The following is a 57,671-nucleotide window of genomic DNA, read 5'->3' as shown; positions in this document are numbered from 1 at the left end:
CTGCTCCAATACACCGGTCAGGATGAGATCATCGTAGGAACGCCGACCGCGGGGAGAACTCATGCGGATTTGGATCGGATCATGGGGATGTTCGTGAACACGCTGGCGATTCGGAGCTATCCGACGCGGGAGAAGACGTTTGCGGGTTTCTTAGATGAAGTGAAGAAACATACGCTTGAAGCCTTCGGCTATCAGGCGTTTCCGTTCGAAGCATTGGTGGAGCGGCTGAACCTTAGAAGAGATCCGAGTCGCAATCCGTTGTTCGACACGATGTTCGCGTTGCAAAACGCGGAAATGCAAAGCCTTGATTTGCCGGGATTACGCGTAGCACCGTTCGAGAACCCGAATCGCGTCGCCAAATTCGATTTAACGTTGGAAGTGTCGGAATCCGAAACGGAATGTCTATGCCATTTGGAATACAACACGGATCTATTCGCGTCCGACACTATCGAGAAAATGGCAAATGATTACCGTTATGTTATCGAATCCATTCTTCGAAATAGACAGATGGCCATTAAGGATTTCCCATTGAAACTGCATAAAAATGAACAAGCCATCCAAGAGGAAATATCGTTCCGCTTTTGATCGAGCTTGTAAGGGACTAACAATCGGAGGTACAGCATGACAGATGAACGAATCTTTCCAGAAGCGATGACGAGCTCTGAATATTTGTCGGAAAAAAATTTTTGGCTTGAACAATTAGCTGGAAATCATGCTCCCAGTCATTTTTTTGAAAATAGAGCAAAAGCTAATCAATCCGTCGAATACGGTTTATATAGCATTCGCTTTCCTAAAGAGCTTTCCGAAAAAATAATGCTCGTTTCCAACGGCTCTTTATTATCAACCTATATTTTACTGTTGAGCGGTGTCACAGGTTTACTATCGATTTATTCCGATAATGAGGACATTCTGGTTGGAACGCCTTTATTCAAAACGCAAAAGTCAAATAACAATCATCTGCTCGCGTTAAGAACAATCGTAGACCGTCAAGGCTCTTATCGACAATTGCTGAATCAAGTCAAACAAACGGTCGTCGAGGCGGATAAACATCCGAACGTTTCGTATGAAGAAATCGCTAAAACGATTCATTTATCGGAAAATGACCACGGTTCAAAAGAGTTAAATACGGTCGTTCTCTTGGAAAATATACAGGATGAATATCAAGGACGCGATACCGTCTTTTCCTTTAAAGCGACCGATCGACTGGTCGACTTGAGCGTCCGATTCAACGCGAGTTTTATTAGAATGGAATCCATTGAGCGACTGGTTAAACATTTGATTGCATTTATGCTGGAAGCACTGGGAAACCCGGATTCTATCGTCTCTGCAATCGATCTATTATCCGAAGCGGATAAGCAGCGGATTCTTCGCGATTTCAACGCGACGGAAGCGGAGTACCCGCGAGACAAGACGATTCATGAATTGTTCGAAGCGCAAGTAGAGAAGACTCCGGACAATGCGGCGGTCATCTTCGAACGCCAGCAACTTACGTATCGGGAGCTGAACGCCCGAGCGAATCAGCTCGCGCGAGTATTGCGAGAGAAAGGCGTTCAGCAGGATAACTTGGTAGGACTGATGGCAGAGCGTTCGCCGGAGATGATCGTCGGAATTCTAGCGATCCTGAAGGCAGGCGGTGCCTACGTGCCGGTCGATCCGGCGTTCCCGGAGGAACGGGTTCGCTACATGCTTCAGGACTCGGGCGCGAAGCTACTGTTGACGCAGCCGAAATGGGTCGAGATGGCGACCGCGGCAGGCGTGGCAGAATTCGCTTTGCTAAGCGAAGAGACTTGGGCGCGGGAGGCCGATACGAATCTTGCGGCCACGAACGGACCGGAGTCACTCGCTTATGTCATTTACACTTCCGGATCGACCGGTCTCCCGAAAGGGGTCATGGTCGAGCATGCTTCCGTCGTCAATCTGTTAACGGGGCTGCAAACGCAATATCCGCTGAAGGCAGAAGGCCGATACTTGCTGAAAACGACGAATACGTTCGACGTTTCGGCGGCCGAGTTGTTCGGGTGGTTCTTCGAGGGCGGGACGCTGGTCGTTCTGCCGGAAGGAGACGAAAAAGAACCAAAGCAAATGGCGAACGCGATTCGCCGCCATGGCGTTACGCACATAAACTTCGTGCCGACGATGCTACGGGCGTTCTTAACGTTCGTGAACGAAGAAGAATTAAGCAACATTCCTACGCTCCAATATGTATTCACGGCAGGCGAAGCGGTCGCGGCGGATACGGTGCAGTTATTCCATGAAAGAATGCCGCAAGCGCTACTCGCTAACTTGTACGGACCGACGGAAGCGACCGTTTATGCGACGGGAATAACGTTGCATCCGAATACGCTCGAAACCAACGTACCGATCGGCAAACCGCTGCAGAACACGCAAACTTATATTGTAGGCGAAAGCGGCGACGTTCAGCCGATCGGCGTACCGGGAGAGCTATGTATCGGGGGAACGGGATTGTCGCGAGGCTACTTGAACCGCCCGGAGCTGACGGCGGAAAGATTCGTACCGAACCCTTTCGTATCGGGCGAGCGGATGTACAAAACCGGGGACCTCGCAAGATGGCAGCCGGATGGGAACATCGAGTACTTGGGCCGTATCGACCATCAGGTGAAAATTCGCGGCTATCGGATCGAGCTTGGAGAAATCGAAGCGCAACTGCTGCAATCGGGGCTTGCGCGGGAAGCGATCGTCATCGCGCGCGAGAATGCGCTAGGTCAAAACGAGCTGTGTGCTTACGTGGTAGCGGAGAATCGGCTCTCGGTGGCACGACTGCGCGGAGCGCTCGGCGAGAAGTTGCCGAGTTATATGATTCCGACGCACTTTATGCAACTAGACAAGCTGCCGTTGTTGCCGAACGGGAAGATCGACCGCAAGGCGTTGCCGGAGCCCGACGGCAAGCTTACAACGGGAATCGCCTACGTGGCACCGCGCACCGTAACGGAACAAGCGCTCGCCGAGATTTGGCAGGACGTGCTCGGTGTCGAGCGGGTGGGCATACATGACAATTTCTTCGACTTAGGCGGACATTCGTTGCGAGCTTTAACGCTGTTGTCTCGACTACATCGAAGGCTCGGCGTCGAGATTTCCTTGCAAACGATTTTCAAGCATCCGACGATCGAAGGGCTTGCCGAAGCAGCGGTATCGGGCGAGGAGTCGGTACATGAAGCCATTCAAGCCGTGCCGGAGCAACCGCATTATCCGATCTCGTCGGCGCAGAAACGAATGTACTTGGTAAGCCAATTGGAAGAGGCGGGCACTAGCTACAACATGCCGGCAGCCCTGCTGCTGGAAGGCAAGGTGGATCGCCGACGCATCGAGCTTGCCATGAAGTTGCTGATCGCGCACCATGAATCGCTGAGGACATCGTTTGAGATGATTGAAGGAACGATCGTACAGATCGTTCATCGGAAGATCGCATTTGCAATGAGCGTGAAACAGGCAACGAAGGAAGAACCAGAGCGGATCGTAGAAGCTTTCATCCAACCGTTTGACCTAAGCGCGGCGCCGCTGCTGCGTACGGAACTCGTGGAGCTGGCAACGGAGAAGCATCTGCTCTTGTTCGACATGCACCATATCGTCTCCGACGGCGTATCGATGGGCGTCTTGATGGAACAGTTCAAGGCGCTGTACGCCGGAGAAGAACTTCCGGAACTGCGGATCCAGTACAAGGATTACGCGGCGTGGCAACGTGAGCTCGCGAAAAGCGAATCGATGCGAAAGCAAGAGGCCTACTGGCTGAAGACGTTCGCGGCCGATGTGCCGACGCTGCAGTTGCCGACGGATTATCCGAGGCCGGCAATAAGGCGGTTTGAAGGTTCGCGGATTAGATTCGCGCTAAACCAAACGCTTACCGAGAAACTGAAGCGTCTAGCTCTGGAAACAGGCTCGACATTGTATATGGTTCTGCTAGCGGCTTACTCTGTCCTTTTATCCAAATACAGCGGGCAGGAAGATGTCGTAATCGGCTCGCCGATCGCGGGTAGAACGCATGCGGACGTCGAACGGGTGCTGGGAATGTTCGTAAACACGCTGGCGATGCGCAGCTACCCGTCGGGTGATAAAACGTTTGCGGCGTTCTTGCGGGAAGTAAAGGGAATGGCGTTGGAGGCGTTCGAGCATCAAGAATATCCGTTCGAAGAACTGGTGGAGAAACTCGATCTGACGCGGGATATGAGCCGCAATCCGCTGTTCGACACGATGTTCGTGCTGCAAAATACGGAGCGGGCGACGCTGGCTCTGCCGGACTTGCATATTTCATCGTTCGAGACGGCCCATCCTGTCGCCAAATTCGATCTGGCAATGGAAATGGCGGATGAGGGAAAAGAGGTCGTACTCCATCTTGAATATAGCACCGCATTGTTCAAGCCGGAGACGATTGTACGTATGGGCAATCATTTCAGTCAGTTGCTGCAAGAAATTGCATCTAATCCGCATATTCCGTTGAAGGACATTGCGATGCTTAGCAAACGGGAGAAAGAGCAAATTGAGATCGGATTTAATGGAGCGGAAGCGCAATACCCGCAGGACAAGACGCTTCACGGTCTATTCGAGGAGCAGGTGCTGAAGACGCCGGATGGCGTAGCCGTGATTCATGGAGATAGGCAACTCACCTATCGCGAACTGGATTCACAGGCAAACCTTCTTGCGTTAGAGCTGCATGCCCAGGGAGTAGGGGCAGAACAAGTCGTTGCAATCTGCATGGAAAGGTCGCTTGAGATGGCGGTCGGGCTACTCGGCATTCTAAAGGCAGGAGGAACATATCTGCCGCTAGATCTAAGCTTGCCGGAAGAGCGAATCCGTTACATGTTAGAGGACAGCAGAGCAAGATGGATCGTCACGCAGGAGCATCTAGCCGGAACTTTTAACTTTGGAATACAGGAGATCCGTATTGAAGACGTACTGCGGCATGAGAACGAGGTCGATAGACAGCTAGAACCTCGGAGACTGCCCCTCAATCTGGCATATGTCATCTACACATCGGGAACGACGGGTACTCCGAAAGGGGTATTGATCGAACATCGCTCGATCGCAAATTCTCTCCAGTGGAGGCGAGAAGCTTATGGCTTGAAAGAACGGGATGTTGTGCTGCAATTGTTCTCGTATGCATTCGACGCGTTTTTGACAAGCTTCTTCGCTCCTCTTCTATCGGGAGCTCGCGTTATTCTTCTTGGCGAAACCGATGCCAAAGACGCAGGAGCCATTTGCAAGGCGATAAAGGAGCAAGCAGTGACGCATCTAATTTGCGTGCCTTCGCTCTATCAAGTGATAAAGGAGCAATTACCTGCAAGCGATGCTCAATCCTTGCGTCACGTCACGCTGGGCGGAGAAGCAATCCCGCGCCGGTTGATAGAAGAGAGTATGGAGAAGTATCCGCAGGCAGAGTTAGCTAATGAATACGGACCAACGGAAAACAGCGTCGTCTCCACAGCCGCATTGCGTCTGAACAAGGACGATGAGGTGACCATCGGAAAGCCGGTCAGCGGGGTTCAAGCGTACATTGTAAATGCGTATCTGCAACCCGTACCTATAGGTGTAGCCGGGGAACTGTGCGTTGGAGGCATCGGGTTGGCACGTGGGTATTTAAACCGTCCGGATCTGACAGAGGAAAAATTCGTACCGAATCCGTTTATTCCCGGAGAGCGCATGTATAGGACAGGGGACTTGGCGCGTTGGTTACCTGATGGCAACATCGACTATTTGGGGCGGATCGATCATCAAGTTAAGATCCGAGGGTATCGGATCGAACTAAATGAGGTCGAAGCGCAGTTGCTTCGTATTGGGGGCATGAAGGAAGCCGCCGTCGTCACCCAGGATAACAAACGAGGCGAACAAGAGCTTTGCGCGTACGTAGTTACGGAGAATGAATTGACGGTAGTACAAATACGTAAGGCGCTTTCGCAAACGTTACCCAGATATATGATTCCGACGTACATCGTGTTGCTCGAGAAGCTGCCATTGACGCCGAATGGGAAATTAGATCGGAAAGCACTGCCCGCAGCGGACGGACACCTTTATAGAGAAACCGAATACGTAGCGCCAAGAAACGAAGCGGAGCAGACGCTAGCAACCATTTGGCAGAACGTATTGGGGGTCAATCCAATAGGGGTTTACGACAATTTCTTTGAATTAGGCGGCAACTCCTTGAAAATGATGCAAATGGTCCAGCAGATTCATCTTCGATTGAATCGCGAACTTGCTTTAAGTACCGTATTTACCCATTCAACCATCGACCAGTTGGCTGGGCAGTTGCTGATTTTGTCTTCGCAAAGTAAAGCAAACGAATGGAATCTTCATCTTCCGGACAAGCTCTTCTGTCTTCCGCCCGTACATGGTTATGGGATAGCGTACAGTCAATTCGCTAATGCGCTCCAAGACGAAGCTGGTGTTATTGCCTTCGATTTTATAGAGGAGCAGGACAGAATCGAGCAGTATGTTCAGAAGATCGCCAGCGTCCAACCGGAAGGACCCATCCGAATTGTGGGCTACTCGGCAGGCGGCATCCTAGGCTTAGAATTGGTGAAGGCGTTAGAACTTCAAGGACGAGAAGTATCCGATCTTATATTGCTGGATTCCTTTCCTCCGGAAAGAAGCGCACCCACCAATCGGGAGATAGAAGAGTGGGCCGCTGAATATCTAAATGATTTTCTAAACGTACATGCCTATTTGCAGTCGTATCGTGGAGAGCTCGTTAACAAGCTCAAATCGTACAGGAAGTACTGCGACAATTTGAAGTTGGATGGCCCAATCTCTGCGGACATTCATTTGATTCAGGCAGAAATAGACAAGAACGAAGCTTATATGAAGCAAACAAGAAATGAGAAAAGTAATTATTGGAAGACCATGACGAACGGACAGTTTAATAAATACGCTGGCGCAGGCATCCATCAAGATATGTTGACGGATAGCTTCGTTCAGTCGAACGTCGATCTCATCAAACCCATATTACGACCAAAGGAAGAAGCCAATTCACTCAAGGAGATATGGATTCCATGAATTACGAACGTTATTTCCAGGAGAACAGGGAGAAGCATCTTGGCGAATTGAAGGAACTACTCGCTTTCCCGAGCATTTCTTGCCTATCCGAACATAAGCCCGACATGGCGCGGGCAGCCGAATGGCTCTTGAATAATCTCATCGAATCAGGATTCGAAAACGCCCATATTCATCAGACTAACGGGCATCCGATTATTACGGCGGATTACCTGCACGCGCCCGGGAAACCCACTGTTCTCGTATACGGCCACTACGACGTTCAACCCGTCGATCCGCTTCATCTTTGGATTACTCCTCCATTCGAGCCCGACATCCGCGACGGAAAAATATACGCGCGCGGGGCGACTGACGATAAAGGCCAGATGTTCCTCCATATCAAGGCTATCGAAGCGATTTTGAAGCAAGAAGGCGAATTGCCGGTCAACATCAAGCTATGTATCGAAGGCGAAGAGGAAATGACAAGTCCGAATCTTCCTTCTTTTCTCGAGGCAAACAAAGAGAAACTGTCGGCCGACTTCGTAGTGATTTCGGATACGGCTTTTTTGGAAACGGGCAGACCGGCCATTCCTACCGGCCTTCGGGGCATTTGTTCGCTGGACGTGATCGTCAATACGGCAAATTCCGATTTACATTCCGGCACTTATGGCGGCGGAGTCCCCAATGCGCTGCACGCGCTGGTGTCGCTGTTGGCTTCCCTTCACGACAAGCAGGGCAGAGTGGCTGTCGAAGGATTCTATAGCGATGTGCCCGACATTTCGCCGCTGATGAAGACAGAGTTTGCGAAGCTGAACTACGACGAGGAACAGCTACGAATAAATCTGGAGCTAGGCGCATTGTACGGCGAAGAAGGTTTTTCGTTTATCGAGCGCGTCGGAGCTAGACCGACCCTGGAGCTCCACGGCGTCCATGGCGGCTTCCAGGGCGAGGGCTTGAAGACGGTCATCCCCAAGGAAGCGCACGCAAAAATAACTTGCCGTCTTGTCGCCGATCAAGACCCCGAGGATATCCTGGACAAAATGAAGAACCACCTGGAGAGACATCTTCAGTCCGGCGCGAAACTGTCCATTATAACAGGCGTTAAAATCCGCGCCTTCAATATAGATCCTTCTCATCGAATACTCCAGTTGGCTGCGGACGCATACGAAGACGTTTACGGGGTTCGTGCCCTTTTCACGAAGGAAGGCGGCGGAATACCGATCGTTGAGGCGTTCTCCCGTATATTGCAGGCACCTGTCGTCATGATGGGCTTCGGACTTCCGGACGAGAAATTACATGCTCCGAATGAGCATTTCAACCTCGAGAATTTCGATAAAGGGCTCCGGACGATGGTTTCGTTTTTGAAGAAGATATAAAGCTTATTTGATAAAAAAGGAGAATGCCTTATGACGAGTAACATGAAAAACCTGATAGTAGAAAATTACTTTCGCGCTTATGAGAGAATGAGCATGTGGAGCGGAATGTTCTCATTCGTTCAGACTGAACGTATTCAGCGTTGCGAGTCCGATATTTCGTTCGGTCTAGTGAACAGCGTATTAACCTACAAACGTTCGGAAACCAAGGACCCTATTGACGAGATCAAAGAAATCGAAGCTTCTTACACCGAAAAAGGTCAGAAATTATATTGGTTAACCTATTCCCATGAACCTGATGAAATCGTTGAAGAAGCTTTGCTCGCTAACCAATTTCAATCCATCGAGGAGATGACGGGTTTCGGATTGTCGTTGGAGAATTGGTCCTCGGAACTGCATATTAGCGGATTTGAAGTCCGGGCGGTCCGTACAGAGGCGGAATTAGAAACATACAGAAAGATTGTTCTGTCCGGTTTCGGTATTCCTCATGACTCGGCGGAGATTTTTAGCAAAATATTCGTTGACGGTCCCTATCGGGACAAGGTTTCTATTCAGCATTATGTAGCTTATATGGAAGGAGAACCGGTAACTACGGTCACGACGTTCAAGGAGGAAGGGGTTGTAGGCATCTATAATGTCGCAACCCCAGAAGCCTATCGTAAGAAAGGCTATGCTAGAACGGCTCTTGCTCACGTGTTGCGCGACATACAGACTCAAGGAGCGAAACAAGCGGTCATTATTGCTACTCCGATGGCAAAAAGCGTTTATCCGGCCGTCGGTTTTCAGGAAGAATTGAAAATCGATATCTATGCGAAGTGAATAGGCCGAAAATTAAGGGGAAATCTAATGACTGTTTCCATCATTGGCGAATGACTTCGCTAGTTGCATGTTATACCCAAAGATAGGAGGATTGGATATGAGGATAGATTGGTTGGAGGCCTTTCGGCAAACAGCGGAAACTAAGAGTTTAACGAAAGCCAGCGAATCCTTGCATATTAGTCAGCCTGCGTTAAGCAAGCAAATCCGCAATTTGGAAGTCGAATTGGGAGCGCAATTATTGAAGCGTTCGTCCACAGGCGTGACGCTGACGCCCGCTGGCCTTATCTTGCTCGAAAAAAGCAAAATTATTACGAACGAAGTGAACACGATGCGACGCGAAATTGCGCTTATTCAAGACGAGGGCAAGGTCGATCTGACGATAGGTTCTTGGCCAAGCATCGCAACGATCTATCTGCCCGGTCGAATTGCAGGCAATCAGCAGTCCAAAACCAAATTGGAGATTAAAGTTCGCGTATTCTATTGTTTTTTCGACTTGCTGACTAATATTGAAAGCGGCGTGCTTGACGCCGCTTTATTCGATGACAGTTGCGTGCAGCACTCGTTATACACGACCCCTGTTTTTACGGAGGCATTCTTCCTGTTTGTTAACGTTAACCATCCTATATTCGGTCAAATAGAAGAAGTATCGTTCGATGAAATCAAGAATGAAACCTTTGTGATGTTGCCTGAAGGTTGCGACATACGGATGTTGATCGACAAGGAATTTTCCTCCAGAGGCGAAGTAATGAACGTGGCGTTAGAGATTGAATTGGGACAAAGCATTCTTGGTTTCATACATGCCAGTTTGGGGATATCCATTCTGCCGGAAATCTTTATCACCCAGATGAAAAACACAATAAAAGCGATTCCCATTTCGGATTTCCGCCTGTCCCGTCAAATCTCCGCCGTTTCACGCGAAGAATCCGTCAATAGGCTGTTGTTAGACTTTATTTAATTTACGATATGGCTCCAAATTGGCACTGCTGCCAGCAGTGCTTATTTTCTTATTTAGATGGAGAACTAAATAGGCAGCAGGGGGGGATAAAGGACATGAATTCATTTCAAATTCACAATCCGACTAAACTCATTTTTGGAAAAGGTTGCTTGAGCAGCATACCGTCCGAACTTTCGGCTTATGGCACGCGAGTACTTCTTCTATACGGCGGAGGGAGCATCATACGAAATGGCTTATACTATCAAGTCATTGATCAACTAAAAGAACTTAACGCATCCATAGTAGAGTTCGGAGGTGTCGAACCTAATCCGCGGCTTACTACGGTTTATAGAGGTATACAACTGATTAAAGAATACAAGCTGGATATCATTCTGGCCGTCGGGGGAGGCAGCGTTATCGACTGCGCGAAAGCTATAGCGGCCGGATCACTATATGAAGGCGATGTTTGGGATATCGTTATAGGTAAAGTAACGCCGGTAACGGCTTTGCCGATCGGGACCGTGTTGACATTAGCGGCGACCGGTTCCGAAATGAACGGTAACTCGGTTATTACGAATTGGGAAAAAAATTGCAAGCGTTACTTTAGTTCAATCCATGTTTATCCGAAATTCAGCATTCTGGATCCTGAATGGACGTTTTCCGTTCCTCGCGATCAAACGGTGTACGGTATCGTGGACATTATGTCTCATGTTTTTGAACAATATTTCCACGCCGCCGAAAGTGCGCCTTTGCAAGAACGGATTGGCGAAGCCATCCTGCGAACGGTTATGGAGACTGCGCCGATGCTTGTTAACGATCTGAACAATTATGATTACCGTGCAACCATGTTGCTAAACGGCACGCATGCACTAAACGGGTTATTGGCGATGGGTGAACGTACCGATTGGGCGACGCACGAAATCGAACAAGCCGTCTCGGCCATTTACGATATTCCGCATGGCGGCGGATTGGCGATCCTATTCCCGAACTGGATGGAGCATGTTGCAACGACCAAGCCAGAGAAAATTGCGCAATTAGGCGTAAGGGTATTCAATCTTGCGAAAGAAGGCAAGTCCGATACGCAGCTAGCCGGGGAAACAATCGCAAGACTGAGAACATTTTGGACTTCAATCGGCGCCCCGGCATCGCTTTCCGATTATGACATCGACGACAAGGAAATCGATTTAATGGTAGAAAGCGCCATGGCCGCTCCGACGATCGGCAGTTATGTGCCCTTAATGGCCGACGATGTTCGTGCCATATTGCGAAAGTCACTTTAACGAAGAACTCCCTACTGATGTTTTTCAGTTCATACCCTTTAGTTATGACCCTCCTAACATAACGGTAGTACAAATCGAGATTTCGCGATGCTAGAGTATGTCTACAGCAAATGAATTCTTTTGTTGTAATAAACAAATTTATATCTAGTTCTTCATTTCGTAATTTGTTGTAAATGCGAGGAGGCCTTAAACTAATAAAGCTCAGATTTCATAGTGAATTCTAATCATAAGGGGATAGATGAATGATGAAACATTTATTTAACGACTTTCAATTAAAAAGCCTGCAACTGAGAAACCGCATCGTCATGCCGCCGATGTGCCAATATGCCGTCAAGGGCAAAGATGGAATCGCAACGGAGTGGCATTATATGCACTATGTAAGCCGCGCCATTGGCGGCGCTGGGCTGATCATCATCGAGATGACGGATGTCGAGCCGGATGGCCGCATTTCTGATTTCGATTTGGGCTTGTGGTCGGACGAACATATTGCGCCGCTTAAACGCATCGTTGATGCTTGCCATCAGCACGGCGCCAAAGTGGGAATTCAGATCGCCCATGCGGGACGCAAAGCAGAGGACGCCGAAGTGCCCGTCGCCCCCTCGGCGATTCCGTACGACGAGAAGTCCAAAAACCCGAGAGAACTGTCGACCGATGAAACGAAGGCCATGGTGGAGAAGTTCCAGCTCGCAGCTGAACGCGCCATTAAAGCCGGCTTCGATACGATCGAGCTTCACGGAGCTCACGGGTATTTGATTCATCAGTTCCAATCGGCGTATACGAATAAACGACAAGACGAATACGGCAAAGACTTGACCTTGTTCGGTCGCGAGGTTATCCATGCCGTAAAAAGCGTAATGCCAGAAAACATGCCGCTTATTATGCGGATCACTGCTAAAGAATATGTCGAGGGCGGCTATGGAATCGAAGAAAGCATTGCTTTCTCGAAGGCTTACCGCGATGCCGGCGTAGACATGTTCCATGTAAGCTCCGGCGGCGAAGGCCCAATTCTCGCTCACGGTAGGCCCGGCACGCACGTCGCGTATCAAGTGCCGATGGCAAGAGCCATCAAGCAAGCGCTGGACGTACCCGTCATATCTGTCGGCAGACTGGACGAGCCTTCGCTCGCGAATGCCGTTATCGGCAACGAAGATGCGGATCTCGTGGCGGTCGGTCGCGGGATGCTGCGCAACCCGTATTGGTCCCTCGAAGCGGCAACGAGGCTCGGCAAAGAGACGACTATTCCTGGCGTGTACGGCATCGGCTTCAAAGACTTGAATCGCTAATACATTTAATAAGCAAGAGGGGAAGAGCTGCATGAAGACATTCCAATTTCATAATCCGACGAAACTATTGTTCGGCAAAGGCATGCTTAGTAAGATAAAAGAGGAAATTCCTGCATATGGGAAACGGGTGCTTGTTGTCTACGGCGGGGGTAGCATCAAACGCAGCGGGCTGTATGATCAAGTCATGGTTCATTTGAAGGAAATCGGCGCTTTCGTCGCCGAGCTGAGCGGCGTCGAGCCGAACCCGCGATTAACGACCGTTAATAAAGGCATCGCCCTGATCAAAGAAAACAACCTCGACTTCATTCTCGCGGTCGGCGGAGGTAGCGTCATCGATTGCGCCAAAGCGATCGCGGCCGGTTCGCGCTACGACGGCGACGTGTGGGATATCGTCACGGGTAAGGCGTCGGCATCTTCAGCCATGCCGATTGGAACGGTACTGACCTTGGCGGCGACCGGCTCTGAAATGAACGGGAATTCAGTCATTACGAATTGGGAAACGAATAGCAAACGCGCGTTCAATTCCATTCACGTGTATCCGAGGTTCAGCATTTTGGATCCCGAACTCACGTATACCGTTCCCCTTGATCAAACGATTTACGGAATCGTCGATATTATGTCGCATGTCTTCGAGCAATATTTCCATGCATCCTCGAACGCGCCGCTACAGGAGCGGATAGGCGAAGCCATCTTGCAGTCCGTTATCGTAACGGCGCCTAAGCTAGTTAAGGACTTGCACAATTACGAGAATCGAGAAACCATGATGCTGAATGGCACGCTCGCCTTGAACGGCATCACGGCAATGGGCGTGCAAGCAGACTGGGCTACGCATGACATTGAACACGCCGTCTCGGCCGTTCATGATATTCCGCACGGCGGCGGACTGGCTATTCTGTTCCCGCGTTGGATGGAGCATGTTGCGGGAAGCAAGCCGTACAAGATTGCGCAGCTCGGCGTGCGAGTGTTCAAGCTCGATCCGACAGGCAAATCCGACTCGCTGCTGGCTATGGAAACGATTACCTCGTTAAAGCAATTCTGGTCGTCGATCGGAGCTCCGACATCTCTTTCTTACTATGAAATAGACCACAAAGAAATCGAGCTGATGGCTGATCGAGCCATGGTTGCTCCGACGATCGGAAGTTACGTCCCCTTGAATAAGGAAGATGTAAAAAGTATTCTTCAAAGATCCTTGTAAAGGCGAACCCATATAGTGTGGTCAGATCGTCGAGAATCACTGCTGCCGGCAGTGATTCTTTTTCCTATTTACTAGAATAAAGCAACAAATATCAGCGCAAAATATGCAGTGAATTTATGGAATGGGGTGGAAAACGACGTGGAGCCAAGCATTCCTGTGGATGTGAGCGAGAGCATTGATATCAATCATGATGCGATGCGTTACATTTTCCATAATTGCGCCGATGTCGTATTTCGACCGCTTAAACTTTCTGATCAATCGAATATTCTTCTCGTTTATATTGAAGAATTAACGGATTCTGACAAATTGGAACAGATTATTACGGCATGTATGATCAATCGCGATTTCAACCGACTGACACAATATAAAAGCGTAATTATCTTTGCGGAAATCGCAGCAAAAGTCCTAAAAGGAAGTACTGCCATCTTTATAGACGGTAAACCCTTTGCTTATTTAGCGGATCTAACGGCCTTCAAACAACGCGCAATCGATGAACCTTCAAACGAAGCATCCATTCGAGGCCCGCGCGAGGGTTTCACCGAAGATTTAAAAACGAATTTAAGCATGATTCGAAGAAAAATAAGCAATTCCAATCTTAAGTTCGAAAATCATCAAGCGGGAGAATTGACCCATACATCGTTTGTCGTTGCATACATCGAAGATAGGGTTAAACCGGAATTGCTTCAGGAAGTCAGGTCAAGACTTCAATCCTTCCAAACGAATCAACTGCTGGATTCGGGTTATATCGAAGAATTTATTGAGGACAAGTCCTTATCCTTATTCCCGCAAATCCAAAATACGGAACGTCCGGACACAGTGTCCTCCGGCTTATTGGAAGGGAAAGTGGCCATTATCGTTGACGGTTCCCCGAACGCGCTGGTGTTGCCAATGACATTCTGGGCAGGTTTTCAAGCAGCGGAAGACCATTATGAACGTTTCATATACGTATCCGCAGTCAGACTTTTACGATTACTATTGGCCGTTTTGTCGTGCCTGCTTCCATCCATTTATGTTGCGCTTACGACCTTCCATCCTCAGATGATCCCGCTTGCGCTGATGCTTAGCATTTCGGCGTCTAGAGAAGGAATTCCGTTTCCGACGGTCATCGAAACTTTGATAATGGAGCTTATGTTCGAAGGATTACGGGAAGCCGGTCTTCGGTTGCCCAAAGCCATCGGATCAGCCGTAAGCATCGTAGGTGCGCTGGTTATTGGGGAAGCGGCCGTTCAAGCAGGATTTATATCCGCTCCCATCGTGATGATCGTAGCGGGTACCGGGATTGCTTCGTTCGCTTTTCCTAGCTATAGTTTGGCATTACCTTTTCGCATTCTGCGATTTCCGCTGCTGATTTCAGGAGGATGCCTGGGCCTGTACGGTGTCGCGATCGGGATTATGTTCATCTTAATTCATCTTGTGACGCTTAAGTCATTCGGCACTCCTTATTTAAAACCGATTGCGCCTATTGGGCCAAAATTTTGGAAGGATACGCTAATACGAATGAATAAACGGTACGTATCGGCACAACGAAAACAATGAAGAAAATCAGGTACATCGTCATTCTTCTGATTCAGTCCATGATGCTCACCGGATGCTGGGATAGAAATGAAATCAACGACTACGCATTCTGGATAGGAACCGCCTTAGATATAACGGAAGGCGGGAAACTTCAAAAAAGCGCGCAAATCGCGGTTCCCGCAGATTTCAAGAGTATCAAGGGAAGCGGGGGAAACAATCAGAGGGCAAACATTGTACTAACGGCGACTGGATCGTCAATCGTTGATTTGACTCAGCAAATTCAAGATAAGCTGCCCCGTAGAGTTTTCCTTGGACATCGCAGGTCTATTTTTATCGGAGAAAAATTGGCACGAAAAGGGCTAGTCGATGTTATGGATCAATTTACGCGAAATACCGATACTCGATTGCGGACGGATATATTCGTCGTGAATAACGGAGAAGGAAAAGATTTATTGAATATTAACAGTCCGTTCAATCAGTTTTCAGCGATCGTAGCTGTTGATCAAGACCGATTTTGTCGCTTAGGAGACACGGCCTTACGAGATGTCTTAATCGATGCAGCGCGGGACGGCATTCGCCCTTCCATGCCGATGGTCGAGATTTCGCCTAAGAATAAGCAAGAGAAAGAAAAAATATTCGATGTCAGATCCGTCGCCATTTTTAACAAAGAATTAGAGATGGTCGGGGAAGTGAGCGGGAGAGAATCTCTGGATTTATTTTGGGTCAAAGGAGTATTGAAAAATCAATTCGTGACGGAAAAGATGGAGGAAGGCACCATAGCGTTATACGAAGCCAACTTAAAAAAAACCATTCGAACTAAATTCGATGGTAATAAGCTGAAAGCTAATGTGAAACTAGCGGGAACCGGGCGGGTGCTTGAAAATAATTCGGACATTGATCTTTCCGTCACGACCGAACGTATTCGGGTAGAAAAAAAGCTAAATGAAATAAAAGCAAAAAGAGTAGAAGAAACAATAAAGAAGCTGCAGCTTCAATATGGTCAGGACGTGTTCGGAATCGGCGAAGAATTTCACAGAGAACATCCTTATCGCTGGAAAGAACTTCGGAAAAATTGGGATCAATTATTCCCGACGGTTGAAGTGACGGTCGATGTCAAATTGAATATTCAGAGTACGGGAGATATTCGCAAGCGAATTATAAGAAAAGGAGGAACAGAATGAAAATTACAACGTGGCAGTTGTTTTGGATATTTACAACGTTAGAGATTTCGATGTCGATATGGCTAACGATATCGCCAACGATTGAAATCGCGCAGCAAGACGCTTGGATCTCCTTCGCGGTAGCTGGTTTTATTGGTCTGGTCGTAACGTATATTTTTGTTCGAGTAAGTCAACGACACTCTTCCCATACGCTGGTAGAGTTTGCTCAAAAGCTATTTGGAAAGTGGATCGGAAAGATAATTAGTCTGATGTATATCGTGGTATGGTATTCCGTATGTGCCGATATATTACGAATATTTTCGTTATTCATTAAGCAAATTCTATTCCACGATACGCCGGTGTGGATAATCTCGGGTCTGATGATGGCGGCAATGGTTTACATAAACTTCGCGGGCAGCGTCGAAGCGATTGCCCGTTTCAGCGAAATAGCCGGACCTATGCTTCTGATCGGAATTGTCATTACGTTTGCGTTAAATATACCCAACTTGCATCCATCGCTTCTTTTACCGGTATATGCGGATTCGGGAGTCATGCCCATTTTGAAGGGATCATTCGTAAATGCGTCCTTCCTGGGGGAATCCATGATGTTGATGATGTTAACGCCTTTTATCGCAAAGCCGGAAAAGCTGCTTAAACCGCTACTGTTGGCTATTTGCATCCCGTCGTTGCTAGGAATTATTGCAGCAATGATGGTCATTTCAACGTTCGGTTCAACTATTGGATCGAGCATGTATTTCCCGTATTTCGGTATGGTTCGATTTATTAATTACTTAAATTTTGTTCAAAATATGGATGTTTGGATCGTGTTCATCTGGATTTTCAGCGTATTAGTCAAGTTGTCCATTTACTTGTTCATAAACAGCTATGGAACAGCGCAATTATTCGGTATCAAGAAATGGCAGAGATTGATTTTATGGACTGCGCCCGTCATTTTCGCTTTTTCATTAATACCTGCTAACTTCTTTGGGATACTGGATTACGCGAACTTTGTCTGGATTAAATTTATTTTCCCTATTTTCATCATCGGCTTTCCGGTTGTTTTTCTACTAGTCAGTCTTATTAGAGGCCGGTCGATCGCAACATCGTAGGGAATAATTCAGTACCCTTAAGAGCAATCTAAGCATTGGCGCAATGTGTCGCCTATCTAAGACAAGCCAAATGGATATAGGGGGTACCACCAGATGAAAAAAGCTTTGATCCTTTCCGCCGTTCTACTATCATCCGCAATCGCATTGTCCGGATGCATGGAGAAGACGGGAGATGTTGGAAACAAAAATATTCGTCCGAATTCGGTTCGGGGGAACGATATGAAGACAAGGTTCGCTAACGATCAGGATAATGAGCAGAATCGAATGTACGGCGACCAGAAGATTAACAACAACGTTATAGGAATGCACGGCAACTCGCATCTCCAAGCGAACGGCGAGGTTGCAGATAAGATAGCCGCCATTCCGGGCATCGATTCAGCGTTCGTCATGATGACAGATCATAATGCCTACGTCGCGGTGAAGGAAGAAAACGCAAGCAAGCCGGGAGCCAGCGCGGCGCTTACTAACGCACAGAAGGATAAAATCGCGGATCAGGTCAAATCGATGTCACCGTCGGTCGAGAACGTTTACGTCTCGGCAAATGCCGACTTCTTAAGCCGCATGGAAGGCTATGCGAAGGAAGTGAAGGCCGGTCATCCGATCCAAGGCTTTCTTGCCGAGTTCAACGCCTTAGTCGAGCGGGTTTTCCCGGCTCCATCAGGCACTAGAAGTCGCTGATTTCTCCCGCGTGATTCCATTGAAAACGACCAAAGCCGATCCCGAAGGAAATTCTTCGCGTTCGGCTTTTTCTATGTTCGGATAATAAAAGCGCCTATTTTCGCGGACCTCCGCACCACAAGAAAAACCCTTTCATATGATAAAGTTGACTGTATCCCTATACCTTGTAATCACACATTCCCGGGCAAGGAGGGGTGACAAACGTTGAAAGGCAGCGACCATAAAAGCAAATTCCTACTCACCAATCGGGAGCGCGAAGTCTTCGAACTGCTAGTGCAGGATAAGACGACCCGCGACATTGCGCAGCAGTTGTTTATCAGCGAGAAGACGGTCCGCAACCACATCTCGAATGTGATGCAAAAGCTGAATGTCAAAGGTCGTTCGCAAGCGGTTGTCGAGCTGATTAAGCTCGGGGAGCTAAAGATCTAAAGCAGCAAGTCGCATGATCATCGTCGTCGCCGAAAGAACGATGTGGCGCGGGCCTTCTTTTTCGCTTCCTATAAGGTAGCGGGGGAGAAGGCTTTTTGATGCGCGTTTGCCCCGCAGATAAGGTGCAACAAATAACGATCCAGAATACATAATGAAGTTCAATCTTTAGACGTTGTTACAGACAACGAATCATCATACTTCTTCCGGGGGGCATCTAGATGAGTAAAATAGCTTGCGTTACGGGAGCGGATTACGGGCTGGAGTTCGAGCTTGCGGCGGGACTTCTAGAAATGAACGATCAGCCGACCTAAGTGGATTTACTCGGCAATCCACTACCTTGGTAACGGCGCAACTAGGAGAAGTCTACCCACTCATAACGTAAAGGCCGATACCGGCGATGGTGCAGGTATGGGCCTTTACGTTTTCTAGGCGACGCTGTTACGGTGCGGCAACGTGACTTGAATCGTCGTGCCGTTTTCCTTGCAGGAGTCGATAACCATAAATCCTTTATAGTGCTGAACTCTTTCCTGCACGATGGCGAGCCCAAGCCCGGAATGACCGGATTTCTTGGTCGTATAGCCGGGCAGCGTGAGCTTTCGTATTTCCGTTTCCGATAAAAGCCTTCCTTGATTACGGACTCCGATTTGCATTTGCCCCGCCACGACTTGAATGGAGAGATGGACAAATCGACGTTCGGACGGAAGAGTGTCGCTTTCATCGAAAGCGTTGTCGACGAGATTCCCCATGATTTTTACCATATCGATAGACTTGATCGATGCTTCGATGTCCAAGCCTTGCGGGATATCGTAAGTAAAGGAAATATTGCGAGTAATGGCGATTTCCATCTTCGCCTGAATGAAAGCGGCGAGCGCTGGAGAAGAATGGAATAGGATCTCGCTGAAAGTATGGGCTTCGGTGACGATTTCATCCATGTAAACTTTTAATCGATCCAGCTTATTCATTTTTAGCATCGAGCTCATAACCTGCACATGATTTAGAAAGTCGTGCCTCTGCCCGCGAATGGAGGTAAGCATCTTTCCTAGCTCGCTTACGTACACGTCTTGCGTCTGGCGAACGGCTTCCTTCTGAGTTCGCACGAGAAGCCGAAGAGTAAAAAAGAATGCGCAGAAGGTTAGGCAAACTAAGAAATAAATGAGAAATTTGAAGGTCGTATCCGTATATCCATTCTTATTTTCATTTCGGATGACAAATAGAACGCCAAGCAGGAAAGTTTGGAAGAACGTCAGAATTAATATTACTTTCATTCTGGTTTGATTCAGATTCAATAAATATTGATATAATTGACGAAAAAACCTAAAGCGTCTTTTCTCCATGTAACGAGATAGGAAATAAAGCAACAAGAAAACTGGCATGAAAACGGATAGCAACCGCGGAAGATGATTCAGGAACATATCCTTATGGGGATCCAGTCCGTAGATCACCTCGATCAGCATGGCGCAAGTCAACTCTACGAGCATGACTAAGATAGAAAAGCTGAAATATAGGATGATTATTTTCTTATATCCGAACGACCGAAATAACCAGTAGAAGATGATCAAGGTCAAAATGAAGTAGCTCACCAAGTGGATTAGCGGCTGAATGTGCAAAATATCCAAATCGACGAGAATCGAACTCAAGACGCCGAAGAGAACGATTTTTCTTTCGAACAAACTGGGTTTGAATCTCCATATAGCTAAAGTAAACCGCAAGTGTACGTAGGCTTGAGGGATGGACAGCAGCAGGAGTATTTGAAAATAGCCGATGATAAGATCCAAGAGCAGCACTCCCAATATGTCGAATATAGTCGAAAATATGGAATAATATGTCGTAGCATTCATCCTCTACTTTACTGTTTTTTTTGAAACTTTGGAATAGCGCGATTTGCTTAATATTTAAAGATTGGATAAAGCCAACAGGAAAGAGGTAGGCGCATGCCGACGGGAAACGAAAATAGTCCGAACGAATTGACGAAACACGAACAACTGCTTCAATATATCCGAGAGCTCCCGATCGGCACGAAAATTCCCGTACGTCAGATGGCCAAGGAGCGCGGAGTGTCGGACGGAACGGCATATCGCGCGCTTAAGGAGGCCGAGCAATTGGGCTTGGTCAGCACGAAGGAGAGAATCGGAACCGTACGGGTGGACAAGAAAAGGAGAACGAATCCGGAGCAGCTGACTTTCGCCGAAGTACTGGATATCGTTCAGGGAAGCTTGTTGGGCGGAGAAGAAGGCTTGGAGAAAACGCTGCATAAGTTCGTTATCGGAGCGATGGAGCTGGGCGAGATGATCGGTTATATCGACGCAGGGAGCTTATTAATCGTAGGTAACCGGGAAAATGCCCATCGTATCGCGTTGGAGCAAGGCGCGGGCGTTCTGGTAACCGGGGGATTCGGCACGAGCGAGGAAGTGAAGGAGCTCGCGAACGAGCGGAAGCTTCCGATATTGAACTGCAAGCATGACACGTTTACCGTGGCTTCGATGATCAACAGAGCCATGTACGATCGGCTGATCAAAAGAAAGATTATGATCATCGCCGATTTGATGGAGCCGTCGTCGCGTACGGGGCTGCTTAAGCAATCTTCGGAAGTTGCCGATTTCCTGAAATTAAGCGCTGAGACGGGAAGCAGCCGCTTTCCGATTACCGACGAATGGAACCGGGTCGTAGGGATGATTACGTCGAAAGACGTTGTCGGTTCGCCGTCGGGTCAAGCGTTGGACAAGCTGATGACTCGTAGGCCGATGACGGTGACGCTGAATACGCCCGTCGCTTCGGCGGCGCACCGCATGGTATCGGAAGGAATCGAATTGTTGCCCGTCGTCGATAGGCAACGGAAGCTGGTAGGCGCGATCAGCAGAGGGGAAGTGCTGCGGGCAATGCAATTCGCGAATCGTCCCGCCCATTTGGGCGAAACGTTCGATGCCCTGATGTGGGGCGCGTTCGCGGAGCAACGCGACTCGGAGAGCAGACTGTTCTTTACGGGACTGGCCACGCCGCAGATGTCGGGTCCTCTGGGGACGGTTTCGGAAGGGGTGCTCACCTCGCTGATGCAGCAAGCGGCTAGCCGGGCGGTCGAAGATTTGCGGAAGAGGGAGCATGTTCTGGACAACATGACGACCTATTTTCTACGTACCGTTCCGGTCGACGCAACGATCTCTCTCGTTCCTAATATTATCGAAGCTAGCCGTAGGTACGTGAAAGTGGAGGTGCAGGCCGTCCAGGACGGAGAAGTCGTAGCGAAGGCGATGCTTACCGCGCAGACGATCGATCCGGCCTAAGCTCCGAGGCTTCGATGTGCGTCGTTTAGCGCTGCAAGCGACTGAAGTGCGAGTGGTTACGCATGCCGGCGAACAGGTTAAACAAGCCGAGCAGGAAGAATAGAGCTCCGATAACGACGCGAATGGATGAGCCGCTAAATAGGAACATCTGGATGATGGCGATGAACACGAGCATGAGTCCCATGCTGATATTCATGCGGGAAGCGTACAATCCGCGCAGTCGGCCGTCCGCGGACCTGCGGGATCGGAAGCTATAGAGGGCGGAGAATACGCAAGTTACGATAATCAGGGCGCCGAACACCCATTGCAACGCGTTGACCATGACGGGAAGCACTCCTTATAGGGGTAGTTAACGCCATATATTGTAACACAAAGGGGACGTGACGCGCTCGCGTTGGCCGGCGTTTAATTCCGCCCGCGGCCGGCAACCCGAGCTGAATTAACGAAGAAAGCTTGTTAATTCCGCTCGCGGCAGACGGACCGAGCTGAAATAACGAAGAAAGCTCGTTAATTCCGCCCGCGGCAGACGGACCGAGCTGAAATAACGAAGAAAGCTCGTTAATTCCGCCTGCCGCCGCCGGCGAGGGCCATGGCCAGCTAGCGAGAACCGGCCTCATTTCCGCAAATGGACCTTCGCTTCCGCCCACACTTGCAGCACGCCGTCCACCACGAGTATCGTTTTGATATTTACCTCGTAATCCTTGCTTTGGATATCGTCATAGATCTTGCTGCCAAGCAGCCTCCGGGCAATCACCGCATCCGAGTTAATAACGTAGATGCTCCTGCCGAGGAAAATATCCAAATCACCCCTTACCTTCTTCTTAAGCTCCGTCTCCGTGAGGATGTCGAGCTTATTCTCTTCCTTCCCTTGCTGGAAAATAATCTTGATATTGTGGAGGACGTTCTCCTTTCGTATCTGCTGAGCCAGCTGCAATTCCGTCCTCATCGTCTCAAGCTGATCTTTCAATTGGTAGTTTTCCTGAATAACGTTCTCGACGACCAGATTGCTCAAAGCGCTGTAAACCGCGCTGCCTACGACCATGCCGCATACGAAGAAAGCCGCGACTTGCATGAACTTCCCGAATCTGTGGAAGGAGGGTATTCTCATTTCGTCTCACCCTCCGTTTCGACACATCCATTGAACGAGTTCCGTACCCAGATGCGCGCCTAGAAAGGCAAACAGAATATAACCGATCTGATGCAAGGCCGGCGATAGATAACCTTCTATCATGTGCGATTCTATCACCCGAATGGGATCGATCGTGCCGCCTACCGCCGCGACGAGCGCCCATATTTTCAAATTGCCCGCGACTTGCAGCATCTTAACCTTAGGCGGCATCATCAAGAACACGGATCCCATGCCCGCGAGCAAAGCCCCGCCCAACACGACTCCAAAAGCGATGAAGAAGCTGAATGCCGCTTTAGTAAAGAAATCGTCCATTCCGTTCCCTCCCTCGTGCTATCCAACAGTCAACGAACGCGATGTCTCCGATTATCGTCACATCGGCATCGACGCGATCAATCCAGCAGCGCTACATCATCTACCTTACATATGTATGGGACGGGTCTACCCCCTTATGATACAATTGATAAAAGAGAGTTTTAACGGAAAAGAAGGGATACTCATGTGCGATTTCGTTCATCTTCACGTTCATAGCGAATATAGCCTGCTCGACGGCGCGGCTCGAATTAAGGAGATGGTAGCCAAGGCGGCGGAGCTCGGCATGAAGTCGCTTGCCCTTACGGATCACGGCGTCATGTACGGCGCCATTCCTTTCTATAAAGCATGCCTCGAGCAAGGCATTAAGCCGATCATCGGCATGGAAGCATACATCACGGCCGGATCGCGGCACGATAAGCAATCCCGCAAGGAACAGCCTACTTATCACTTAACGCTGCTCGCGAAGAACGAGACGGGTTACCGCAATTTAATGAAGCTTACTTCGATCGGTCACCTGGAAGGCTTCTACTACAGGCCAAGAATAGATTTCGAGGCGCTGACGGAGCTCGCGGAAGGGATCGTCTGCCTGAGCGGTTGCTTGAGCAGCGAGCTATCCCGCCAGTTGATGGACGATCAATACGAAGAAGCGAAAGCGACGGCCGTTAAATATCGCGAATTGTTCGGAGAAGACTACTATCTGGAAATTCAGGATCACGGCATTCTGGAGCAGAAGAAGGTGACGGCCGGCGTCATCAAGCTATCCGAGGAGCTGGGCATCCCGTTAGCCGCGACCAACGATTCGCACTACATCGGCGAGGACGACCATTCCTTGCAGGACGTGCTGCTATGCATCGGAACCGGCAAGACGATCGACGATCCGGAACGTTTCAAGATTTCGACGAACCAGCTTTTCCTGAAGAGCGGCGACGACATGGCCGCCCTGTTCCGGCACGTCCCCGAAGCAATAGCCAATACGGTGAAAATAGCGGACGGCATCTCGTTGGAGCTAGAGTTCGGAAAGCATATATTACCCGAGTTCTCCCCTTTACCTCTTGGAAGCTCAGCCGCCGCTCACCTCCATGAGCTTTGCGGGAAAGGGCTGCTGGATCGATATCAAATCTTGCCGGAATGGCAGGACGAGACTTTCCGCAAGATCGCGGAGGATCGGCTTCGGTACGAGCTGCGCGTCATCGGGGAGATGGGCTTCGACGATTACTTCCTGATCGTCTGGGATTTTATTCGCTTCGCGCATGAGCAAGGAATCGTGACCGGGCCCGGCCGGGGCTCGTCCGCGGGAAGCTTGGTTGCGTACGTGCTGAAAATAACCGACGTGGATCCGCTAAAGCACAAGCTGCTATTCGAGCGGTTCCTGAACCCCGAACGGATCAGCATGCCCGATATCGATATCGACTTCAGCGACGAACGTCGCGAAGAGGTCATCCGCTACGTCGTGGGGAAATACGGGACCGAGCACGTCGCCCAGATCATCACGTTCGGAACGTTGGCCGCGAGAGCCGCGGTAAGGGACGTCGGCAGAGTGCTTAACCTGCCATACGGAGAGGTCGACAAGGCGGCGAAGCTGATTCCCGCGGCTCCCGGAATGTCCATTGAGCGGGCGGTGAAAGAGAGCTCCGAATTCCGCGCTTTGGCGGAAGGAAGCACGCCGACGGCGGAGCTTATCGCGATGGCCAGACGCGTGGAGGGGATGCCGCGCCATGCGTCGACGCATGCGGCCGGCGTCGTCATTTCATCGAATCCGCTAACCGATTACGTCCCGTTGCAGGAAGGCACGGACGGAGTTCCGCTAACGCAATATTCGATGGAAAACTTGGAAGCCGTCGGACTGCTTAAGATGGACTTTCTTGGTTTGCGGACCTTGTCCATTATCGAGCGGTCGTTAGCCACGATCCGGGAGCAAACCGGACGGGAGTTTCGTTGGGAGGAAGTTTCCTACGAGGACGGGCCGACTTACGACCTGATGGGACGCGGAGACACGACCGGGGTTTTCCAGTTGGAGTCTACGGGAATGCGCCGAGTTCTTAAGGACATGAAGCCGACGTCGTTCGAGGACGTCATTTCCGTGCTTGCGTTATTCCGCCCCGGCCCGATGGAATTCATTCCCCAATTCATCAAGGCCAAGCATGGTTTGGTGGAGGTCGAATATCCGCATCCCAAGCTGAAGGAGATTTTATCCGACACGTACGGCATTATCGTCTATCAAGAGCAGATCATGCAGATCGCGTCCACGATGGCTGGATTCTCGCTTGGCGAAGCAGATTTATTAAGACGTGCCGTTAGTAAAAAGAAGCGGGAGGTGCTGGACGAGCAAAGGAAGTTTTTCGTCGCCGGCAGCTTGAAGCTCGGCTATAGCGAAGAAGAAGCCAATAACGTCTACGATCTTATCGTCCGGTTCGCCGATTACGGTTTTCCGAGGGCTCATGCCGCCGCGTATGCCGTGCTTGCGTTTCAAACCGCCTATCTGAAGGCGCATTATCCGATCGCTTTTATGGCATCGATGCTGACGGCGGTCGTCGGTAATCAACGGAAGACGGCGGAGTACGTGGATGAATGCCGTCGGATGGGAATCGCGGTATTACCGCCCGACGTCAACGAGAGCGGCGTTCTGTTCACGCCGATTGCGGCTGTAACGGGAGGGATGGAGGACACGAAGGGCGCGATCCGCTTCGGATTGGCGGGCGTTAAGAACGTCGGCACGCAGGCGATCGAGAGTATGCTGCGGGAACGGCAGGAAAGCCCGTTCGAGAGCTTGAGCGATTTCTGCAGGCGGATCGATCCGCGCGTGTGCAACAAGCGGGTGATCGAATCGCTCGTGCAGGCTGGCGCTTTGGAATCGTTGCCGGGGCATCGCTCGCAGCAGCTTGCCGCTTTGGAACCGACGCTTGCGGCGGCTGCCAGCTGGCGCAAGGAACGGGAGGAGCTCCAGATCGAGCTGTTCGACTTCGCGGAGTCGCCGAATTGGAACGTGGACTTGCCCGCCGTTCCTCCTTACACCCAGACTCAGATGCTGGAGCTAGAGAGAGAGCTGATGGGATTTTACCTATCGGGCCATCCGCTTGACGCGTTCGATGGATTGATGGAGGAATTGAGGATAGAACGACTCGTGGACATCACGGATATGCCGGATGGGGCGACGGTATTTACTTCGGGAATGATCGTATCCCTGAAGCCCTTCGTTACGAAGAAAGGCCAGACGATGGCTTTCTTGGAAATGGAGGACCGCATCATGGGAGCGGAGCTTGTCGCATTCCCTACCGTGTGGGCCAAAGCGGCGGCGATCTCCAAGAAGGGCTCGCTTATTCTCGTTAGAGCCAAGGTGCAGCAGGGGGACGAGGATTACAAGCTGCTCGCGGACGACATCGTTCCGTTGGATTCTCCGGACTTGAAGCAACAGGTCGAACGCTTGCGGAGAATCGGCCAGGCAGGGCGTTCCGGTGGCGGCTACGGCGGCAATCGATCCGGGCCTGGAGCTGCGGCGGTCACCGCGTTAAACGGATTTGGAACGGCTACGGTTACGGCGTCGGCCTCGACCGGATCAACCGCCGGATCGCGATCGAGGTTGTCGGCCGAATCGATTAAATCAACCGATGCCCAGGTTGAACGGGTTTACGTTCGCATCGACGCTCCGCATGAACAGCCGGCTACTCTAATTCGGCTTAAGCTGCTTCTGAAGGCGCACCCGGGCGATTTCCCGACCGTGCTCCGGTATGAACGGGAACGTCGAACCGTCGCGTTGAGCGATGATTACAAAGTGAGCCCTACAGTCGAGCTCATCTCGGAGATGGAGAAGCTGCTCGGCGAGGGAAGCATTCGGGTGAAGTAAATTTTGACTCTAGCCGGAAGGAAAATAACTTTTAACGTCGAAGCGATATAATTGCAGACTTGTATCCAGCAGAGGAGCTGACCGAATTGTTTTTGCACTTTCTACAATCGAAGGAACATAAAGAAGCTTTTCTGGATTTGGCGCATATCGTCGCGAACGCGGACGGGTTCGTTAACGGGAACGAGATGAGATATTTAAGATCCTTTATGACCGAAATGGGCATAGAAAACGGAGTAAAGCCGGTTTCCGCGAAAAAGGAGCTTTCCGAAATTATCGGCGGGATTAAAGACGAACAGGTCAAGAACATCTTTTTCGCCGAAATTCTTTTGTTGGTATTCGCGGACGGAGATTACAGCGACGATGAAAAGCAGATCGTGAAGGACATGAAAGAGTTGTTCGGCTTCTCGGAGGAAACGTATATGACATTCAAAAATTGGGTCATCCGCCTGGATAAGCTTAAGGTAGAAGGAATAAAGCTGATACTGGACCCGTCCGCAATGAAATAAGGAATCGAATTCAAGTCCCGCATGCGAGCGTAACGACTCCTTGCGGTTTTTTTCTGTTTTTCCGAGTTGGAGAATACGTTAACGGATATGAAAAGACCAGCAAAGACATAAGATTCCGCTATCGCCGCCGTTTGCAACATTATAAAGTAGAGCAGTATGGCCGGGGAAACGAAGGCTATCGGCGACGGGAAGTGAAAATGGCGATATTCCTCTCTCGTTCGCTCGCGTCTATCGAATTATAATGAGGAAGAATTAGGTTGACGGAACGTATTCTCCCTCGTGAAAGGGGTATCGCAGTGGAAGAAAACAGGAAGTGGCTAGCCAAGTGGATATGGCTGGATAATGAGCATGCGACCGGAACGAAGCAGGAGAGGGTGTACGCTCGCAGAACTTTCCAAGTAACCGACCCGGCCGAAGTCGACTTGACGATCGACGTTTCCGCGGATAGCCGGTACAGGCTTTACTTGAACGGCAGTTGGGTTTCGAGCGGTCCTTGCAAAGGGAACGGATGGAACCACTATTACGAGAAAATCGATTTAACGCCATATTTGGTGCCCGGCATTAACGTTATAGCTGCGGTCGTCCTGCACTTTCCGATCGTGGTCAACGGGAATTCGGGAGAGGTGGGACCGGCATCCGTCTGGCGCTCCGACCGAGGCGGCCTGTTAGTGGAAGGGGCGTTAATCGGCAAAGACGGCCGAATCGTCGAAGAGCTTCATACGAATCAAGCTTGGAAAATGAAGACGGACGATGCCGTGAGCATACGTAAAGAAACGGGAACTTTGTTCGTTGGAGGCACGGAAGAGGTGGACGGAGGGCGGCTTCCGCATGGCTGGCGTCTACCCGGTTACAACGATTCGGGCTGGAGTCGTCCGGATCGGATCATGGATACCCACGATCTCTTATACGGGGGGCTTACCCCTTGGCAATTGACGCCGCGGACGTTGCCCCCGTTGAGCGAAACGGACAAGTTCGTCCAACGGGTCATTCGTTCGAATTTGCCGGGTAACCGAGAATATTCGAAGCAGATCGGGTTATCCGCGGAAGGTTTGTTTCCGCTGGTCCTCCCGGCGAACTCGTCGGGATGGGCGGAGCTAGACCTGGGCCGCATGACGGTCGGTTATCCGATCGTATCGCTGAGCGAAGGGAAGGGCGCCCGCCTCAAGCTGCTCTATTCGGAAGCGTATGAATACGAGCAGAACGATGGGAAAAGGAACTGGCAAAGAAGGCAAGTCAGGGATGATCCGGAAGGCAAGGTACTACTGGGCAACGAAGACGAATACTCGGTGGGCGGATACGGAACGAGGTCGAAGCCGGAAGAGTACGAGCCGCTAGCCGTTCGCGCGGGCAGGTTCGTCAGGCTTTCCTGGTCGGTTGCCGATGAGCCGCTCGAGATAGGCAACCTGATCTGGAGGGAGGTCGGATATCCGCTCGACGTTCGAGCCAGCGTTCAAAGCTCCGATCCGTTATGGCAGCCGATGTGGGACATTAGCTTGAACACGCTCATGCGTTGCATGCACGATACTTACGAGGACACTCCCTATTACGAGCAAATGCAATACGTCATGGATGCCCGATTGCAGGCGTTGTTTACTTTCCAAGTGAGCGCGGACGACAGGCTGGCGAGGAAGACGATCCACGACTACCACGGCTCCTTGCTTCCGACGGGAATGCTTCAGAGCCGGTATCCGTCCGTCAACGCCCAGATCATTCCCGGATTCTCTCTATACTGGATCATGATGGTGCAGGATCATTACCGTTATTACGGGGATGCGGAGCTCGTTCGGCAGTATCGACCGACGATGGACGCCATTCTGGAATGGTTCGAGCGCAGAGTGGACAACGGTCTGGTCGGCATCATGCCCGAAGCCTATTGGTCCTTCGTGGACTGGGTTGAGGAATGGCGCGAACGGGCGGGCGTTCCATCTGCCAAGTGGGAAGGTCCAATGACCATTTACAATCTGATGTACGTTACGGCATTGGATAGCGCCGCGGAATTGAACGAGATCACGGGAAGGACGGATACGGCAAGAGAGTACCGGAGCCGAGCCGACTCCATAAGGATAGCCGCGAAGCAACAATGCTACGACGAGGAGGACGGCCTGTTCCGCGACGGCCCGCAATCGCGCGAGTTCAGCCAGCATGCCCAAATCTGGGCGGTCCTCGGCGGTGCGGTCGAAGGAGAGGAAGCGAGACGACTGATGGAACGAGCGCTTTCGCACGGATCAATCGCCAGAACTTCGTTCTCTATGACCCATTTTCTGTTCAGAGCTTTATCCGTAACCGGATTATACGATCGAACCGCGGAATTATGGGAGCCGTGGAAGAAACAAATCGACCTCCATCTGACGGCATGGGTGGAGGATCCCGTTCAGCAACGCAGCGATTGCCATGGGTGGGGGGCGCTTCCGCTGTATGAATACACCGCGGAAACGCTAGGCGTTCAGCCGGAGGAACCGGGCTATGGCACGATACGAATCCGTCCTCGCTTAAGCGGATTGAAGTGGGCGAAGGGAGAGGTCGCCACGCCTAGAGGAATGGTCAAGGTTGATTGGAGTCTCAACGATGACGGCAATTTCCATCTGCGCGCGGAGATTCCGGACGACGCGCGCGCGTTAATCGTTCTCCCGGACGGGCAAAGGCAATTGCTGGAGCGCGGGGGAATTTACGAGAGCAGTTGCAAGATAACCGTATAACCGCGGTCATAAAATCCCCGAGACGTCGTATCAAACGACGATTCGGGGGTTTTGCGTATGAAAAGACAATGTAAGGTAGGAGATTGCTATATTCCGGGCGATCGGATCCGCATCATACTGATAACGTACGGTACGCCAGTCGTCCGGGAAAGGAGGCAGGGATCGGGGACGCGTAACTTTCGGGGTTCACGGTATTTATTTTTTCATTCGAGAGAGGAGTTAATGAAGAATGATCATTCGTCCTGCCAGAAAAGCGGCGCTCTGGGTTCTCGTTGCCGTTTTTGTTCTAACTACTGCTTACGTACCCAAGGCCGCGGCGGTATCGGCGAAGTTGGCTTTAACCTCGTCGATGGTCACCAACGAGTCGGGTAAAGGCGATGCGACGATGCTCGTCGACGAGCAATCGGCGGCGGGGGACCCGAAGAACGGAACCGGAGGTTCTCCGACCAATCAATGGTTCCCCGGCTGGGGAGGCTCGGATCATCCGTCCAGCGCTTATATCGATCTGGGACAGTCGTACGATTTGACGGACGTTTACTTGCGAGACGTTAACGCGTCGGATAATTTCGTCGTGTCGACCGGTACGCCGGGAAGCTGGACCGTTCAATTCACTGACGGCTTAGGTAACTATAACGCTTGGAACGCCCACGCGGTCACCGTAACGACGAGATACGTACGCGTAACGCGCACGAGTCAGAACGCGAACATGTCGGAGATCGTTCTGTATGGCTCTCCGACGGGCTCCGGCGGAGGGGATGCGACGGCTCCCGCGGCAATAGGCAATTTGTCGTCGGGCACCGTAACCGCAGCTTCCGTATCGCTAAACTGGACGGCGCCCGGAGACGATGGCAGCACCGGAACTGCGACTTCCTACGATGTTCGATACAGCTTGTCCGCCATCAACGCGGGCAACTGGGCATCCGCAACGCCCGCGACGGGAGAGCCGACGCCGGTCGCGGCGGGCGGAAGCCAATCTTTCGTCGTGACCGGGTTAAGCGCGAATACGGCTTATTATTTCGCCGTGAAGACTCAGGACGAAGTTCCGAACGTTTCGGCCCTGTCCAATGTCGCGACCGCGACGACCGCAGCCGCGGGCGGAGGAAGCGTCAAGATCGCGTTAACGTCCTCGATGCTGGTGAACGAATCGGGCAAAGGCGATGCTTCCCTCCTCGTCGACGAGCAAGCGACCGCGGGAGATCCGAGAGCGGGAACCGGAGGCTCTCCGACTTCCCATTGGTTTCCGGGCTATGCCGGAGCCGATCACCCGTCTAGCGTTTACGTCGATCTTGGGCAAAATTTCGACCTGACGGATATTTATTTGCGCGATATCAACGCTTCAGGCGATTTCGTAGTCGCAACGGGAAGCCCCGGAAGCTGGACGACGAGGTTCACGGACGGGTTAACGGGTTACAACTCTTGGAATGCCCATCCCGTCAGCGTAACGACGAGATACGTTCGGGTCACCCGCGCGACGCAAGGCTCTAACGTATCGGAGATCGTTCTGTATGGCTCGCCGACGGGCTCGGGCGGAGGAGATACGACGGCTCCGTCCGCGATAACGAATCTATCGGCGGGAACCGCGACCTCGACGTCCGTACCGCTGAGCTGGACGGCTCCCGGAGACGATGGCAATACGGGAACTGCAGCGGTCTACGATATTCGTTATAGCACTTCGACGATTACTTCCGGGAATTGGAGCAGCGCCGTGCAAGCAAGCGGAGAGCCGACTCCGGCCGCGGCGGGAACGTCTCAGAGCTTCACGCTGACGGGTCTGTCCGCGAATACGACATACTATGTCGCCATTCGGGCTAGAGACGAAGCGGCCAACGAATCCGGCTTGTCCAACGTCGCGAGCAAAACGACGGCAGCGACAGGCGGCTCGGGCGGTAAAATCGTCTTGACCGCTTCGATGCTCTTAAATGAAACGCAGTCGGGCGATCCTTCGAAGCTGATCGACGAGCAGTCGGCGGCAGGCGATCCGAAGGCGGGAGCGGGCGGAACTCCGTCAACCGCGTGGGATATCGGCTATAACGCCATCTATGTTCCCGCAAGCGTAGTCATCGACTTGGGAGCGGATTATGCCCTGACGGATTTCTATTTGTACGACTCCGGCGGTTCGGGCAACGTGGTCGTTTCGACCGGTACGCCTTTCAGTTGGACGCAACAATTCACGGACAATATGTCCGGCTTCAATTCGTGGAAGGCACATCCGGTATCGACGACGACGAGATACATTCAGATCGTCATCCCGAACACCAGCGTGGCGGTTAACGAATTGGTCATTTACGGAACTCAGGTCGGCACTCCGGTCAGCCCTCCTAACCCGACGGCTCACGTCAAACCGACAATGGATCAGTTGATCGGAATCAACGCCTTTATCGACGATCCGTTCGCCAAGATCCAAGTTGCCGGTTTCGTTCGCGAATACCACAACTGGAACTGGGACGAGGGGGATCTGTGGAACTTCGGAACGATTCAGACGGGTTACAGCAATTACCCGAACAACGCCAACAAATTCAATCCGAGCTACGCGGGCGGAGGTTGGAATTTCGACGCGTATTACAGCGGGCTTAAGGCGCTTGGCATTACGGTGTCGCCCGCCATTCAAGGCAGCGTAAGCTGGCTATCGACGGATTCGAACTACAAGCCGATTTCCGCGGGAGAAAGCGCTCTGTCGCCGTCCTCCTACGCGGAGCACGCGGATCATATGTATCAATTCGCGGCCCGTTACGGAAACGCGGCCGTCGCGGACGCCAAGCTGAAGCTTGCGGCCGGGCAACCGCGCAGCACGGGACTGAACACGTTGTCCTATTTCGAGAACTGGAACGAACAGGACAAATGGTGGAAACAGCGCGAAGGATACTTCAACCCTTACGAGTACGCGGCCATGTCGAGCGCGGACTACGATGGGCATCTCGGAACGATGGGCAATACGGTCGGCGTTAAGAATGCCGATCCGAATGCCAAGATGGTCATGGGCGGTTTGGCCGATCCGAAGCTGGAATATATCCGCGCGCTCAAGTTCTGGTCGGATTTCAATCGGGGAGGCAGCTTTCCCTTCGACGTCGTTAATATCCATCACTACAGCAATAACGGGACGAATCAGACATCGGGTACGGCGGGAATCAGTCCGGAAGCGGACGGATTGAAGGAGCGCCTGCAGAAGTTTACCGACTACAGAAACGCGTACTTGCCCGGCAAAGAAGTATGGATCACGGAATTCGGCTACGACACGAACCAGAGCTCGCCTCAGAAGGTGCAAGCTATCGGGGCAACTTCCGTTCAGGAGGTGCAGGCGGATTGGATCGTTCGCTCCTATCTGGCGGCCGCGGCGGCGGGCATCGACAAGGCGGCGATGTACATGCTGCGCGACGTGGATGCCTCGAGCCCGACGCAATTCGATTCCAGCGGTCTTACGGGCAGCATGTCGACGGGATGGGCGCCGAAGATCTCCTGGTATTACACGTATACGTTGAAAAATCGTTTGACGGGTATGCGCTACCTCGGAGAACAAACCTCCGGCAACGCGAACGTGAAAATCTACAAATTCAAAAGCGCGACGACGAATCAGGGAGCCTACGTCGTATGGAGCCCGACAAGCAACAATACGACGGTAAGCAATTACTCGTTGTCGTTGCAAGGGACTCCGAATTCCGCGACGCTGGTCACGATGGCTAACGGGGATACGGACGGCGTACCTTCCTCCTTGACGATTTCCGGAGGAGCCGTATCCGTTAACGTGAGCGAGAGACCGTCGTTCGTCATGGTCAACGACATTCAGTAACGACATTCAGTAACGATATTCAGTAACGATATTCAGTAAAATCCTTCGCCGGTATGGGAAGGAGAACCGCCGGGAAGCTCCGGCGGTTCTTTTTTTCGCGACTTTGGCAGGAATCGCCGCTCCGGCAATCGGTTCGTACCGAGAGATCGGAGACCAATCGAGAGCTAACTCCGCTCCCCGAGGCATGATCTGCTAGAAACTCAGCCTAATCCTCTTTATTTTCTACCATAGTATCGAACTCAGCCGGTAACATTGGAGGATGGCCATGAATCGCGTCGAATTAGGATAGGACAAACCGCGCGTCCTCATAAAAAAGATATCGGAATACCAATTAAGATATGAGAAGACCATTCCCATCCGGCTCGCGACCGTTCAATATGAATAGAAAGCAACCAATTATCGAGGAAGAAGGGCATGAATCATGACTTCATTCGACAAACTCAAAACCATGACTCTATTTCCGAAGCTCGTTATCGCATTGTTGGTGCTTATCGCGCCTCTCTACATATTAGGTTTGTACGTGAATAAACAAGGCTCCACAAGCATCCGGGAGGAGTTATCCCGTTCGTTGCAATCGAAAGTTACCTTCTATATGAACTCTCTGGAATCGGAGAAGGACCATATCACCAATCTCCAGCAGGAGATGCTGATCGACTCCGATTTGCAGCACATTAATTTCATTAGCGCGATCATGTCGCCGTTCGAATGGACGCAGACGATCCAACGGGTCGAGAATAAGCTGCAATTCGTTAAAGGCTCCAGCGAGTACATTCAAAATGTAAGCGTACACATGCTGACGATCGGCCGAACGTTATCCAGCAACAGGCCGATTACCGACGAGTTATCCCCGGATTACGCGGCGGTCAAGGAGCCCGTCATCCGATCGGACGGAAGCTCGCAGAACGGAACGATAAAGTATAGGGAGGGGAGATTGTTTCAAGTGATGCAATATCCGGAGCCTCCCGTGGCTGATCGTCCCCCGTCGTACGTCATGGGCGTGGAATGGTCGGTATCCAAGCTGAGGCTTGCGTTGCAGCAATTCGCGGATAGCGGCGTTTCCGGCGCGCTGCTCTTTCAGCCGACGGAGGGCTGGATGGTGACCGGCGTGAACGACAACGAGAATCGCGACAGCCTGCAACGGTTTCTCGAAGAGAGATACGACAAGCAAATGTGGGAAGGCGTCGCCCCGATGAACATGGGAGATACCTCGTATTTGATCGCTTTCAAATATTCGCATTCTTTCCAAGCGTATTTAAGCGTGTACGTGCCGCAACAAGAGGTGCTCGGCCAATTGGACAAATACAGGTGGCTATACTGGCTCCTTTCCGGCGTATCTTCCCTCATAATCATCGTATACTCCTATTGGCTCTATCGGCTTCTGCACAAGCCGATGACGCTGCTGATCCGAACGTTCCGCAGGATGGAGGAAGGGCAGCTGGATCTAGTCGTGCTCCCTCGGCGCAAGGACGAGTTTTTTAACCTGTACATGCATTTCAATAAAATGGTGGACCGCTTACGCGTTCTTATCCATCAAGTTCTCGAACAGAAAATTCGAGCCCAGAGCTCCGAGCTGAAGCAGCTGCAATCGCAGATCAATCCGCATTTTCTTTACAATACTTACTTCATCCTGTACCGGTTGGCCAAGATGAACGATATCGAGAACGTGACGCTGCTGAGCCAGCATTTAGGAGAATATTTTCAATATATTACCCGGAATTCCGATTCGGAGGTGCGCTTAGAGGACGAGGTTCGTCATTCCCGGACGTACGTGGAAATTCAGAACATCCGTTTCGCTAGAAGGATAGAGGTACGATTCGATGAATTGCCGGCAACGTGCAACGCATTATCGGTACCTAGGCTGATTCTGCAGCCTATTCTGGAGAACGCGTATCACTACGGCATGGAGGGCAAGAGGAAGGACGGCAAAATCGCGGTATCGTTCCAATTGAACGATCGCGCCTTATTCGTACGAGTGGAGGATAACGGCGACCGGCTAAGCGAGGAAAAATTAAGCGAGCTCCAGATGAAGCTTCGTCAAGCGGGCGGAGAAATCGAGTATACCGGCATGATGAACGTGCATCGCAGATTGCAGTTGAAGTACGGCGACGGTAGCGGCATTACCGTGGACAGAAGCGAATGGGGCGGATTGAGCGTCGTGCTTCGCATCGATATCGACTCCGCGACGGAACAACGAGAATAGAGGGGGATGCGGAATGTTTCGATTATTGATCGTGGATGACGAACCGATTATCGTGGACGGCTTGTTCGAGTTGTTCGCTCAGCATGTTGGGTTGGAGGTGCATCGCGCGTACGATGCTCTGGAGGCGCTCGATATCGTTCGCAAAACCTATATGGACATCGTACTGGCGGATATCGAGATGCCGGAAATGAATGGTTTGGAGCTTCAGAAGCATGTCCAGAACCAGTGGCCGCGCTGTAAATTCATTTTCCTGACCGGCTATAGCGATTTCTCCTTCATCCATTCCTCCATACGTCAGGGCGCATTCGATTACGTTCTGAAGACGGAAGGCGACGATCCGATTCTCGCGGCCGTGGATCGGGCCGTCCGGCAAATAGAAGAAACGTTCTCCTACGAGCAGATCATCAAGAACGCGGAAGATCAGCTTGTCGTCGCGACTCCGCTAATTCGCAAGGAGTATTGGCTGGAGCTCCTTACGGGAGAGATCTCCGGGCCGGCCGAACGGCGCAGGCAATTCGATAAGCTCGGTATTACGCTAGATTCGGATAAACCTTATTTCATGGGCATCGGAAGGATCGACGAATGGCGCGAGGATATCGGACCGGGGGATAAATCCCTCTTCCTATATTCCGTGAATAACATCGTAGAGGAAATTCTCACGTCCAATATCCGCGTGGAGACTGTTTTTTATGCGCAGGATAGGCTCTTGTGGCTTCTGCAACCGAAGGAAGAGCTTGGCGCGGAAGCCGCTGAAATCAAAGATTGGAATCGATATTTGCTAGGGCTATTCGAAACGGTGCAATCCTCCTGCAGCCAATTCCTGAGATTGGCTTGCTCCTTCGTCGTAAGCGGACGCCCGCACGAATGGGAGCGACTTTCTTCGGCGTTCGAGCGTCTGACGGGATTATTCGTGCACGGACTTGGCTCCGCGAAAGAAATATTGCTCTCGGACATGAATCTGGCTCAGATCGAAGAAGCTCCTGCGGATAGAGGAGCTCTCAAGCGGTTTCCGTTGCTGGAGCAGTATCTGGACCAGAAGAACGAAGAGAAGTTTTTCGGATTGTACGCGGAAATCATGGCAACCGTTCAAGAACAGGGGGAAGTCCGTACGAGCCAGGCGCTGGAAATTTACTATTCGTTGGCATCCGCCGTTTTCTCCTATCTTAACAGGTGGGGACTCTTACAGAAGGTAACGGACGCGCTAGGCGTTCGAAAGCTGTTCACGATCCAAGAATTCGCCTCTTGGGACGAGATCACTCGTTATTTTGCGGACTTGTTTCGGATGCTCTTCGAATGGAGGAATTCTACGGCAGACAGCAGGACAAGCGAAGTCGTCATAACGATTCACGATTACGTGGACAAGAACATGTCGAAGGATCTGTCTCTCGTTCATCTCGCGGACCTGGTGTATCTGACCCCTTTCTATTTATCGAGGCTGTACAAGCAAACGACCGGCAGGAGCATAAGCGATTACATCACTGGCTGCCGCCTTCAAACCGCGAAGGAGTTGCTCTCGGGCAAAGCTTTGAAAATCCATGAAGTAGGGGAACGGATCGGTTTCGAATCCCCGTCCTATTTCACCCGTTTCTTCAAGAAGCTTACCGGCATGACCCCGCAGGAATATCGGGATTCGGCAAGGTAGTCAAATAGGACATGAGAAGACAACGAAGGGCATGACAGTCGTATATTTTTCGTTTCCGTTTCGCCGGATAATAAAAGAGTAGTCATCGATATTCAATTTGGAGGCGAAACCCGTGATTCGTACAAAGTGGGGTAGTTTGGTTTTGGCTGTGATCGTGACGGCGGTTCTCGTGCTGTCGGCATGCTCCAAGAATGAAGGTAATAACGCTTCTCCTTCCGCTTCGGCGCCGGAGACGCCCGCAGCATCGACATCGGCTGCGGAATCGGAAGCCGCGAGTCCTTCGCCGGCCGAGAATCTCGATCCGCTCGGGAAATACGAGCCGGGAATCGGGCTATCGACGATCAGGCACACGAACAGCGGCATGAAGTTCCTTAACGGCGATACGATCGACAGCAACATCTATACGAAGTCGTACGAGAGCGAATTAGGCATTAAAGTGACGAACAAATGGGTCGTCGACGATACGCAATACGCGCAGAAGCTCAACGTTTCGATCGTATCCGGCGATCTGCCCGATTTCTTCGAAGTCGATCCCAAGCAACTGCAAACGTTGATAGACGGAGACCAGTTGGCGGACTTGATGGAAGCTTACGAGAAGTACGCTTCGGAGCTAACCAAGAAAATATGGGGCGGCATCAATGACGGCAAGCTGGATACCGCATTAAGCAAGGGCAAGCTGGTTGCTCTTCCGATTAACGGCGGTCAGACGGACGATCCGGACTTTATATGGATTCGCCAGGATTGGTTGGATAATCTGGGCCTTCAAGGACCGAAGACGATGGACGACGTTCTGAATATCGCTAAAGCCTTCGCTACGCAAGATCCCGATAAGAACAATAAGAACGATACGTTCGGACTTAACATGAACAAGAACATTTGGGATGGCTATTCCGGCATCACCGGCTTCTTGAACGGTTATGGAGCTTACGCTTATAACCCGACGAACCAATCGGGAACCTCGACGTTCTGGATCAAGGACGCATCCGGCAAGCTTGTGTTCGCGGACATTCAACCGGAAGTGAAAGTAGCGCTCGGAAAGCTGCAGGAATTGTTCAAAGCGAAAGCCATCAGCCCGGAATGGGCGACGATGGACGGAACGAAAGCTTCCGAATTCGAGACCAGCGGCAAGGTCGGCATGCACTTCGGACAATTCTGGAACGCGAACTGGCCGCTCGCGGACATGAAGAAAGTTAATCCGAAATCCGAATGGTCCATTTTCCCGCTCGTATCCGCGGATGGTTCGGCGGCTAAAGTCCAATCGCTCGGGTATCGTCCGAACAGATTCATCGTCGTGAACAAAAGCGTCGGCAATCCGGAAGCGATCATCAAATTGTTAAACTACTTCATGGAGAAGAACTACGGGGAAACCCGGAACGAAGACTACCATATCGTGACGCAAGGCGAAGAACAGGTAAATACGTTCCCTTACGCCGCTATCGGCGGAAGCTATGCGGATACGAACCAGAACGATTACGCGTTGGTACAAGAAGCCTTGAAGACGAACGACCCTTCGACCCTGAATCCGACGGCCAAAGGCTACTACGATAACATTCTGGCTTATCGCGGCGGAGACCTCGGCCAATGGTGGGTAGAGAAAGTATTCGGCAATCAATCGACATACGAAGCGTTAGCCAAATATAAGAGCGATCCGAACAATTACGTCTATAACGAATTCTACGGATCGCCGACGGCGACCATGTCCGAGAGGGGCAGCACGCTTAAGGACATGGAAGCGACGGTATTCACGAAGATCATTATGGGCGCGGCTTCGATCGACGAGTTTGATAAATTCGTAGCCGATTGGAAGTCGCAAGGCGGAGACGCCATCACGCAGGAAGTGAACGACTGGTATTCCAAACGATAAATCGAACGCGTAAGCAACGAAGGGGGAGCGGCGTCTTCGCTTCCTCTTCGCCTTATCGGTCAAGGTCAGACGGCTTCGCGAATGGAGGGATCGGGCATGAACCGACTGTTTAGATTAAAAGAAATGCCGCTGCACGTCATGCTGCTGCCCGGCGTGCTGTTCGTGCTGCTTTTCGCATACGGACCGATGGTTGGGATCGTCATCGCTTTCCAGAAATTTTCTCCCACGAAAGGGTTATTCGGTTCGGAATGGATCGGCTTCGATAACTTTACGTACGTTTTCGGCTTGCCGAATACGTTAAACGTCATTCGAAACACGATCGTGATCGCGGTCATGAAAATGGTCGGCGGCATCGTATTCCCGGTAATGATGGCACTGCTGCTTAATGAAATCAGAGCCAGGTTCTATAAGAGGTTCGTTCAGACGATCATCTATTTGCCTCATTTTCTGTCATGGGTTATCCTTTCCGGCATTTTATGGGACGTCCTTTCCCCGTCGAGCGGAATCGTGAACGATATGGTCGGTTGGTTAGGTTTCGAGAAAATCAACTTTCTAGGCAACGAGAATTGGTTTCCGTTCGTGCTGACCGGTACGGATATTTGGAAGGAATTCGGCTTCGGTACGATCGTGTATTTGGCGGCGCTGACAGGAATTAATCCCGCCCTGTACGAAGCGGCGGTCATCGACGGCGCAAGCCGTTGGCAACAAACATGGAAAATCACGCTTCCCGGTCTGGCGCCCATCATCATTCTGCTGACTACGCTGAGCTTGGGCAACGTTCTGAACGCCGGATTCGAGCAAGTGTTTAACCTTTACGGTCCAGTCGTTTACTCCACCGGAGACATTCTGGATACGTACGTTTACAGGCTTGGACTCGTAGACTTCCAATTCGGAGTCGCGACGGCTATCGGGCTGTTCAAGTCGGCCGTCTCGCTGGTTCTTATCTCTTGCTCATACCTGTTGGCATATCGATTGGCCAACTACCGAATATTCTAGTTATGTTCGTCGAAGGGAGGTCACGTTTTGGTCCAGCATAAGGGATTGTCGCGCACGCTAACGACCGTACTCATATACGCGATACTAGCGATTATTTCTTTGGCTTGCTTGCTTCCTTTAATTAACGTGCTAGCCGTTTCCTTCAGCTCGAACGGCTATGCGACGGCGGGGCTAGTGAAGCTATGGCCGCGAGGGTTTACGCTCGGTCCCTATGAATTCGTGCTGAACAAGCCGGAATTCCTAAGGTCGATGGGCGTCTCCTTGCAAAGGGTGCTGTATGGGGTCAGCTTGAACATGCTGCTTACCGTGTTGATCGCATACCCTCTCGCCAAGGAAGCTTCGCAATTTCGCATGCGCACGGCTTACGCCTGGTTTTTCGTATTCACGACATTGTTCGCGGGCGGGTTGATCCCGAGCTATATTCTCGTGCTGAAGCTGCATTTGATCGATAACCTGGCGGCCCTCGTGCTACCGGGCGCCGTTCCCGTATTCAACGTCATCCTGTTGCTTAACTTCTTCCGTTCGCTTCCGAAGGAAATGAGCGAAGCGGCGTACATCGACGGAGCCGGCCATTGGCAGACGTTATGGAAGGTTTATATTCCGCTGTCGGCTCCTGCGCTGGCGACGATTACTCTCTTCTCGATCGTCGGACACTGGAACGAATGGTTCAACGGGCTAATCTATATGAACACGCCGAATCATTATCCGTTGTCGAGCTATTTGCAGACCGTCGTCGTGAATCGCGATTTAAACAGCTTGAATCTGACTCAGGAGCTGCAGATCCTTCAGAATCTATCGGACCGGACGGTTAAGGCGGCGCAGATCTTCCTAGGGGCGTTGCCCGTGCTGATTGTCTACCCGTTCCTGCAAAGATACTTCATGACAGGCATCGTGATGGGAAGCGTGAAGGAATAAGAGAGTAATCGTTGGCTTGAGGAACCTGGGATATTTATCGTATCCGGGTTCCGTTTTCTTTTTGTGAGCATTCCTCCGTCCAATCCACTCGCTTGCTATATTCCTGCTATCCTTCCGGGAGCCAAACTGATAAATTAATAGACAAAGTTCAATTTTCGTTAATGGAGTGAAAACGATGGCTTTATTGCAGTGTCAGTTCTCCTCGGCGACGTTGGAAATTCAAGCTTCCATGAACGTCATTCTTCCGCAAGGCAAGGCGGGGCCGTTACCGACTTTGTATTTGTTGCACGGTCTATCGGACGATCATACGGCCTGGTGCAGGCAAACCTCGATCGAAAGGTACGCATCGGAGAAAGGCATAGCGGTCGTAATGCCCGCGGTTAATCGCAGTTTCTATGCGGATATGCGCCATGGCGCGAGGTATTGGTCGTTCGTAAGCGAGGAATTGCCGGAGCTGGCCCGTTCCTTCTTTCCGTTATCTCCATTAAGGGAGCATAATTTCGCGGCAGGATTATCCATGGGCGGTTACGGGGCAATGAAGCTAGGGTTGTCTTTTCCCGATCGATATGCTGCCGTCGCGAGCTTATCCGGTGCCATGGACGTACACCGTCTAGCCGTGGACAAGTTTGCTGGGGACATGGTCAACGTGTTTAGCGATCCGTCGGAAATTCCGGGCTCGGCCGCGGATTTGTTCGGTCTAGCCGAATCCGTGAAGGGAGCTTCCGCGATTCCAAAGCTATACCAAGCTTGCGGCACGGAAGACTTCCTGTACGAAGATAATATCCGCTTCCGCGACTATTGCCGAAGCCTCGAGCTGCCGTTGACATACGAAGAAGAACCGGGGACGCACGAATGGGGTTATTGGGATCGTAAAATCCGTCGCGTCCTAGATTGGCTCCCTCTGGCAGGCAATTTATCTTAGCATGCCCGGGATACCTCGCGCCGCTAGGATACTGATGTTGTTTGGTTGCTAGTCTTGCGGCATCTGTGCTATGATTTCTTTATTGCGTCAATCTATCTTTCCTTAAGAATCGCTAAAATATTGGGGGTAACGCTTCATGTGGACGGTCATTTACATCGCGCCGACCTCGAAGATTGCCGAACGAATTCGTAAGCGTCTGACCGACGAAGGATTCCTCGTTCAGGTGCGCCCCATCAATCTTACGAAACCACAGTATGAAATATTGGTTCCATCCGGCGAAGTATCGGAAGTGCAGGAAGTATTAGGCAGTATATTGCATCTCTAGTGAATTACGATACCCGTCTTTCTTCTTGAGTCGGCGAATCCGTAAGGCTAAGGGTCGCCATTTATCGCTTGTGAGGTGTCGCTGTGTTCAAGGATCTTTTTCAGAAGAAAAAATATGCCGTCGTTCCTTCGGAACGCACGAAAAGGGACATACCCGAAGGTTTGATGAACCGCTGTCCGAAATGCGGAACGATCCAGTTCAGCAAGGAACTGGAGAAGAACCTTAAAATTTGTTCTACTTGCGGGCACCATTTTCGTCTGAACGCCTGGGAGCGCATAGCCATGACGCTCGATGATGGGCGTCTTTTTGAGATTGACGAAGATTTGATATCCGAAGATCCGCTGAAATTTCCGGGATACGAAGCGAAGCTCGAGCAGCAGAAGCTGAGCTCGGGTTTAAAGGATGCCGTTATCACGGGAGAAGGCGAGATCGGCGGTTTCGCCGTCGTCATCGGAGTTATGAGCTTCGACTTCTTTAGCGGGAGCATGGGCTCGGTCGTCGGCGAGAAAGTGACGCGCGCGATCGAGAAGGCTACGGAAAAGAGACTACCGCTTGTATTTTTCTCGACGTCCGGAGGCGCCCGGATGCAAGAGAGCATCCTAAGCCTGATGCAGATGGCGAAGACGAGCGCGGCTCTTGCCCGATTCCAGGAACAAGGCGGGCTGTTTATCTCGATCTTCACCGACCCGACGCTAGGCGGCGTGTCCGCAAGCTTCGCCAGCTTAGGTGATTATAATTTGGCGGAGCCCGGAGCTATCGTCGGATTTGCCGGCCGGATCGTAATCGAGCAGACGATTCGCCAGAAGCTTCCGGAAAACTTCCAGACGGCCGAGTTCAACTTGAAGCACGGACAACTGGATAAAGTCGTTAACCGCAAGGATATGAAGTCGTTCATCGCCAAGTTGCTCGACATGCATGCGGGGAAAGGGGAACTTGTCGATGTCTAGCGATCTACCCTTTGAGAAGCCGCTTGCCGAATTGCGCAAGAAGATAGACGAACTCAAGCATTTCGGTGCCGAGAAGGAAATCGACTTCACCGATGAGATCGGACGGCTGGAAGAGCGTTACAAGCAGCTCGAGAGCGAAATATACAGCAATATGAGCGCGGCGCAGATCATGCACATGGCCCGCCACCATCAACGTCCGACCTCGCTGGATTATATAAATTCGGTGTTCACCGACTTTATCGAGCTTCACGGCGATCGGGTGTTCGCGGATGACATGGCTATCGTCGGAGGACTCGCGAAGTTGAACGGGATTCCGGTCACCGTCGTAGGTCACCAGCGGGGAAAGGACACCAAGGACAACATTCAGCGTTTCTTCGGTAGTCCCCATCCGGAAGGATTTCGCAAGGCGCTTCGCTTCATGCAGCAAGCGAACAAATTCGGACGTCCTATCATTACGTTAATCGATACCAAAGGCGCTTATCCCGGAGATACGGCCGAAGAACGCGGACAATCCGAAGCGATCGCGCGGAATCTTCGCGAGATGGCACTCTTCGGCGTTCCGATTATTTGCGTCGTGATCGGAGAAGGCGGGAGCGGGGGCGCTTTGGCGCTCGGCGTCGGAAATCGCGTGTTAATGCTGGAGAACGCGATCTATTCGGTCATTTCGCCTAACGGTGCGGCTTCCATCCTGTGGAAAGACGCATCCAAAGCGGACCAAGCCGCGGAAGCGATGAAAATTACCGCCAAAGATTTACTTGAATTCGGCGTTATTGAAGATATTATTCCTGAGCCCCAAGGCGGAGCTCATCGCGATAAGATCATGCAAGCCGATGCGATCAAGGAAGCGTTATGGCGCCACTTGCAGCAATTGCTGCAGATGACGCCGGATCAATTAAGGGAAGACCGGTACCAGAAGTTCCGTAAAATCGGACGTTTCGGTACCGCAGAGCTTGAATAGCTCTATATAAATGCAACCATGGATAGATAAACGGAGGAAAAAGAAATCATGCGTAAAACAAAAATCGTCTGTACAATCGGACCTTCCAGCGAGTCGTTGGATAATACGAAGAAATTGATCATGGCAGGAATGAACGTAGCTCGTTTGAACTTCTCCCACGGCGACTTCGAAGAGCACGGTAACCGTATTAAAGCCATTCGCCAAGCTTGCCAAGAATTGAATAAGACGGTAGCGATCCTGCTCGATACCAAAGGTCCCGAAATTCGCTTGGGCAAATTGAAGGAAGAGCCGATCGAGCTTGTGCAAGGCGAATATATCACCTTGACTACCGAAGAAATACTTGGCGACATCAATCGCGTGCCCGTAACGTACAAGGATTTGCCAAGCGACGTTCACGTTGGCTCGACGATCCTGATCGACGACGGTTTGATCGGAATGACGGTCGTCGACATTCAAGGCACGGAAATCAAGTGCCAGATCGTGAACAGCGGACAAATCAAAAGCAAAAAAGGCGTTAACGTACCGGGCGTCGCGATCTCCATGCCGGGTTTGACGGAAAAAGATATCAGCGACATCAAATTCGGGATCGAAGTCGGCGTCGATTTCATCGCGGCTTCCTTCGTGCGCCGCGCAAGCGACGTGCTTGAAATCCGCGAGCTGTTGGAGCGCCATGACGCTCGTCACATCCAGATCATCTCCAAGATCGAAAATCAACAAGGCGTGGATAACCTGGACGAAATTCTCGAGGTCTCGGACGGACTCATGGTTGCCCGCGGAGACTTGGGCGTAGAAATTCCCGCCGAAGAAGTGCCGCTCGTTCAAAAGCGGATGATCGAGAAATGTAATCGCGTTGGTAAACCGGTTATCACGGCTACTCAAATGCTCGATTCCATGCAACGTAATCCTCGTCCGACGCGCGCTGAAGCTTCCGACGTCGCGAACGCGATCTTCGACGGAACCGATGCGATTATGCTTTCCGGTGAAACGGCTGCCGGCAAATATCCGGTAGAATCCGTGCTGACGATGTCCCGTATCGCGGAACGCGCGGAATCCGCTTTGCATTATCGCGAGATCTTCACGAAGCAAGCGAACGCGCAACAAACGTCGGTCACAGAAGCGATCAGCCAAGCGGTAGCGAATTCCGCACTGGATTTGGACGCGAAAGCAATCGTGACTTCCACGGAGAGCGGTTATACCGCTCGCATGATTTCCAAATACAAGCCGAAATCCCAGATCGTCGCGGTTACGCCGAACGATCAAGTGCTTCGCCGCTTGCAGCTCGTATGGGGCGTAAATCCGGTTAAAGGAATTACGGCGACAACGACGGACGAAATGTTCGAAATCGCGGTTAAAGGCGCTTTGGATACGGGGCTCGTTCGTTTGGGAGATACGATCATCATAACCGCGGGCGTTCCGGTCGGCCGTTCCGGCACGACGAACCTGATCAAAATCCATAACGTCGGCGAATTGATCGCCAAAGGTCAAGGCATCGGCTCGCAAAGCGCAACCGGCAAAGTCGTCATCGCGAATACGCCGGAAGAAGCGATTCGCAAGATGACTAAGGGAGCGGTTCTGGTCGCCCCTTCGACCGACAAAGAATATATGCCCGCGTTCGAGAAAGCGGCGGCTGTCATTACGGAGTGCGGCGGCATTACTTGCCACGCTGCGGTAGTCGGACTTAACCTCGGCATTCCGGTTATCGTCGGCGTCGACGACGCGATCAAGCTTCTGAGCGACGGCATGGAAGTAACGTTGTACGCCGAGCATGGCGTGATTTATTCCGGACAAGCTAAAGTCATGTAAGACTTGTATTCGCTCGATAACAGAAATTCCCCGCAGCGCTGCTGTGGGGAATTTCTGTATCCGGCCGATCATAAGCAAAGAGGAGGGACGGAATGGGCATATGGATGTTGCACCCTTTGCGGGTGAGGTATCAGGAGACGGATCAGATGGGAGTCGTCTATCACGCCAATTATTTGAACTGGTTCGAGATCGGGCGGACGGAGTGGGTAAGACAAGCGGGCATCGCGTATAAGGAAATGGAAAACAGTGGATTATTATTGCCGGTCACGGACGTGGAAGCGTCGTTCAAACAACCGGCCGTCTACGACGATTGGGTGACGGTATGCACGCGGATGGCCGAGATGTCGAGCGTTCGAGTCCGGTTTGAATCCAGGGTGGTAAGCGGAGATATAACGGGCGGATTAGGCGAACGATACGAGGGAGACGAGCCTCCGGGGTTGCTGCTTGTCCGCGGAGGAACCCGTCATGTATGGGTCAACAAGGATTGGAAGCCCGTTCGGTTCGCGCGCGAGGCGCAGGATTGGTATGATAGGATGATACGACTGGCCGATCTATCCTAACCAATCTGATTCGGACAAGGAGGGATATGCGATGCAAAAAGGTTTAATCGTGCTTCTAATCGTCATTCCGGCTATAGAATTATGGGGCATTATTCGGGTGGGCCAGTGGATCGGCGGCTGGGAGACTATCGGATTGCTCCTGTTGACGGGTATATTGGGCGCTTGGCTCATCAAGACGGAGGGCCGCAAAGTATGGCAGCAGGCCCAGCGCCAGATGCAAGCCGGGCAAGTTCCGGGCCATACTCTGCTCGAAGGATTATGCATATTGGCCGGCGGCATTATGCTTATGGCTCCGGGATTCCTTTCCGATATCGTCGGCATTACGCTGTTACTGCCCTTCACCCGCCCCCTGTACCGGATACTCCTGTACCGTTGGCTCGAAAGGAAGGTTCGAAGCGGTAATTTATCGATCTATCGGGGGCCGAACCGCCGATAAGTGTCAGTCGGCGAGTTCGCCCGTAATTATCGGCTGCCATATTGGATGTACTTCGCGAGATCGCGAAAAAGGTTGGCGCGGTGGCAAGCCATGAGCACGACCACAATGATGGGACCGATAATCAATCCGAATATTCCGAATAGCTTTAAGCCGATGAACATCGCGATCAAAGTCGGTAGGGGATCCAAGCCCACGCTAGAAGCGAGTACTTTCGGTTCGATGAATTGACGGGCGATCAGGATAACGCCGTAAAGGATGGACAGCCCTGTTCCAAGCTGCCATTCGCCGATCAGGAACTCGTAAGCCAGCCAAGGAACCATTGCCGCGCCTACGCCTAAATACGGGAGCAGGTCGACGAATCCGATGAGCAGTCCGATCGACAGAGGATTTTTCACGCCTAATATGAGCAATCCGATGATGACGACGATCGCCGTGATGGAGATCATGATTAATTGCGCGCGCAGATAGCCGAATAGGGCATGCTGCAAATCTTTCCACACCGATCCGATCCTTCGCATCATCGTCTTGGGGAACCATTCCTTCATGCGAAGCATGTAGCGGTTCCAATCCTTGCTGATGAAGAAAGAAGCGAGCAGTACGACGATCGCGATCGTCGCGACGGCGGGCAACGAATACAGAATATGAACGATTCCGCTGAAGAATAGGCTGACGAATCCCGTGCCGGCTTGAGTTACGGCCTGAGCCGTATCCGAGATGCTGGTGTCGATCGTCTCCTTATAATCGGGATTCTGCTGATAGAAGTCGTTAATCCGGGTCATAAGGTTTTGAATATCCGGCCTGGAGAGCAAGTCGTCGAAAGATTTCTCCACCCAAGTCACGATATCCTGAAGCGAGACGGATAGATTGCTGATTTCTTCGACTAGTCGCACGACCACGGCGGAAAGGATTGTAATCATAGCGGATGCGAATAGTAATAGCGTGACTGTAACGGCAAGCCAGCGCGGAAATCGAGCTCTGTTATGAAGGAATCGGACTAAAGGATTCAAGGCATAGGCGAGGAGCCAGCCAAGAAGAAAAGGGTATATGAACGGAAAAGACAACCACAGCAGCAATCCGCCCAATACGGTCATCGAGACAACGAAGAGTAGTCGCAACAATTGATTTCCGATTTTCCGATCCAGGACTAAGTCCCTCCTCCGAAATATTAACGTTTGGATTCTATTTCCATTATAGCCCAGAACGATCCGCATTCGCCAAATGCTTGGCTTCATTTAACTTTCCGTTAACGTTTCGTTGACGTCTAGTTTACAAATGACCAACATAATGAAGAAGACGGGAAATTTTGCCGATTCCAGGTCAGTCAGTCGCAAGCATGACGAACAGGGGGAAGTTGTGTGACAAGCGCGAAAAAATACATCAACCGGGATCTCAGCTGGCTGGAGTTCAATCGGCGCGTGCTAGAGGAAGCGGAGGATGCGGGAACCCCGCTTTTGGAACGATTTCAATTTTTATCGATCGTGCAGAGCAACCTAGATGAGTTTATGAGCGTCCGGGTCGCGGGATTACAAGCCCAAAGCAAAGCGGGTTATACGAAGACCGATTTCACGGGTTATACGCCCCATGGCTTGATTCAGCGACTCATGAAACGGACGACCCGAATGGTTCGCGAGCAGTATAAGACTTACCGGGAGCTCTTGCGTTTGCTGGCTAAGGAAGGCGTTGCGCTCACGACTTTCCGGGAATTGAACGAGGAGCAGAAAGAAGCGCTTACGGAATATTTCAAGCAAATCATCTATCCCGTCTTGACTCCGATGGCGGTCGACCAAAGCCGTCCGTTTCCGCTCTTGCACAGCAAGGAGCTTTATTTGACCGTCGTTCTGAAGCAAGAAGGACAGCTTTCCCAAGAAGACGAAGAGAAAACGTTTTGCGCCATCGTTCAAGTCCCTTCTATTCTCGCCCGCACGGTGCTCGTCCCCGGACGCAGGAACAGCAGGAAGCTCTCCTACATGCTGCTGGAGGATTTAATCAGGGAGCATATCGGATTGCTGTTCAGCGGGTACAGAACCGAAGCAGTGCATGCTTTCCGGGTCACTAGAAATTCGGATCTCACGCTTAACGAAGAAGGCGCCGAGGATCTGTTGCAGGAAATAGAGAAGGAGCTCCGTCGACGCCGGCGCGGTTTACCCGTAAGGCTCGAAGTGGAAAAAGGAATACATACGGATGCTCTCGAGCTGCTGCAGGACGAATTGGAAATCGAAGGAGACGCGTTCGACGAAATAGACGGACCGCTCGATCTCGGATTTCTATCTAAATTCGTCAGCACGTTGCCGAATTACGATCATCTCAGATATGCCAAGCACGAGCCCGTCTATCCAGCCGAGTTCGATGACGAAGAGGATATATTGCCGGTGCTGAGGGAAAAAGACGTGCTGCTCTATCATCCGTACGAGTCGTTCGAGGTCGTCAACGATTTTATTCTGGAAGCGGCTAACGATCCGAACGTTCTCGCGATCAAAATGACCCTATACCGCGTCAGCGTGAATTCGATACTCGTCCAAGCGTTGGCCAGCGCGGCGGAATCGGGGAAACAAGTAACCGTTGTCGTCGAAATCAAGGCGCGATTCGACGAGGCGCGCAATATCGCGTGGGCTCGTCAGTTGGAGAAGGCGGGCTGCCATGTCGTCTATGGCCTCGTCGGCTTGAAAACCCATGCCAAAATCACGCTGGTCGTCCGCAAGGAAGCGGACTCCTTGCGGAGATACGTGCACGTCGGCACGGGTAATTACAATGAGAACACGGCCCGCCTGTACACGGACGTGGGCCTATTTACCAGCCATCCCGATATCGGCGCGGATGCCACCGCGCTGTTTAACGAAATGACGGGATATTCTACGCCGCATTTATGGTCTTCCTTCGCCGTGGCTCCGATCGGCTTGAAACCGAAGCTATTCGAGCTGATAGACCGGGAAATCGGACATGCGCGAGGCGGTCGTCCCGCTCATATCATCGCGAAGATGAACTCCTTATCGAACCAATCGATGATCGATAAGTTATATGAAGCTTCCCAAGCCGGAGTGAAGATCGAGCTGATAGTGCGGGGCGTATGCTGCTTGCGGCCGGGCGTGCAAGGTTTAAGCGACAATATCAGAGTGATTAGCATCGTGGACAGGTATCTCGAGCATGCAAGAATACTCTCGGTCGCGGGAGGCGGGCAGGACGAGGTGTATCTGTCGAGCGCGGACTGGATGACCCGGAATTTAAGCCGCAGGGTAGAGCTAATGTGCCCGGTGTACGATCCGAGTCTTCGGTCTATTCTTATGAATGTGTTAAGGATGAATTTGAACGATAACGTCAAGGCGAGGGAGCTTCAATCGACGGGCTCTTATGAACGCGTTGCGATAACGGGCGCGCCGTTGCGAAGCCAATTCGAGGCCGCGGACATTCCGCTCTGGAAGTCGATCGCGGCCGTAATCGAATAGCGAGGACATGCGGGGGATTACCTGATTCGGACGATGAGTTCGGGGGTAATTCCCCAATTTTTTTTGATTTCCTTAACGCAATTTTCCACTTCCATCTGCTCCACCGGGAGCGGGTGCCCGGCGTCGGCGATCAATCGCAGTTGGTTACCTTTGAACGAAAGCTCTAGGGAAGTGATCGCCTGGGATTCGCTTCGATCCAGCGCGGCGGCAAGCTGCAGCAACGAGCCGAGCTTGGAGATGGCCTCGATATCCCCTTCCTCGAACATAAGTCTGTATGGAGCGAGCTTCCTTCTCAGAGGATTGGCTCCGCGATACGAGGCAATGGCTGCGGTCATGATCATTTCCCGATGGGTTAACCCGTTCCAGTGCGTATGCAGAAGCATGTAGAAAGTATGGTCCGCGCTGTCGTTGAAGTCGATGACGGCGCCGATCCGGAACAATCTTGCGGCCGTTTCGAGCAAACGGCGATCGGCGATCGGCATCGGCTTGACGGACGTTAATTGATCGAACAGGGCCAATGCTAATCTCCGCACCTGCTGAAGATGCTCTTCCGGAGCAACCGGATATAATGCGCTAAGATTGCGAATGCTTTCTTCCAACACGTAGTCATCCGAGTCCGGACGATGATGAGGGAGGCAGGTTTCGAAAAACAATCCGTCCCGCAATCCGGCGCCGCATACGACGAGCCGAGAAGTTTGGGTTTGCTGCAACACGCCTAATAGAATGGCGAGGCCGGGAACGATAACGTCCCCCCGGTCTTTGGACAGTCCCGGAAGCTTCCGCCGTTGATCGACGTTGATCGCCGCCAGTTGATCCAGCGTCGAGGAGATGTCGAGAATGCTCAATTGGTAGCCGTGCAGGTGGGGAAACGGATAATTGGATTCGCGCTGATGCAGCTTGGCTAACGCGCGAACGGTGCCTCCCAGGCCAATGAGGGGGAGACCCGGGTGCTTCGAGATCCATTTCTCCCGTCCGAGCAGCCTTCGAACATCCGATTGGATGTCCGCTAGCAAGGCTGGCGGAACGTGACCGTCCCCGATAGCGTATTTAGCGGTCGTATTCACGCATCCGATCGGAAAAGAAACCGCCCGGACAACCTTTCTATCGCGGATCAAGCTGATTTCGGTGCTTCCTCCGCCGATATCGACGACGAAGCATTCTGTTAGGCTGAGACTGTTCAGCATGGCCCTGCTTCCGATTCGGGCTTCGTCCTCGCCGGACAATATTTCCACCTCTATGCCGGTTGCTTCGAATAGGTGCCGGATAATGGCATTTCTATTCACGGCTTGCCGAATCGCCGCCGTCGCCACCGCGCGGATATTCTCCGCCCCGTGTTTCTCGCAGATTCTCCTGAAGTGCCTGAGCACCTCCGCGAGCTCTTCGATGGCTTCGGTCAACAATGAGCCGTCCTTATCCATCCGTTGGCTAAGACGGGCGGGCCAGCGCCCCTGATCCACGACTCTGTAGGCTCCGTTATCGGTTAGTTGGTATACGGACAAGCGAACGGTATTCGATCCGATATCTATAATTCCGGTTATCTGATTAGTGTTTGTATTCATGTCATCGACCTCCTGCCTTACGAACGCTTCGTATCATTGTATCACAAAGAATAGGCGGGAATAATTAGAGGTTTTAAGCGAATGACTAATGTTGCCAGGAATTCAAGAACGATTAGTTATGATGCCGATAAAACAATTTGATGCCCATATCGGTTCCATTCCCCGGTAAAATCGATTATCATTAAAAAAGGTCAAAAATGTTAAGTTATTCGCGGTTTGCGTTTGTTATTGAGCCGGGAGCGCGTCATGCTCTCGCGCAGACTTATCTTGACTTCAATTCGGCAACCGGGTAAGACAAGCCGATTGATCTGAATTTCCGGACAAAGGAGAGAGAAAATATGACAGCAACTAAAGGCCTTGAAGGTATCGTCGCGGCGAAATCGTCGATCAGCTCCATCATTGACGGCGTCTTGACGTACCAAGGCATTAACATCGACGAATTAGCGGAACAAGCGACATTCGAAGAAGTCGCTTACTTACTATGGCATGGCAAGCTGCCGACTCAATCGGAATTGGACGGGCTTATCGCGCAGTTCGGCGAATACGCCGCCGTTCCCGCCGACGTGATCGCGGGCTTGCGCCTGTATCCTAAAGGCAGCAACTCCATGGCTGCTTTGCGTACGGTCGTATCGAGCTTGGCTCTATTCGACGGCGAAGCCAACGACATGAGCGGCGAGTCGAACTACCGCAAAGCAGTTAAGCTGCAAGCTCAACTGCCGACGGTAGTCGCGGCATACGCTCGCATACGCGACGGCAAAGAACCGATCGCTCCCAAGAAAGGCGTAGGCATCGCCCATAATTTCTTGTACATGCTGACCGGTGAAGAGCCGGCGCAAGTCGCGATCGAAGCCATGGACAAGGCGCTCGTGCTTCACGCGGACCACGAGCTTAACGCATCCACGTTCGCTGCGCGCGTTACGGTCGCCACTCTGTCCGATATCTATTCCGGCGTAACGTCTGCTATTGGCGCACTGAAGGGTCCTCTGCATGGAGGAGCTAACGAAGCGGTAATGGTCATGCTGGACGAGATCGGCTCCCTGGAGAACGTAGAGCCGTTCATTCAGAACAAGCTGAACAACAAAGAGAAAGTGATGGGCTTCGGTCACCGCGTCTACAAGAACGGCGATCCTCGCGCCAAGCACTTGATGCAGATGTCTCGTCAGCTCGGCGAGCTGAACGGCGACATGACGCTGTACGAGATGTCGATCAAGATCGAAGATCTCGTAACCGGGCAGAAGGGCTTGAAGCCGAACGTCGATTTCTATTCCGCTTCATGTTATACGATGCTCGGAATTCCGCGCGACCTGTTCACCCCGATCTTCGCGATCAGCCGCGTATCCGGATGGACCGCGCACATTTTGGAGCAATATCAAGACAACCGGTTAATTCGTCCGCGCGCGGACTATGTCGGTCCTGTGGACCAGCATTACGTGCCTATCGCCAAGCGTGGCTAAATTGAATGATATTGCCGGCGGGTTGCCTCCATTGCCATCGTGCGTGGATACAAGCCGCCGGTTCTTTGCGACAATCAACGTGAACCTCAGGAGGAGAAATCATTTATGAAACTCGAAAAATTCGCAGCACCGACTTCCGGTCAAAAAATCACTGTAGACAACGGCGTACTGAAAGTTCCAAACAACCCGATCATCCCGTTCATCGAGGGCGACGGCACCGGCCGCGACATCTGGAAAGCTTCCAAACGCGTGCTTGACGCAGCAGTAGCGAAAGCCTACAACGGCGAGAAGGAAATCGCATGGTACGAAGTATTCGCAGGCGAGAAAGCATTCAACGCATATGGCGAATGGTTGCCGGCCGACACTTTGACCGCGATTCGCGAGATGATCATCGCGATCAAAGGTCCTCTGACGACACCGATCGGCGGCGGTATTCGTTCTTTGAACGTCGCGCTTCGCCAAGAGCTTGACCTTTACGTTTGCTTGCGCCCGGTTCGTTATTTCGACGGAGTTCCTTCTCCCGTTAAACGTCCGGAGCTTGTGGACATGGTTATTTTCCGCGAGAACACTGAAGATATCTACGCGGGCATCGAGTACCAAGCCGGCACGGAGCAAGTTAAGAAAGTGCTTGAGTTCCTGCAAAAGGAAATGGGCGTTAACAAAATTCGTTTCCCGGAAACTTCCGGTATCGGCATCAAGCCCGTATCCGAAGACGGCTCCAAGCGCCTAGTGCGCGCAGCTATCGAATACGCGATCAAACACGGCCGCAAATCCGTAACGCTCGTTCATAAAGGCAATATCATGAAATACACCGAAGGCGCGTTCAAAAACTGGGGTTACGAAGTGGCCGAAGCGGAATTCGGAGACAAAGTATTCACATGGTCCGAATACGATAACATCAAAGCGGATAAAGGCGAAGAAGCAGCTAACGCAGCTCAGAAAGCCGCTCTAGATTCCGGCAAAATCCTGATCAAGGATGCGATCGCCGATATCGCCCTCCAACAAGTTCTGACTCGTCCAACCGATTTCGACGTTATCGCTACATTGAACCTGAACGGCGATTACCTGTCCGACGCGTTGGCTGCCCAAGTCGGCGGCATCGGTATCGCACCGGGAGCCAACATCAACTACTTGACCGGACATGCCATCTTCGAAGCGACTCACGGCACAGCGCCGAAATACGCGGACAAAGACGTCGTAAATCCGGGTTCGGTCATCTTGTCCGGCGTTATGATGCTTGAGCATCTGGGCTGGTTGGAAGCTGCCGAATTGATCTACAAAGGCTTGGAAACTTCGATCAACAGCAAAGTCGTAACTTACGATTTCGCTCGTTTGATGGAGGGTGCAACCGAGGTTAAGTGCTCGGCGTTTGCGGACGAAATTATTAAGAACTTCTAGAAATTCTTTATCCCCTGCGGGGGGCCATTATTATTCCCCTCGCCGGGGAGGCTTTTTACCGCCTCGTCCCCTTCTCGGGGAGGGATCGATCCCCCTAAGTCCCCCTTTCCAAGGGGGATTCCAAGGGCTTGCAGCCCTCTGGACACCCGCCTTCGCGCGATGAGTCACCAACGAGCGGTCGGAGCGGGGCTGGTGCTACGGAGGCGTCCATCTTCTCGGAGAGGCGTGGCGACTCGCTTCGCTTGTCGTCACTTTCTCCGAATGATGGACTACTGCGAGGTTGGTGGTGATGGAGCTTGCTTCGCTCGCTCTCTAGGTTGATGCTGCTTCGCGCATCTAAGGGTGACGGAGCTGCTTCGCGCTCCAAAGATCACGGTAGTTATATTAGGGCAAAGAACGGGGCATAAGAGAATAGGTGCAAAAGTACATTTAATTTGTCTGGTATCGTGCGTAAGCGGGAACTTGGGCTGAATTAAATGTATTTTTGTAATTAAACGAGATTTTCGATGGAATTAACTTCGTTGTTTAGTCTACTTGCGGAAAGCAAGGGGCTTAGATTAAGGAGGAAATATAAGTGGCAATCAAACGTGCGAAAATTACGGTTGTGGGCGCCGGTTTCACCGGCGCGACTACTGCGCTTATGTTAGCTCAGAAGGAACTAGGCGACGTCGTTCTTCTTGATATCCCTCAGCTTGAGAATCCGACTAAAGGCAAAGCATTGGATATGATGGAATCCACGCCGGTACAGGGCATCGATTCGAAGATCGTAGGAACTTCCGACTATGCGGATTCCGCTGATTCCGACGTCGTTATCATTACGGCGGGTATCGCGCGCAAGCCGGGAATGAGCCGGGACGATCTGGTGAACACGAACGCTGGCATCGTGAAATCCGTTTGCGAGAACATTAAAGCGACTAGCCCGAACGCTTACGTGATCATCTTGTCCAACCCGGTCGACGCAATGACTTACGTGGCTAATAAAGCGCTGGGCTTTCCGAAAAACCGCGTAATAGGTCAATCGGGAGTTCTGGATACGGCCCGTTACAATACGTTCCTCGCGCAAGAGCTTAACGTATCCGTCGAAGACGTTCGCGGCGTCGTAATGGGCGGCCACGGCGACGATATGGTTCCTCTCGTGCGTTATACGTCGGTCGGAGGCATTCCGGTCGAGAACCTTCTGCCGAAGGAGCGCATCGACGCGATCGTGCAACGTACGCGCGTCGGCGGCGGCGAAATCGTGAACCTGCTTGGTAACGGAAGCGCGTATTATGCGCCAGCGGCTTCGCTTGTACAAATGACGGAAGCGATTCTGAAGGACAAGAAGCGTATCCTTCCCGTCATAGCGCTTCTGCAAGGCGAATACGGATACGACAATCTGTTCATGGGCGTGCTCGCGATCTTGGGCGGCAACGGAATCGAGAAGATTATCGAAATCGATCTGACCGACGACGAGAAGGCGGCGCTCGAGAAATCCGCCCAATCGGTTCGTAACGTCATTCAGATCGTCGATAACGCGTAATATTCGATTTTTTGCCACGTAAAGGGGGCCTTCGGGCTCTCTTTTTTCATAAAATCATGTAGGTTTCGTATTGTTTCACGATCTAAGGTTTTGTTCGTTCCATTATTTGTGTATACTGAGGTTGTCTTAGTTCGATAACTATTGGAGGGAACGGCGAATGTTAAAGGTGATGTTGTTTTTGCACATAGTAGGTGCAGTAGGAATGGGAATTTACGCGATCATGCCGTTTGTGGTGGGGAAATTCAAACAGCTGTCGGGTACAGCCCAAGAAGGACTGGCTAGCGGGCTCGTAGCGGCTGGACGGTTCGGACAATACTCGCTCGTGTTGCAATTGCTAACGGGTGGATATTTGATCTCCAACTCGGAAATGCCTGATTACACCGTTGCTTGGATGGTTACGGTAATCGTATTATTCGTTGCAACCGGTGCTTTAA

Annotated in this window: 41 protein-coding genes (2 of these 41 cut by a window edge); 35 read left to right on the top strand and 6 right to left on the bottom strand. The window is 51.5% G+C overall.

Annotated features, from left to right (window positions below; translation table 11 throughout):
* From DFP95_RS19845 to DFP95_RS19785, 13 genes are all read left to right on the top strand, one after another.
* Positions 1–585, top strand: partial view of a non-ribosomal peptide synthetase gene (locus DFP95_RS19845; protein ID WP_181907533.1) — the final stretch only. The gene continues 3,885 nt to the left of window position 1, outside the view; only the last 585 of its 4,470 coding nucleotides appear in the window; its start codon lies beyond the left edge, outside the window; the stop codon is at positions 583–585.
* 36 nt (positions 586–621) lie between these two features.
* The gene (locus DFP95_RS19840) at positions 622–7,002 is read left to right on the top strand and encodes a non-ribosomal peptide synthetase (RefSeq protein WP_115994425.1); all 6,381 of its coding nucleotides are present in this window, start codon (positions 622–624) and stop codon (positions 7,000–7,002) included.
* Positions 6,999–8,354, top strand: coding sequence for a dipeptidase (locus tag DFP95_RS19835; RefSeq protein WP_115994424.1), 1,356 nt, complete (start codon positions 6,999–7,001; stop codon positions 8,352–8,354). Before DFP95_RS19840 ends, DFP95_RS19835 begins: the two co-directional genes overlap by 4 nt.
* 30 nt (positions 8,355–8,384) lie before the next feature.
* Complete coding sequence (locus DFP95_RS19830; protein WP_115994423.1) at positions 8,385–9,170, top strand: GNAT family N-acetyltransferase; 786 nt, start codon at positions 8,385–8,387, stop codon at positions 9,168–9,170.
* Between the two features lie 97 nt (positions 9,171–9,267).
* Complete coding sequence (locus tag DFP95_RS19825) at positions 9,268–10,125, top strand: LysR family transcriptional regulator (RefSeq protein ID WP_181907532.1); 858 nt, start codon at positions 9,268–9,270, stop codon at positions 10,123–10,125.
* A gap of 95 nt (positions 10,126–10,220) precedes the next feature.
* Positions 10,221–11,384 (top strand): iron-containing alcohol dehydrogenase, encoded by a 1,164-nt coding sequence (locus DFP95_RS19820; RefSeq protein WP_115994421.1) that lies wholly within the window; start codon positions 10,221–10,223, stop codon positions 11,382–11,384.
* Between the two features lie 245 nt (positions 11,385–11,629).
* Entirely contained in the window at positions 11,630–12,667 is a 1,038-nt protein-coding gene (locus tag DFP95_RS19815; protein WP_115994453.1) for an NADH:flavin oxidoreductase/NADH oxidase, read from the top strand.
* Positions 12,668–12,698: 31 nt separating this feature from the next.
* On the top strand, positions 12,699–13,862 hold the full coding sequence (locus DFP95_RS19810; protein WP_115994420.1) for an iron-containing alcohol dehydrogenase: 1,164 nt from the start codon (positions 12,699–12,701) through the stop codon (positions 13,860–13,862).
* A gap of 138 nt (positions 13,863–14,000) precedes the next feature.
* Positions 14,001–15,398 carry a spore germination protein gene (locus tag DFP95_RS19805; protein WP_115994419.1) on the top strand — a complete coding sequence of 466 codons (1,398 nt, stop codon included), beginning with the start codon at positions 14,001–14,003 and terminating at the stop codon, positions 15,396–15,398.
* On the top strand, positions 15,395–16,558 hold the full coding sequence (locus tag DFP95_RS19800; RefSeq protein ID WP_115994418.1) for a Ger(x)C family spore germination protein: 1,164 nt from the start codon (positions 15,395–15,397) through the stop codon (positions 16,556–16,558). The genes DFP95_RS19805 and DFP95_RS19800 overlap by 4 nt, the downstream gene beginning before the upstream one ends.
* Positions 16,555–17,646, top strand: a complete 1,092-nt coding sequence (locus DFP95_RS19795) for a GerAB/ArcD/ProY family transporter (protein ID WP_115994417.1) — start codon at positions 16,555–16,557, stop codon at positions 17,644–17,646. The genes DFP95_RS19800 and DFP95_RS19795 overlap by 4 nt, the downstream gene beginning before the upstream one ends.
* 93 nt (positions 17,647–17,739) lie before the next feature.
* Complete coding sequence (locus tag DFP95_RS19790) at positions 17,740–18,324, top strand: YhcN/YlaJ family sporulation lipoprotein (protein WP_115994416.1); 585 nt, start codon at positions 17,740–17,742, stop codon at positions 18,322–18,324.
* 204 nt (positions 18,325–18,528) lie between these two features.
* Positions 18,529–18,753, top strand: coding sequence for a helix-turn-helix domain-containing protein (locus tag DFP95_RS19785; protein ID WP_019422432.1), 225 nt, complete (start codon positions 18,529–18,531; stop codon positions 18,751–18,753).
* A gap of 425 nt (positions 18,754–19,178) precedes the next feature.
* On the opposite strand, the gene DFP95_RS19780 is transcribed toward DFP95_RS19785, so the two are convergent.
* Entirely contained in the window at positions 19,179–20,528 is a 1,350-nt protein-coding gene (locus tag DFP95_RS19780) for a sensor histidine kinase (protein ID WP_181907530.1), read from the bottom strand.
* Between the two features lie 156 nt (positions 20,529–20,684).
* Between DFP95_RS19780 and DFP95_RS19775 the strand changes: the two genes are divergently transcribed.
* The gene (locus DFP95_RS19775; protein ID WP_115994414.1) at positions 20,685–22,031 is read left to right on the top strand and encodes a DRTGG domain-containing protein; all 1,347 of its coding nucleotides are present in this window, start codon (positions 20,685–20,687) and stop codon (positions 22,029–22,031) included.
* Positions 22,032–22,056: 25 nt separating this feature from the next.
* Here the strand turns inward: DFP95_RS19775 and DFP95_RS19770 are convergent, their stop codons facing one another.
* The 3 genes from DFP95_RS19770 to DFP95_RS19760 all read right to left on the bottom strand — a co-directional run bounded on the left by DFP95_RS19770 (position 22,057) and on the right by DFP95_RS19760 (position 23,472).
* Complete coding sequence (locus tag DFP95_RS19770; RefSeq protein ID WP_115994413.1) at positions 22,057–22,353, bottom strand: YtpI family protein; 297 nt, start codon at positions 22,351–22,353, stop codon at positions 22,057–22,059.
* A 291-nt stretch (positions 22,354–22,644) separates the two neighbouring features.
* Complete coding sequence (locus DFP95_RS19765) at positions 22,645–23,139, bottom strand: sporulation membrane protein YtrI (protein ID WP_115994412.1); 495 nt, start codon at positions 23,137–23,139, stop codon at positions 22,645–22,647.
* A gap of 6 nt (positions 23,140–23,145) precedes the next feature.
* On the bottom strand, positions 23,146–23,472 hold the full coding sequence (locus DFP95_RS19760; protein WP_115994411.1) for a YtrH family sporulation protein: 327 nt from the start codon (positions 23,470–23,472) through the stop codon (positions 23,146–23,148).
* A 184-nt stretch (positions 23,473–23,656) separates the two neighbouring features.
* On the opposite strand from DFP95_RS19760, the gene DFP95_RS19755 reads away from it, so the two are divergent.
* The 16 genes from DFP95_RS19755 (at position 23,657) to DFP95_RS19675 (ending at position 47,867) form a co-directional block, all read left to right on the top strand.
* Positions 23,657–27,313, top strand: coding sequence for a DNA polymerase III subunit alpha (locus DFP95_RS19755; protein WP_115994410.1), 3,657 nt, complete (start codon positions 23,657–23,659; stop codon positions 27,311–27,313).
* 86 nt (positions 27,314–27,399) lie between these two features.
* A complete protein-coding gene (locus DFP95_RS19750) occupies positions 27,400–27,819 on the top strand; it encodes a tellurite resistance TerB family protein (protein ID WP_115994409.1) in 420 nt (139 codons plus the stop codon).
* A 296-nt stretch (positions 27,820–28,115) separates the two neighbouring features.
* The gene (locus tag DFP95_RS19745; RefSeq protein ID WP_115994408.1) at positions 28,116–30,515 is read left to right on the top strand and encodes an alpha-L-rhamnosidase-related protein; all 2,400 of its coding nucleotides are present in this window, start codon (positions 28,116–28,118) and stop codon (positions 30,513–30,515) included.
* A gap of 229 nt (positions 30,516–30,744) precedes the next feature.
* Positions 30,745–34,299 (top strand): fibronectin type III domain-containing protein, encoded by a 3,555-nt coding sequence (locus tag DFP95_RS19740; RefSeq protein WP_115994407.1) that lies wholly within the window; start codon positions 30,745–30,747, stop codon positions 34,297–34,299.
* A gap of 421 nt (positions 34,300–34,720) precedes the next feature.
* Positions 34,721–36,499, top strand: a complete 1,779-nt coding sequence (locus DFP95_RS19730) for a sensor histidine kinase (RefSeq protein ID WP_115994405.1) — start codon at positions 34,721–34,723, stop codon at positions 36,497–36,499.
* Positions 36,500–36,512: 13 nt separating this feature from the next.
* Positions 36,513–38,141, top strand: a complete 1,629-nt coding sequence (locus DFP95_RS19725) for a response regulator transcription factor (protein ID WP_115994404.1) — start codon at positions 36,513–36,515, stop codon at positions 38,139–38,141.
* 112 nt (positions 38,142–38,253) lie between these two features.
* On the top strand, positions 38,254–40,005 hold the full coding sequence (locus DFP95_RS19720; protein ID WP_115994403.1) for an extracellular solute-binding protein: 1,752 nt from the start codon (positions 38,254–38,256) through the stop codon (positions 40,003–40,005).
* 96 nt (positions 40,006–40,101) lie between these two features.
* On the top strand, positions 40,102–41,001 hold the full coding sequence (locus DFP95_RS19715) for an ABC transporter permease (protein ID WP_115994402.1): 900 nt from the start codon (positions 40,102–40,104) through the stop codon (positions 40,999–41,001).
* A 27-nt stretch (positions 41,002–41,028) separates the two neighbouring features.
* A complete protein-coding gene (locus DFP95_RS19710; RefSeq protein WP_220376416.1) occupies positions 41,029–41,916 on the top strand; it encodes a carbohydrate ABC transporter permease in 888 nt (295 codons plus the stop codon).
* A 175-nt stretch (positions 41,917–42,091) separates the two neighbouring features.
* Positions 42,092–42,838 (top strand): alpha/beta hydrolase, encoded by a 747-nt coding sequence (locus DFP95_RS19705; RefSeq protein ID WP_115994401.1) that lies wholly within the window; start codon positions 42,092–42,094, stop codon positions 42,836–42,838.
* 136 nt (positions 42,839–42,974) lie between these two features.
* Positions 42,975–43,163: a glutamate decarboxylase gene (locus DFP95_RS19700; RefSeq protein WP_115994400.1), complete on the top strand. Its 189-nt coding sequence runs from the start codon at positions 42,975–42,977 to the stop codon at positions 43,161–43,163.
* An 83-nt stretch (positions 43,164–43,246) separates the two neighbouring features.
* On the top strand, positions 43,247–44,110 hold the full coding sequence (gene accD / locus DFP95_RS19695; protein WP_115994399.1) for an acetyl-CoA carboxylase, carboxyltransferase subunit beta: 864 nt from the start codon (positions 43,247–43,249) through the stop codon (positions 44,108–44,110).
* Positions 44,103–45,068: an acetyl-CoA carboxylase carboxyltransferase subunit alpha gene (locus DFP95_RS19690; protein ID WP_115994398.1), complete on the top strand. Its 966-nt coding sequence runs from the start codon at positions 44,103–44,105 to the stop codon at positions 45,066–45,068. Before accD ends, DFP95_RS19690 begins: the two co-directional genes overlap by 8 nt.
* 48 nt (positions 45,069–45,116) lie before the next feature.
* The gene (gene pyk, locus DFP95_RS19685) at positions 45,117–46,871 is read left to right on the top strand and encodes a pyruvate kinase (protein WP_115994397.1); all 1,755 of its coding nucleotides are present in this window, start codon (positions 45,117–45,119) and stop codon (positions 46,869–46,871) included.
* A gap of 92 nt (positions 46,872–46,963) precedes the next feature.
* The gene (locus DFP95_RS19680) at positions 46,964–47,431 is read left to right on the top strand and encodes an acyl-CoA thioesterase (RefSeq protein WP_115994396.1); all 468 of its coding nucleotides are present in this window, start codon (positions 46,964–46,966) and stop codon (positions 47,429–47,431) included.
* A 31-nt stretch (positions 47,432–47,462) separates the two neighbouring features.
* Positions 47,463–47,867 (top strand): FxsA family protein, encoded by a 405-nt coding sequence (locus DFP95_RS19675; protein WP_115994395.1) that lies wholly within the window; start codon positions 47,463–47,465, stop codon positions 47,865–47,867.
* 26 nt (positions 47,868–47,893) lie between these two features.
* Here DFP95_RS19675 and ytvI read toward each other — a convergent pair whose 3' ends face one another.
* The gene (gene ytvI / locus DFP95_RS19670; RefSeq protein WP_245987752.1) at positions 47,894–48,982 is read right to left on the bottom strand and encodes a sporulation integral membrane protein YtvI; all 1,089 of its coding nucleotides are present in this window, start codon (positions 48,980–48,982) and stop codon (positions 47,894–47,896) included.
* Between the two features lie 240 nt (positions 48,983–49,222).
* On the opposite strand from ytvI, the gene ppk1 reads away from it, so the two are divergent.
* A complete protein-coding gene (ppk1, locus tag DFP95_RS19665; RefSeq protein WP_115994394.1) occupies positions 49,223–51,307 on the top strand; it encodes a polyphosphate kinase 1 in 2,085 nt (694 codons plus the stop codon).
* Between the two features lie 17 nt (positions 51,308–51,324).
* Here the strand turns inward: ppk1 and DFP95_RS19660 are convergent, their stop codons facing one another.
* On the bottom strand, positions 51,325–52,866 hold the full coding sequence (locus DFP95_RS19660; RefSeq protein WP_115994393.1) for a Ppx/GppA phosphatase family protein: 1,542 nt from the start codon (positions 52,864–52,866) through the stop codon (positions 51,325–51,327).
* A gap of 338 nt (positions 52,867–53,204) precedes the next feature.
* Between DFP95_RS19660 and citZ the strand changes: the two genes are divergently transcribed.
* From citZ to DFP95_RS19640, 4 genes are all read left to right on the top strand, one after another.
* Positions 53,205–54,320, top strand: coding sequence for a citrate synthase (gene citZ / locus DFP95_RS19655; protein ID WP_115994392.1), 1,116 nt, complete (start codon positions 53,205–53,207; stop codon positions 54,318–54,320).
* Between the two features lie 105 nt (positions 54,321–54,425).
* Positions 54,426–55,718 carry an NADP-dependent isocitrate dehydrogenase gene (gene icd, locus DFP95_RS19650; RefSeq protein ID WP_115994391.1) on the top strand — a complete coding sequence of 431 codons (1,293 nt, stop codon included), beginning with the start codon at positions 54,426–54,428 and terminating at the stop codon, positions 55,716–55,718.
* A gap of 574 nt (positions 55,719–56,292) precedes the next feature.
* On the top strand, positions 56,293–57,237 hold the full coding sequence (gene mdh, locus DFP95_RS19645; protein ID WP_115994390.1) for a malate dehydrogenase: 945 nt from the start codon (positions 56,293–56,295) through the stop codon (positions 57,235–57,237).
* A 157-nt stretch (positions 57,238–57,394) separates the two neighbouring features.
* On the top strand, positions 57,395–57,671 hold the 5' portion of the coding sequence (locus tag DFP95_RS19640; protein ID WP_115994389.1) for a DUF2269 family protein. It continues 161 nt past the right edge of the window; the window shows 277 of its 438 coding nt (coding positions 1–277); it begins with the start codon at positions 57,395–57,397; its stop codon lies beyond the right edge, outside the window.

This window comes from Cohnella lupini (assembly GCF_003386205.1).
Taxonomy (GTDB): domain Bacteria; phylum Bacillota; class Bacilli; order Paenibacillales; family Paenibacillaceae; genus Cohnella; species Cohnella lupini.
Note: the sequence above shows the minus strand (reverse complement) of the source record. Positions and strands in the feature narration are given on the sequence as shown.

Coding starts and splice junctions, on each gene's coding strand:
- DFP95_RS19660 (WP_115994393.1), bottom strand. CDS start 52,866: ATGAATACAAACACTAATCAGATAACCGGAATTATAGATATCGGATCG.
- DFP95_RS19790 (WP_115994416.1), top strand. CDS start 17,740: ATGAAAAAAGCTTTGATCCTTTCCGCCGTTCTACTATCATCCGCAATC.
- DFP95_RS19825 (WP_181907532.1), top strand. CDS start 9,268: ATGAGGATAGATTGGTTGGAGGCCTTTCGGCAAACAGCGGAAACTAAG.
- DFP95_RS19775 (WP_115994414.1), top strand. CDS start 20,685: ATGCCGACGGGAAACGAAAATAGTCCGAACGAATTGACGAAACACGAA.
- citZ (WP_115994392.1), top strand. CDS start 53,205: ATGACAGCAACTAAAGGCCTTGAAGGTATCGTCGCGGCGAAATCGTCG.
- DFP95_RS19770 (WP_115994413.1), bottom strand. CDS start 22,353: ATGGTCAACGCGTTGCAATGGGTGTTCGGCGCCCTGATTATCGTAACT.
- icd (WP_115994391.1), top strand. CDS start 54,426: ATGAAACTCGAAAAATTCGCAGCACCGACTTCCGGTCAAAAAATCACT.
- DFP95_RS19795 (WP_115994417.1), top strand. CDS start 16,555: ATGAAAATTACAACGTGGCAGTTGTTTTGGATATTTACAACGTTAGAG.
- DFP95_RS19700 (WP_115994400.1), top strand. CDS start 42,975: ATGTGGACGGTCATTTACATCGCGCCGACCTCGAAGATTGCCGAACGA.
- DFP95_RS19835 (WP_115994424.1), top strand. CDS start 6,999: ATGAATTACGAACGTTATTTCCAGGAGAACAGGGAGAAGCATCTTGGC.
- DFP95_RS19815 (WP_115994453.1), top strand. CDS start 11,630: ATGAAACATTTATTTAACGACTTTCAATTAAAAAGCCTGCAACTGAGA.
- pyk (WP_115994397.1), top strand. CDS start 45,117: ATGCGTAAAACAAAAATCGTCTGTACAATCGGACCTTCCAGCGAGTCG.
- DFP95_RS19715 (WP_115994402.1), top strand. CDS start 40,102: ATGAACCGACTGTTTAGATTAAAAGAAATGCCGCTGCACGTCATGCTG.
- DFP95_RS19740 (WP_115994407.1), top strand. CDS start 30,745: ATGATCATTCGTCCTGCCAGAAAAGCGGCGCTCTGGGTTCTCGTTGCC.
- DFP95_RS19705 (WP_115994401.1), top strand. CDS start 42,092: ATGGCTTTATTGCAGTGTCAGTTCTCCTCGGCGACGTTGGAAATTCAA.
- DFP95_RS19760 (WP_115994411.1), bottom strand. CDS start 23,472: ATGGACGATTTCTTTACTAAAGCGGCATTCAGCTTCTTCATCGCTTTT.
- DFP95_RS19820 (WP_115994421.1), top strand. CDS start 10,221: ATGAATTCATTTCAAATTCACAATCCGACTAAACTCATTTTTGGAAAA.
- DFP95_RS19755 (WP_115994410.1), top strand. CDS start 23,657: ATGTGCGATTTCGTTCATCTTCACGTTCATAGCGAATATAGCCTGCTC.
- DFP95_RS19675 (WP_115994395.1), top strand. CDS start 47,463: ATGCAAAAAGGTTTAATCGTGCTTCTAATCGTCATTCCGGCTATAGAA.
- DFP95_RS19800 (WP_115994418.1), top strand. CDS start 15,395: ATGAAGAAAATCAGGTACATCGTCATTCTTCTGATTCAGTCCATGATG.
- DFP95_RS19680 (WP_115994396.1), top strand. CDS start 46,964: ATGGGCATATGGATGTTGCACCCTTTGCGGGTGAGGTATCAGGAGACG.
- DFP95_RS19810 (WP_115994420.1), top strand. CDS start 12,699: ATGAAGACATTCCAATTTCATAATCCGACGAAACTATTGTTCGGCAAA.
- DFP95_RS19830 (WP_115994423.1), top strand. CDS start 8,385: ATGACGAGTAACATGAAAAACCTGATAGTAGAAAATTACTTTCGCGCT.
- DFP95_RS19690 (WP_115994398.1), top strand. CDS start 44,103: ATGTCTAGCGATCTACCCTTTGAGAAGCCGCTTGCCGAATTGCGCAAG.
- DFP95_RS19840 (WP_115994425.1), top strand. CDS start 622: ATGACAGATGAACGAATCTTTCCAGAAGCGATGACGAGCTCTGAATAT.
- DFP95_RS19725 (WP_115994404.1), top strand. CDS start 36,513: ATGTTTCGATTATTGATCGTGGATGACGAACCGATTATCGTGGACGGC.
- DFP95_RS19765 (WP_115994412.1), bottom strand. CDS start 23,139: ATGAGAATACCCTCCTTCCACAGATTCGGGAAGTTCATGCAAGTCGCG.
- DFP95_RS19730 (WP_115994405.1), top strand. CDS start 34,721: ATGACTTCATTCGACAAACTCAAAACCATGACTCTATTTCCGAAGCTC.